The organism is Paracoccus litorisediminis, from assembly GCF_009711205.1.
Lineage (GTDB): Bacteria > Pseudomonadota > Alphaproteobacteria > Rhodobacterales > Rhodobacteraceae > Paracoccus > Paracoccus litorisediminis.
On sequence record NZ_WMIG01000021.1, the window covers coordinates 1 to 57671 of the forward strand.

Below are 57671 nucleotides of genomic sequence, written 5' to 3' on the forward strand. Positions count from 1 at the left end.
CTGCTTCTCCCATGGATTCAAGAGCAAAGCCGCAGTTTCTGCGTACGGATCCGGCTTGCCTGCGGCCCTGTGCCTCGAAAACGAAGAGCAGAAGATCATGAACCCCACGACCCAAAAGATGCACCCGGTCTTGCCCGGCGGACTGACGTTCAGCCATGTCATTGAACTTGTCGAACGCCTGGCGCGGCAGCTCGGCCTTGGCGCGGCCCGGCGCGCGGTACTCTTGCGCCTGATGCGTCACACCGCCCCGGCGGATTGGCACGATCCGGGCCGGGATCCGGTTTGTTTCCGAGCCCAGCAGGACCTGGCACGCGAGCTTGACATCAGCGACCGCACATTACGGCTGCATGAGAAAGGGCTCGAAGCACTCGGGCTGATCCAAATCGATACCGCTGCCAATGGCCGCCGTTCCGGCCGCCAGCTTTCCGGCGGCCGTCGGCTCGGGATCAATTTCCGACCGATTCTGGAAAACCTCGGCCGGCTTCTGGCCATGGATGCCGCGCATAAAGAGGAGATGCATCAGCTCTCAGTGCTGAGACTTGAATGCTCGGCTGCGAAACGCGATGTAAAACGGGCCATCGAACGGTTGTCGGATGAGAATGCACAACATCCGGCATTGCCAGATCTGTTGCGCCGCTTTGCCTCCTGGCCGCGCCGCTATGCCGGTTTCCGCTGCGCAGATGATCTCGCCCGTCATCTCACCGAGGTCAACATCCTGCTGGCTGAAGCGCGGGCCTGCCTTGCATGTCGCCGCAATACTTCCGGCATGGCGGAAGCCGGGCTACCGGCAATAGCAAATACAACTCCAAAGATTCTTGAAAGAATCAATGCAAAAGAAACGGTGTCGCGACCGGTCCCCGCGGATCCGCGTAAACCGCGCCCGGACCATGGAAACGGTCAGGGGCGAGATGATCTGCGCTGGCTCACCCCGGAGATGGTCAGAGAAATCGCCGGGCCGGATTTCCGCTTCTGCCTCGAGGCACTTTTCCCAACGGGCGAGATCAGCGAGCGCGACCTGCGCAGCGCGGCGATTATGTTGCTGCGCGATCTCGGCATCACCGACTCGGCCTGGGAGGCGGCGCTGGAGCAACTGGGATCGCTTCGGGCCTCTCTCTCCGTGCTGTTGATTGATGCTAACCGCGCCCATCCCGGTGCTCCAACCCGCAGCCCCGGTGCCCTGCTGCGAGGCTTCACCGCGCGTGATCGGCGGGGCGAGTTCAACCTCGCTGGTGCCCTGAAAGGTTTGTTGCGGCGAAAGCGGGTCTCGGCATGATCTGGATGATGACGCTGGTTTGGGCGCTGACATTGACGCTCTGGTTAGATCCAGCACTCGGGCAGGGGGCATATGATTCCGGCAACTGCTTGCCGCCCGAAGAGCCCTTCCTGCCCGAGGGCGACGCGGCGCTGGCACGCTATGCGGTTCTCATCGCGGAGGATTTCGAGCGCTATTTTGCGGCGATTTCAGAATACTTTGCCTGCATGGACGCCACCCGCCAGACCGAGTTCCTGCGCGCGCAGCAGGTCTCGGAACGACACCGCCAGTTTCTGGCCCGGCTTAATCGGTTGGGACTCAGAGGGAAGGCTGCAGTGAGGGAGGAGCCTTGAGCGGCGGGCGGCACCCAACCGGATTCTTCGTCAAGCCCGCCTATCGGACGAAAACTGGCAAAGCGCAACTTGCGGTGTATTTTCAGGCGGCACCTCGGCGTGGCGAGAATGGCGAAGTGCTTACGGTCCGTGCCATGCCGCTGCTCCTGGCCAGCAATGCCCTGGACGATCCGGAACGTTTTCTCGGTATCGTGGCGGAGATTTTGAATGCGGTGATTTCGGAAGAGGGCGGGTGCTGACCGACTCTTATGCCAGTTTGGTCATGTCGGGGAGGTTCAGCCAATAGCGTGTATGCCGACGTTCGCCGGTGCGAAGCAATGCACCGTGCTCGACCAGATCATGGAGGTCGCGGGTGGCGGTGGCACGAGAGGTACCGGTGATCGAAAGGTATTTTTCGGCGCTGAGTCCCCCTTGAAACCCGGAGGGACCTTCGCGGAACATGCGCTCGACCGCCTTGGTTTGGCGATCATTCAGCTGGTCCCGATGCAAGTCGTAGAAACGGGCCTTCGCAATAAAGAAGCCGATACGATCGAGGGTAACCTGTTGGGCCTCGAGAACCGTCTGCCCGAACCAGACCAGCCAGTCGGTGACCTGCAGCGTTTTTTGATGGGTCTCCAATTGCCCGTAATAGTTCTTCCTATCTCGCTCTATCGTATAGGCGAGTGCGATCAGGCTTGGCTGGCCAATGCTTTGCGCCAGCGATTTTTCCGCCAAAGCCCGGCCAATACGCCCATTGCCATCCTCAAAGGGATGGATGCTTTCGAAATAGAGGTGCGCAAGACCAGCGCGTGTCAGTGCGGGCAGCGGTCTCTTCCCTACTGGGCCTGACCGATTGAACCATTCGATGAGGGTCGCCATTTCGCTGGCCACCTGACGCGAAGGCGGGGCCTCGAAGTGAATGATCGGGCGCTCGGCGCGGCCAGAGACGATCTGCATCGCCTCATCGTGCCAGCGATAGGCACCGATCGCGTCCAGACCACGATCATGCGACAATAGCATGCCGTGCCAGCGCCAGAGGGTTTCGTGATCAAGGGGAGCTGCAAATTCGGAATAGACATCCACCATCATTTCGCTGATGCCTTGCTCACGAGGCCTTGGCTGATAATTATCGGGTGCGAGTCCGAAGTGGCGACGTAGCGACGACTGAACGCTCGAACGATCCAAGACCTCACCTTCGATCGCGCTCGTCCGCATCGCTTCTTCGCTCAGAAGCTCGATCCGTAGCCGGTTGCGGTCATCACCCCCGACATGCTTGACCGCGCCGAGGATCTCGCCGGAGGTCAGCAGGAACTGCCTTTCGAGAGCTTCCATTGCGGGCGCATCATAGGCAAAATGAGGCCATCCGGCCTGCGTCCAGTTCCAAGGCATGAGCGATAGATCTCCATTCTATAGCTCAAAATAACCGAAATTATGATTTATGGAAGCTCTTCCTATCGCTCATTGAAGCGCGGCCCACCAGTTGCTTCAGCCAGTCTCGACAGTGGGCGGCACATTTCCCGGATCGGAGGTCAGCGTAAAGTCGGCCCATTCCCACCTTTCGGCGGTGACGAATGCCGCACTGTCGCATGCGTCGAAGCCGCCTTCGGCCAAACCATCAGAAATAATGGTTGGCCAGACAAGGTGGTCATCGATAAGAGCGGCGCGAACATTGCCGGACACGACAACCTGAACATCGCACTGATCCTAGCCGGTTGGTACTGGTTGATCGAAGTGCTGCAGGTGAAATATCTCAACAACGTCATCGAACAGGACCATCGCTTCATCAAAAAGCTGATCCGGCCGATGCTGGGTTTCAAATCATTTGCATCTGCTCAGGTCACACTTGCCGGCATCGAAACGGCCCAAACGATCCGCAAGCGCCAGGTTACGGCAACTGGCAAGACTGCCTTTCAGCCTTTCAGCCTTTCGCAACGCTCGCGGGATAAGTATGTCCAAACAAAGAGGTGTCCTCAGCCTACGCTGAAATTTGCGACGGAGCCTTCAAAGCAGGAAGTCCGCAGCCGTATATTGCGTGGACGGAGTACTGCCATCAACAATCCGGATCTCCATTTCTGCGTCAACGTCAGAATCAAGGTTTATTCTGACAAAAGTGTCGGTCCCGGATTGGCTCAACCAGAGGCCACCAACTCCTTGTGAGCCAAATATGAAAGACTGATCTCCGTCGATATTCGGGTCTGCATCCAATGCAGAGAGGTCTATCAAATCGCCAGCGGCTGCACCTGCCCCATCGAAGCCCGTAACGACATCTGTTGTTTCGAAGGACTCTGATGCGGAAAGGAACCTGAAGACATCAGCGCCGGTGTCGCCAAGCAGGGTATCTGATCCCAGTCCGCCGATCAGGGTGTCATTCCCGCTGCCACCGTCTAGGTAATCCTCCAATGTGCCGCCATTCAGCACATCGTTTCCGGCGCGGCCGTAGAGGGTATCTGCGCCATCGTCTCCGGCGAGGCTGTCATTATGATCGCCGCCGTCGAGATGGTCGTTATCGGCACCGCCCGACAGGGTGTCGCGGCCATTGCCGCCAGAGAGAGAATCGTTGCCCGCCTCGCCGAAGAGCCGGTTCTGGGACGTGGTCTCGCTGACATATGCTCCCAGCACGGCGTCGTAAGAGGCATAGAGCGCGTCAGCATCATTGCCGCCATAAAGGCTGTCATTGCCGGCGCCGCCGTAAAGGTTGTCTTCATTGTCGCCGCCGCGCAGGGTGTCGTTACCGGCATTGCCGTCCAGCTGATCCTGGCCCAGATCGCCCAGCAGGCTGTCATTGCCCGCCCCGCCATAGATCTGATCCCCCCCGTCCAGACCCGACAAGGTGTCATTGCCGCCAAGGCCGTATGCAATATTGGCCTGTCCGTTCAGAGCATGGTTGTCAATGCCTTGTGTCCCTCGCCAGGCAGGGAAGTTGTCGACAAAGTCAAGCAACGACAATGTGTTGATGCCGTTGAGATAGATCAGCAGATCACCTTCGCTGAACTGACCATCGTCATTGCCGTCAACCCAAAGCTCGACCCGTCCCACCGTGGCATTGTACTGCCAAAGCACATCGATAAAACCGTCTCCAACCCAGTCCGCGTTCATCTGAACGCCGTCCAGTCCGATGCCGGTGAAGGTAAAGCTATATATACCGGCGCCCTGGTTGGGGTTAAATGCCAGTGGCAGGCTGTTGAAGTAGCTGGGGAGCTCGATCAGATCGCCGCCTGCGACGCCCGCGCCCTCAAAACCGTTGATCACATCGACGAGGTTGCTAGCCGCAGGTGAGCTGTCGCTGAGTGGAAAAGCCAGACTGAAGCTGAAAGTATCATTGCCTGCACCGCCGCTCAGAACGTCGCCGCCCAAACCACCAATAATATGGTCGTCGCCGCCGCCGCCGTTGATGATGTCGGCGCCGTCGCCGCCCACGAGGTTATCCGCACGTCCGCCACCTGTAAGAACGTCGTTCCCAGCACCGCCCAAGACGCTCAGCCTGCCGCCGCCGACAGAAGTCCCATCCAGAGTCAAAGCATGTGATGAAGCAAGCGCGGATGCATCAATGGTCAGCAGGCCGCCAGTTGTTGTGGTGACGGCATAATTCGACAATCGCAGCGACGCGGATGAGCCGGCCAACAGCTCAATGACTTCGACCGAAACCAAGGTATAGGTATTGAAGGCGACGATACCGGAATAGGTCCCGTCAAGGATAAGCCGGTCGTCACCTGCGCCGCCGTCCAGGCGATCACTTGCGGTGAGACTGTTCCCCCCATAAATGACGTCATCGCCTGTTCCCGCATTGACTGTATCTGCCCCGCCGCCACCGTGCGCGATGTCGGCATAATCGCCTTGAGCCGTCCCTGTGAAGGAATTGTTAGCAGCAGTTCCAAAATAGGCTGCACTGCCGTTCCCGAAGACAAAATTCGCAGCGCTCAGTGACTGGTAAGCGCCACCCACAAGCCTCACGCTTTGCCCTGGGAACGAGATGACGACATCGCCTCCATCTGCGCTGACCCTCATCGATGCCGCATCGATCCCATCTAAAAATAGTAGCGCGTCGTTGGCTGGGTCGAATTGCAGGGACTGGCCGACATAATCGGAGAACTGAAAATTTGCCATGGCGCACCTTGTCGACGGATGAGAATGAGGCAGGGAGAAGCGGCTTTGAAGGAGGTGGCGTGATGTTCGCGTTCAACCATGCGGCTCTGGGCTGCGGTCGAGTTTGAGTTCAGGCTGTCGTGCTCGCCCCAATCCAAGCGCAAAGTTGAGGGGATCCGGAATTCAGTCAGGCAGTCGCAGCTTAGCCACTCATCTTTGGGCTGTTCCTCAGAGAGGGCACGATTCTCTTTGCCGGAATTTCAGCCTGTAACCTAACCTAGGCGCATGACGCGTTTGCGCTAGGACGGTGGATTAATTTGGCCGTGTCCCAGTTGATGGTGTAGGAGGCCGCGCGCGGAGCCCCGGCGTAGCGCAGCGCGCGGCCGGGCGTGACGCTGGCGGCCATCGTCGATCTTCGAAGTAGGTTTGGGTTGCGAGACCTGTAACCTGAACGGAGATGACGATGACCGATGAAAGAATGGCGCTGCTTGATCTCATTGAAAAGCAGGCTGATGGCGATCTGGTGCGCGAGATGCTGGCCTTCGCCGCCGAACGGATCATGGAACTTGAGGTCGAGCTACGCACCGGCGCGGCCAAGGGCTCGCGTTCACCCCTACGGGAAGTTCAGCGCAATGGATACCGCGAGCGAGACTGGGACACTCGTGCCGGTCGGATCGCGCTGGAGATCCCGAAGCTGCGCAAGGGCAGTTATCTGCCCAGCTTTCTCGAGCCGCGCCGGACGGCCGAGAAGGCGCTGGTCGCGGTGATCCAAGAGGCCTACGTGCAGGGCATTTCCACGCGCTCGGTCGACGATCTGGTCAAGGCCATGGGCGCGGGCGGCATGTCGAAGAGCCAGGTCAGCCGTCTCTGCGCCGAGATCGACGAACGAGTGAACGCCTTTCTGAACCGCCCACTGGAGGGGGCTTGGCCCTATCTCTGGCTCGACGCCACCTATCTGAAGGTGCGCGAGGGAGGGCGCATCATCAGCCGTGCGGTCATAGTGGCCGTGGCAGTGAACGAGGACGGCAAGCGCGAGGTTCTGGGCGTGACCACCGGACCCTCGGAGGCCGAGACGTTCTGGACCGAGTTCCTGCGCTCCTTGGCCGATCGGGGGTTGCGCGGGGTGAAGCTGGTGATCGCCGACGATCACAAGGGCCTGCGGGCGGCCGCCCGCCGGGTGTTCAATGCCAGCCATCAGCGCTGCCGCGTGCACTGGATGCGGAATGCGCTTGCCCATGCCCCGACCAAGCAGCGCTGTGCGGTGGCGGCGATGCTGAAGACGATCTTCGCCCAAGAGAACAAGGCCGATGCCGAGGCCCAGTGGGACTCCGTCGCCGACGCGTTACGCGAGAAGATTGAAAAGCTCGGCACCTTCATGGACACCTGCCGCGACGATGTCCTCGCCTACATGTCCTTTCCGCGCGAACATTGGACCCAGATCGCGTCGACGAACCCGCTCGGACGGGTGAACCGGGAGATCAAGCGGCGCGCCGATGTCATCGGGATCTTTCCCAATGACGAGGCCATCATTCGTCTCGTCGGAGCGCTGATGCTGGAGACCAATGACGAATGGGCCGTCGCGCGGCGCTACATGTCGCTTGAAACCCTCGCCCGCGTCACCGACAATCCAAACGTCAGGCTGCCCGCTGTGGCCACCTGAGTTGGCTCAGACCTCGCTGGAGGTCGGCGCTCCTACACCAAGCCCTGGGACACGATCATTAATTTTAAGGTACCCGCGCACAGGCATATTGTGGCCAAACGGATTCACCGGCTACGGCCTGTCACGTTACCCACTGCGCATCGACTCCTTGGGCGAAAAGCGGCCGCCCCCGGATATCGGATCGTGCCGCCTGGGGTGGGATCATTTTTGTCCTTCGCAGTGGCATTCCCTGGCGCATGCTGCCAGCGGAATTGGGCTGTGGCTCGGGGGTGACTTGCTGGCGGCGGCTGAGGGATTGGCAGGTTGCCGGGGTCTGGGAACGACTGCACCAGGCCTTGCTCTGCCACTTGCACCGCGCCGGCCATCTCGACTGGAGCCGGGCCTGCATGGACAGCGCGTCCATCGCGGCGAAAAGGGGGCGAGGTCACCGGACCCAACCCCTCCGATCGCGGGCGACCGGGGACCAAACGTCACATCGTCACGGATAGGCGCGGTATTCCCTTACGGTGCGCCTGAGCGGTGCGAACGTCCATGACAGCCGGATGCTCGAGCCGCAGCTCGATGCCATTCCACCCGTGCAGGGAAAGCGTGGCAGGCCGCGTCATCGGCCCAACAAGCTGAATGCCGACAAGGGCTACGACTATGCCCGCTGTCGCCGAGCCTGCATGAAGCGCCGGATCAAGAATCGGATCGCGCGCAAGGGCATCGAAAGCAGCAGTCACCTCGGGAAGCATCGCTGGGTAGTCGAGCGCACGTTCGCTTGGCTTGCACGCTTCCGTCGACGCGCCGTCAGATACGAGCGACGAGCCGACATACACCTCGCGCTGACCTACCTGGCATGCGCCATCATCTGCTTTCGGGCCCTGACCAAATGGTTATGAAACGCGCTCTTAGGACGCTGCGTGCTGGCATGCGCCATCGCAATCACTGGTCGTCCAAACAATCGGCCTCCACTAAATTCGGCGAGACTTTCGAGACCTCCGGTGGTGGCGGGGCAGTCGGAGTGGTCATGGCGTGTGAAGCCGTTGTGAGCGTGGATCATAGAGCGGCTGCAAACTTGCTGTGGCGGCCACCTTTTGACCGGCAACCTCGATTTCGTAGCTGGAGGCCAGTATCTCGTCGATTCCCTCATCCCTCCGGCATGGGATATAGCCGAGACCGATGGCGGCCCCAAGCGTATGACCATAGGCCCCCGAGGTGACCTGACCGACAATGCGCCCATCCCGCAGGATCGGTTCGTTATGGAATAAAAGCGGCGCCGGATCGTCCAGTCGGAATTGCAGCAGTCGCCGGCTAAGGCCCTCCTCGCGCTTGCGCAGCACAGCCTCGCGACCGATGAAATCGCCCTTGGCGGTCTTCACTGCAAAGCCCAGACCTGCTTCAAGCACATGATCCTCGTCGGTGATGTCATGGCCGAAATGGCGGTAGGCCTTTTCTATCCGGCAGCTGTCCATCGCATGAAGACCGCAGAGCTTCAGCCCAAGATCGGTCCCTGCCTCAACCAGCGTCTCAAAGACATGCGCGGCCTGCTCGCTGCTGACGTAGATCTCCCATCCCAACTCGCCCACGTAGGACACGCGGTGCGCCCGGGCGAGACCGAGGCCGATCTCGATTTCCCGTGCCGTGCCAAAGGGATGTCCCTCGTTCGACAGATCGGCCGGCGCCACGCGCGAAAGAAGCGCGCGCGAAAGCGGTCCCATGACCGGGATAACCGCCTCGGCCGACGAGACGTCGATGATTGTTGCGACGAAAGCACCCAGATGTCGCCGCAGCCATGAAAGGTCGCGCTGCAGCGTCGCACCGGGGACGACAAGCAGGAAAGCCGTTTCCGACAGCCGGGTCACGGTCAGATCACTTTCGATCCCGCCGCGGGCGTTCAGCATCTGGGTATAGACGATCCGTCCCTCAGGAACCGACAGGTCGTTTCCGCACAGGCCTTGTAGGAATTGCAGCGCATCGCGTCCCTCGACCCGGATCTTGCCAAAGCTCGACATGTCGAGCAGGCCGACGCCCTGTCGCAGGGCGTGGTGTTCTGCGGCGGCATTGTCGAACCAGTTCGAGCGGCCCCAGGAATAGCGATATTCCGCAACCTGACCCTCGTTTGCAAACCAGTTGGCGCGCTCCCAGCCCGCCACTTCGCCAAAAACCGCGCCACGCGACCTCAGATGTTCATGCAGCGGTGAGCGGCGGACTCCGCGGGCAGTCGCCATCTGGCGATAGGGGTAATGGTCGGCATAGAGCAGACCCAGCGTTTCGGTCACGCGCTCACGCAGATAGTGACGGTTGCGTTGGAAGGGCTGGGCGCGCCGGATGTCGACCTCCCACAGATCGAAGGGCGGCTCGCCGCGGTCCATCCACGCCGCCAAGGCCATACCTGCCCCCCCGGACGACGCAATGCCAACCGAATTGTAACCCGCCGCCACCCAGTAGCCGCAGATCTCGGGCGCGGCACCCAGATAGTAACGGTCGTCCGGGGTGAAGCTCTCGGGGCCATTGAAGAAGGTATGGATCCCGGTCTCGGCCAGAAGCGGCATCCGGACGATGGCCTTTTCAAGGATCGGCTCGAAATGATCGACATCCTCGGGCAGCTGGTCAAAGCAGAAATCTTCGCGGATGCCATTCATGCCCCAGGGCTTCGCCACCGGCTCAAAGGCGCCCAGCAGGATCTTTCCCGCATCCTCCTTGTAATAGGCGCATTCGTCGGGGACGCGCAGCACCGGAAGCTGCGCAAGGCCGGGAATGGCTTCGGTGACGATGTAGAAATGCTCGCAGGCATGCAGCGGCAAGGTGACGCCGTTGACGGCGGCCAGATCGCGCCCCCACATGCCACCGCAGTTGACGACATGGGGTGCGGCGATATGGCCGGTCTCGCCCGTCTCATCCTGCCAGTCGACCCCGCTCACACGTCCCCGGTCGGTGGTGACGCGGGTTACCTTCACCCCCTCCTGTATCTGCGCACCTCGCATTCTCGCGCCTTTCGCCAGCGCCAGCGCGATATTGGCAGGATCTGCTTGGCCATCACCGGGCAGATGCACGCCCGACACCACGTCCCGCGTCTCAAGATGGGGGTAGAGCGCCTTGATCTCACCTGAGGAAAGCTCGTTCACCTCGACCCCGAAGGCCCGCGCCATCGAGGCCTGGCGCAGCAGCTCCTCTCGTCGTGCCGGGGTCAGCGCGACCGTCATCGATCCGCGCTGGCTGAAGCCGGTGGCAAGTCCGGTCTCGGCCTCGAGCCTGCGGTAGAGATCGGCAGAGTATTTCGCGAGGCGCGTCATGTTCTGGCTGGCGCGAAGCTGGCCGACCAGCCCCGCCGCATGCCATGTGGTGCCCGAGGTCAGCCGCTTGCGCTCCAGAAGCAGGATATCGGTCCAGCCGCGTTCGGCGAGGTGATAGGCCACCGAACAGCCGGAGATACCGCCGCCGATGATGACGACGCGGGCCGAGTTTGGAAGGTCGGGCATGAGTCGCTCCTTGCCAGTTCCATCCATGGATCGCATGAGAAAGTGAAAAAGCAACCATAAAATTTCATCAATGCAGATGTTGTGCGAAGTTTCATCACGAGAGTGACTGGCGCAGGCATCCGAAATCCCCTAGTTCATGCATCATGGACAGGATCGGTCAGGACATCAGGGCGCTGCGAAAAGCGCGGCATATGACCATTGTGGATTGCGCGGGTGCGCTTGGCCGGTCGGTGGGCTGGCTGAGCCAGGTCGAGCGCGGCGTAACCACGCCCTCGGTCCGCGACCTTGGCCAGATCGCGCAGCTCTTCGATTTGAATATCAGCTTTTTCTTCCGTTCGGCCTCGCGCAATCCCGGGGAGCAGGGCCTGATCGTGCGCGCGGCGGATCGCAGCGCCATCGGATCGCCCGATACCGGCCTGCGTGAAGAATTGCTGTCGCCCGGTCTTGGTGGTGGGTTCGAGATGATCCGGTCGGTCTTCGCGCCGCGCTCCGCCTCCGACGGGATGAATCCACCGCGCGAGAAAGAGGATGGCGGAGTGCTGATTTTAGGTCGCCTGACCCTGAGAATTGGTGCCAGGCAGTTTGCGCTGGAGCCGGGGGACAGCTTCCAGTTCCATAAGGAAGCGTATGGCTGGGAGAACCCCCATGACGATCCGGCCGAGGTGATTTGGATCGTCTCACCCCCTATTTATTGATCGCGGTCGCTCACATGCAAGTCGCATGACTATCGGTTAAGGGGAATGCTGCCCGGCAGCAAGGCCAGTGCGTGACCGGCCGCACTGGGACCGCACGTTCTCCTCCGGAAGATCAGAAGGTTGCCTACCCGTTTATGCACCACATCACACTGTTCCGAGCCTCTAATGGAAGGGCACGCACTCGCCGCATGGGGACGAGTGCCGCAGTTCAGGTGGAGCTGATATGATCGTTCCAATAAACGTAGAGGCGTTCGACGTCGCCACTTGTCAGCAATGGCATAGCGCGCACCAACGCATCTTCGGGCCAGTCCCACCATCGCATTTCTAGGAGCAGACCGATGATCCTGTCTTCGAACCTGCTGCGGATAATCTTGGCCGGATTTCCAGCAAAAATTGCGTAAGGCGCAACATCACGCGTCACCACCGCGCGGGTGCCGATGACGGCACCATCGCCAATGCTGACGCCCGGCATGATGATCGCTTCCGCGCCGATCCAGACATCATTACCGATCACTGTATCCCCGGCAGGCAGGAAGCCGTTCGCGGCCCCGGCAAACGCCGGCACCTCTGGCATCCAGTAGAAGGGAAAGGTGCTGATCCAGTCGTTCCGATGCCCCTGATTGCCCCCCATGATAAATGCAGCCCCTGATCCGATAGAGCAGAAACTGCCGATCACGAGGCGATCAACACCTTCGTCCTGCAAAAGGTATCGGGCGCAGTCGTCGAAGCTGTGGCCATGATAGTAGCCCGAATAGTAGCTGAAGCGCCCGACGACGATGTTCGGATTGGTGACCTGCTTGTCCAGCGTTATGCCCCGAAAGGGACTCTCGAAGTGGTTTTGCATTTGTAGCCTCTGTATGATCTGGGTGTTCGCGGATAGACGAACATTGCGCAGTCGCCGGTGGCGATACGCGATTGCCCTTGCTCAAGGCGCAGGGCGTCATTCAGATGGTTCGGTCCGCTGACTTCATAAGGGGCCTGACAAAGGATGCAGTAAGAAGTCTGGCATCATCGGTAACCGACAGCCATACCCATGTTGACCGGCGGCAGGTTCTCAACCTTGATGACTGGAATTTCGCAGCGACACCACCAAATGAGCATCGGCTTTGCGGAGCGCCGCCTTGCCGCATTCGAGGGGGCCGAACGGTCAGTTAGGACCGCGAGGGGTCGCTCCACGGTGTGCGTCGCCTGATTGACTGCTTTCGTAATTCTTCTGCAGGTGCAATGCCGCAGGCTGCTGACAGCTTACCGCCCGATGGGCCAGTGACGGTCCAAATTTCGCTGCGGTGCGCATGAACAGCTGCTAACTCTGTTTGCTGCAGATGCGGTGCCGCACCGCCGAAAGTCAGCTCACCGTAATCAGCCTCCGGCAAACCCGGCGCGGTTCACGTCGACCTGTCGGAGATTCGTGAGGAGCTCCTCGGGCTTATACTTCTTTAGCGGCATTCCTTCATTCAGCTTCACTATCCGCTCATGGTGGAAAGCAAACTCATCATCCCGGAAGGCATTCCCCAATGCAGACTAAATGCGTCCGTTTGGGCCCCGACTTTTCGCTGTGCCATTGCTAGCCACGGCGCATAAACGGATCAATTCCCCAACTTCAAATAGGAACAACATCGGCAAACTGGTTTTCCAGCCTGTCAACATGCTCCGATGGCGCGTGCAAATATGGACCGTTTTCCGCCCTGTATTCCGGGATTTCACTCCCATCGCGCCAGCGCGTTAGGACCGCTGCACCTTGGCTGTGGCGATTTCGCGGATGATCGCGCCCCGGTCGCGTGCATCCATCTTGTGCAAGATGGCACGGATCTGGTTGCGGACGGTGTGGAGGCTGACCTGCCGCGTCCGCGCGATCTCGGCGGTCGAGCAGCCCTGACCGATCAGCGCGGCAATGCTGGCCTCGGCCGCAGACAGCTGAAACCGCCGGATGAGGTGGCCTTGGACCGAACAGATCTGATCCCGCCGCGAGATGACGAATGCCAGCTGCCGATCGGGCCAGCCAGCTGTCTGAAAAACGCCGGGAAACAGCGGCGAACCCAGCGCAGGAGCGGCGCTGCTGATGGCCCGGATCGTCCAGCCGCCCAGATCATGGCTGTGCATGGTCCCAAAGGGCGCGCGGCCATTGCCTAACGCCGCCCCAAGGTTGGCCGCCCACAGCTGGGCCTGCGGATCGGCAAAGCCCAGCCGTCCGATCCGGTCGATCCGCAGCGGTCCACCCAGCATCGAGGTGACACCGTGATCGGCCCAGATGATCAGCAGATTATGGTCGCAGATCACTGTCCCGCCCTGCTGGTCCGGCACCTGCCCTGTGATGTCCAGCATCTGGCGGCTGCGCAATTCGGCGATCGTCTCGCTGACGCGAAAGGCGTGGGTCACATGCGGCTGCATCCTGTCCAGTAACTCTGGGTCCGCTGATCGGTCGTGGCGCGATAATGCCTCCGGATATTGACCGCAACGATCAGCGCGCGGTCCTGATGCGTCTGGGTCTTCAGTGCCACCCCGCCCGCCAGATTGTCCTGAGGCCGCATCCAGTCATTATAGAATTCGGTCCGCAACAGCATGTCATCGGGCACATCCATGACCGAGCAGCGGGTCGTTCCGGGTCGGACCTGCACCAGATAGGCGGTGAACGGATTGATGGTATTGTAATAATCGGCAAAGGCCTGCAGACCCTCGGGGCCGATCCCGCCGCCTGTGGTGACATAGGTGACGCGGCGGCGGTTGCCATCGACCCCGAACAGCGTCGCGGCGACGCCGGGTAAAGCGCCTTCAAGCAGCAGGATGAATTCCTGCCATCCCAAAGGATCCAGCGCGGCGCGATGCAAGGACGCGATCAGCACCTGTTCTTCAGCAGGCAGACCATCAGACACCCAGCCCCCCAACATGAAGGATGCACTGAAATCAGCCTAGCGCCGACGCGAAAAAATTCAACGCGCCAGTCCGGCGCAGCCCGCTTATCGCGACGCGATCATTTGCTGCGCCGCCACCGGCAATTCCGGTGGGGCCACGAACATTTCCATATTGCTTCTGCAACTATGCCCTGATTGCGATGCCGCAACGCGGTGGGCAGTTTGCGCCCGCGCCTTCCGTTGCGCCGGAGAAACTAGGGCTATGCTGCCGTTTTTCTGAATGTCGGCGAAGAGCCCATTGCGAACATTCACGTTCGGGGCTGCAGTTCATCCACTTCTCGCATAGACCGGCCCGAAAGAAGATGGAAAAACGCAGGGCACTACCCCAGAACAAGGGACTTGATCGGTTGTCAAAGAACACGCCATTAGATCTGAATCTGCTTGAGTTGACCCACGCAATCACACAGCGACAGTGCACCGCTCGCGAGCTTGCGGAAGCATCGCTTTCTCGGATCGAGGAGCTTGACCACGGCCTGCATGCCTTCTGCACATTGGACGATACGGCCTTGGAGCAGGCGGATGAAACCGACCGACGCCTTTCCGCTGGTTTGCCCGTGGGACCACTGGCTGGCGTTCCGGTTGCCGTGAAAGACCTGATTTGCACCCGAGGGATGCGAACAACTTTTGGATCACGCCTCTATGCGGATTTTGTCCCTGAGCAAGATGACATAGTTGTCGAACGCCTGAGAAAAGCAGGTGCGACAATCATCGGTAAGACAAACACGTCTGAATTCGGCTATGGCGGCGTTGGCCACAATCACGTTTTCCCCACAACCCGCAATCCCTGGAATGTGGCTCTGACGCCGGGTGGGTCGAGCGCCGGTTCGGCGGTAGCGGTTTCCACCGGCATGGTTCCATTGGCCCTGGGCAGCGATGGCGGCGGTTCGATACGCATCCCAGCGTCACTTTGCGGCGTCTTTGGCATGAAACCGTCGTGGGGACGAGTGCCTCTATACCCAAGCTGTCGCGATCCACGCTACCCCGGGCAGTCCGGTTGGGAGAGCCTTGAGCACATCGGCCCCTTGACGCGAAATGCTACCGATGCAGCACTCGCGCTTTCGGTAATTTCCGGCCCCTCAGCCTACGACCGTCATTCTGTTCCGTCTGAGAGCGGTGACTGGGTTCTGAGCAGTTTGGATGCAATGGCAAGCATCCGGATCGCATTTACGGGCGACCTCGGGTTTGCGATCGTGGATCCGGAAGTTCGCTCGGTTTTTGAACAGGCTGTCGCGCGTCTGAGGACGGTAATCAGCCATGTCGAGGCTGCTTACCCGGCGGTTGGCAACACCGAAGGATTACTCGACACGCTTGTTGCGCTTGAGACGGACCGAGTTGGCCTGAAAGCCATGACTGCGGAACAGGGTATCGAGTTGGATGGCTGGATCGGAAGCATCCTTGAGCGAACCTGGACCGGCGATCAGTTCACAGCCGCCATCATGGAACGCAAGCGCATCGCAAATCTCACTGCGGACTTCATGCGTGATTTCGATTTTCTGCTGACCCCCGCAACCGCAAGCGCCGCCTTTCCGATCGATACCTACGGTCCTGACAAGATTGCAGAGCAGATACTGCCGCCGTCGTCATGGGTTCCGTTCTCCGCGCTCGCCAATTTCACCGGGTTGCCTGCCGCCTCGGTGCCCATTGGTTATACCCAAGATGGCCGACCGATCGGACTGCAGATCATGGGACGCCACTTGGACGACAAGGGTGTCCTTAGCCTTTGCGCCATTGTGGAGAAGCTCTTTGCGCAAGACCGTAGGTCAACGCCATCTGTCTGACACGAAATGGCTACCGCGATTGATCAGGCCACAAAACCTATATCTGTCGCGAACTCTCCAGAAATCTGAACGGCAGCTTTGTCCGCATCGCGACCATCTCATCGAGGATTTCGCTGCGCGGTGCCTGAGTGGCGGCTTCGGCGAAAGCCGCGGTGCAGAATTCATGACGGTCGACCGGCCGTAATGGGCCGGACCGTGTCTATCGCCACTTGGCAGCCGCATGAGGCCCGGCTATGACGCCTGCAATCCCCTGGACCCGGTGAAAGCCCGGGTGGCTATTCCGGCCGCCGATCCGCCGGACCACGCATATTCTCCGCGTTCTCCACATCATGACACAAGCACTGCACTATCTGCGCCAGTGGCAGGACAACCCTGTCCGCGAAATCCTTGCAGGCGCGGTGGCGACCTTCGCCCTGATCCCCGAGGTCATCGCCTTCTCTTTCACCGCCGGGATCGACCCGGCCGTCGGGCTTTACGCCTCCTTCGTCATCAGCATCGTGATCGCCGTCTTCGGCGGGCGGCCCGCGATGATCTCGGCCGCGGCCGGGTCCGTCGCGCTGGTGGTGGCCCCGTTGGTCCGCGACCATGGGGTCGAGTATCTCTTTGCGGCGGGCCTGCTGGCCGGGCTGTTCCAGATCCTTTTCGGCTTCGCCCGGCTGGCGAGCCTGATGCGCTATGTGTCGAACTCGGTCCGCACTGGCTTCGTGAACGCGCTGGCGGCGCTGATCTTCGCGGCGCAGCTGCCGCATATTATGAACGCCGGGGCTGCGGGCCTGGCCGTGATGGCGGCGGGGCTGGCGGTGATCTGCCTTGCCCCGCGCGTGACGACGAAGGTTCCGGCTCCATTGATCTGCGTGGTGCTGCTGACGCTGGCCTGCTCGATCTTCGGGATAAGTGTGCCCAAGGTTTCGGACCTTGGCACTCTGCCCGACGGTCTGCCGCTGTTTCACCTGCCGCAGGTGCCGCTGGATCTGAAGCTTCTGAACATTATTTTCGCCCCCGCCCTGGCCATTGCCACAGTGGGTCTGTTGGAAAGCCTGATGACGGCTGGGGTAGTGGATGACCAGACCGGCACGCCCTCGGACAAGAATGCCGAGGCGCGGGGGCTCGGGCTGGCCAATGTCGCGGCAAGCCTCTTCGGCGGCATCGCGGGCTGCGGGATGATCGGCCAGACCGTGTCCAATATAAAATACGGTGGACGTGGACGGCTTTCCACGCTGGCTGCCGGAGGTCTGCTCTTGGGGCTAATGGTCGCGGCGGGCGACCTGGTCGGTCAGGTGCCGGTGGCTGCGCTGGTGGCGATCATGGTCATGGTCTCGGTTGACACGCTGGATTGGTGTTCACTGAGGCGGCTGCGCGGCACACCGAAACTCTCCAATCTGGTGATGCTGGCGACGGTGGCGGTCACGATCGTCAGCCACAACCTCTCGCTGGGCGTGCTGGTCGGCGTGCTGATGAGTGGGGTGTTCTTCGCCACCAAGGTGGCAGCCCTGCAGCAGGTGCGACGAGAGGGTGACACCTACATCGTTGAGGGCCAGATCTTCTTCGCCTCGGCCGAGGCCTTCATCGATGCCTTCGATCCGATCGACCATGACGGGCCGGTGACCATCGACCTGACCCGGGCGAAGCTTTGGGACATCACGGCCCTGGCGGCGGTGGAGAAGGTGCGAGACCGCTTCCGGCGCCACGACTTGGTGGTCACAATCAACGGGTGGGAAAGGCCGGCATGACTGCATCGCTACCTTCACGGCCGAAACTTTACTGCGGTGCCGGTCGAACGGCAGCTTCCGGGAATGCGGCCATGCTGAATCCTGACTGTTTGACCGTCCGCTTTGGGCCGACCGGCAAGTCTCCTGTCGGCCGGTGTGATGCTCACAGATCTATCCCTTCTGACAAGGTGAGCGCGTTATCAAGATCAACGCCAAGATATCGAACGGTGCTGTCCATCTTGGAGTGGCCCAGCAGAAGCTGCACTGCCCGTAGGTTGCCCGTATTCATGTAAATCTGGGCCACCTTCGTTCGGCGCATCGAATGGGTGCCATAGGCACTTGGTTCCAAGCCGATCGACATCACCCAATCACGCAGGATCCGCGCGTACTGCCGTGTCGACAGATGCGGGCTGTGGTGCAGGCGACTGGGCCATAAATACTCAAGGCCAAGCATCTCCGGGTCGGCGATCCAGCGCTCAAGGGATTGTCGCGTCGTCTCGGCGATTTCTAAGCGAACCGGCTTGCCAGTCTTGCTTTGGGTGACCGAGGCGCGCTCCTTGACCCGTCCCGCGGCGAAAACATCGCCGACTTTCAGACAGACAAGGTCACAGCCTCGCAACTTGCTGTCGATGGCCAGGTTGAACAGCGCCAGATCGCGCTTGTTGCCCGCCATTTCCAGACGGACGCGGATTGACTAGACGTGCTTTGGCAGCAGAGGGCGCTTCTGGCCGATGATGCGGCCCCGGTTCCAGGCGGGCCGTTCGGGTCGTAGCGCAGGAAGAAGGTCGTTGGACATGGTGTTGCCTCCTGTCCACCTGTCCCACCCAGACTTCGGCAGATCCGACGCCGCTAAAGTTATCACACACCGATCGAGTCGTTCCGCGTCCTCATCGCGGACCTGTCAGTATAACTTACGGACCGTGCCCTTTGACTTTCAAGGGACCGACAACAGACGGTTGGTTAATTCGAGCCCATCAGCGACATTCGATTAAGGAGCAGCGTGCCTGGATGCTTCGCAGGTGCAGCGAAACTGACGGCCCATTGCTGACGCTCGATCCCCGCTTTCGCCTCTTCGCCGCACTCCCATTAACGGCCGTTCAGCCAATGTGCGGCAGAATCCCAATGGGACGGCAGCGGTGCGGACGAACCGGCCATAAAGTGATTTTCGGGCGAATGCCCGCCGGAGGTCATGGTTTGCATTGGCGCGCTGTTCGGAGGACCGCTGCGGTCACGTGTCAGGCCTTTTTTCGGTTCTGATACATGACTACCGGGCGTTCGCATCGTCACATTTTTTGATCTTATCTTAGCGAGCGGCGCTTTTATCGAGCTCCGAAAGGGACCACATCAATGGCAGCCCATATCAGATGCGGAGGCGTCGGAGGTTTAGGAAGCTTTCTCTCGTCGTCTTGGTGTTCTCTGCTGCGGTGGGAACGGCATTAGCGGATAGCAAACCGTTGACCCCCGGCCATATCCAAGAGGCCGCGATTATGGGTCTTAACCCGCATGTCTTCAGTCGCATGGACATCGCTCAGATCGAAGCTGAGCCAACCTGGCGCGACCGCCGTGAACGTATCCGCTTTATCCTCGAGAAGAAGGCCAAGGCCGGAGAGGATATCTCGAATCCCTATACCTCCAGCGGATGGTTCGGGGTTTATGGCGGCATGGGACAAGGTCGTGTAGGTATCGGAATAGGCTTCTGAAATCCGGTTTCGGCACATTTCGCGGGAAGGCAGGTTCGGGTCCTGCGACACCCTCCATGCGACCGAGCGAACCGTAGATGAAAAGCATCGCGTTTTGGATTTCTGTCGCCCGCGTATGAAAAAACCCCGAGGCATCGCCGCGGGGTCTGTTCATCGATCAGAATTGCTTCAGACGCTGCGGGCAACACGCTCGATATCGCCACGGGTCAGGCCGAGATCGCTCAACTCGCGATCCGTCAGCTGGCTCAATTCTCGGCGGGTGATGCGGGCGTCGTTCCAAGCGGAAACCATCGCGGTCACGCGGGCAAAGACGAGACCCAAACCACCGGCAGCACGGTTATGGCTCATTTCGACAGCAGACATCTCGGCACCTTTTTCATCTTGCCCATCCATCGGGCATGTTGCGGACAAAAGGGATATAGGCCGGGCTTCATATGGGAAGTAGCCGTGATCCCGGCAGAGCAGCCATGCATTCTGCGCGGGTAGCATGGGCGGTTGCCAGGCTTCCCGCACAGACTAGCATGCAGCGTGAAACCTGCACCGAAGGCGTGCGCGACATCGACGCGGCCGCGTGATCCCTCGCCTCGTCGCGACACCTTCAGGAAAGAAAACAATCATCATGCGGACGAAGCGGACGGTCAAGGTAGCCCCCCTAGACCCTTTGGAGTTGTCTCCATAGCCTGATCCGCCGAGGCCGAGACATTTCGGGATTAACTATTTTACCAGCCTGCCTCCCACGCCTACGTGACCATGCTGCCGGCGCTGAAGGAGGAAGCCGAGACGGCCGCCATCACCGCTGAGGTCGAGGCCCGGACTGCAAAGGATCACGTGGGCAAAGCGCCGCCACCGCGCGCGAGCGGCGTACCGAGCAGATCTCGATCCGCACCCCGGTCCAGCACGCGCGTGAAGGTGGAAAGCCTCGCCAAGACTAAGAGCATTTCTTTGGCTGAACTGGTCGAACGGGCAAAGAGGGCCATCGCCCCTTTTTTAACGGTGAAGGCGACCCGTCACGCTTCGGAACCGCAACACGCTCGCGAACCGAAGTCATGGTATCCCCTCAAATATTTGTGTCTCATTTAACCGCCGGAGATCAGGATCGGCACATTGTTCAACATTGCGGCAAGACCCGGCGTTTGCCCACGCGAGAAACCGCCTGACCGATTCATCCCCGCGCCGATCAGCTTTACGACCTCGGGCGAGCCGGCGAACTTCGAATGGCTGCCCGAAGATGAATCGTGGATCTGCGACAGGTCGATGACCGTCACACCCAGTCCGTCAAGTTTGGCCGCATCGGTCGCACCTACACGTGGCACGCCACCGGCGATCCGACGCGAGGCCAGAAGTGCACGATCGTCCTTGGAGACTAACAGAAAGATCTTTTCGCGGATCTGGGGCGAAAGCTGTTCGATCTGAGTACGAAAAAGGTCGATATCGATGTCGGGAGAGGCCAAGACGATGTTGTTGATGGTCCGCCGCTTGCCTAGGGTCCCAGCCTTCTGCGCATCGACAAGTCCCTCCATCGTCAGTAGTGTTCCCATGGAATGGGAAAAAATATCAACGCTTTCAGCGTTTGTATTTACCATGATGTCTGAGATTTCCTTCAACTTGCCGCGCGCGATGAGGGCGCTGTTCATGTCATAGACATAGCGCGTGGCGCTGGCCGCCGAGGCCCAGGTCATCAGGACGGGGACGCCTTGGTAGTTGGTGTCCTCGACGAATTGGGTCAGGCGAAGGATCGCATCGCTAGCCGTGTTGTTATAGCCGTGAACGAATAGCAACAACCGCCGCTGTCCGGGTGGGCGTTGGGCCAGTTCGCGATTTATCTCCGCAATGAAGGAGGTGTCGCTGCGATAGACCATCGGTTCGACAATCGTGAATTCCTTGCGGGGATCGGGCGGCAGTTCCTGGGGCCGCTCAACCTCGCCCACCTTGTGGTTCGGCGGAACCGTCGTCACGACCGAAGCTAGGCCAAGTGCGGGTGCGCGCGCCGCCGAGAAAAAGGCTCCCGTGACCTCCGTGGCCTGCCGTGTCGTGGTGATGAATACTTTGTGACGACGAACCTCGGCTAGATGCGCGGTCGGAATCTCGGGATTTTCTACACCGATCAGTTCCGGAGGACGGTTGCATCCCGCAAGCAAGGTCGCAACAAGCATCAGTGCAAAAGGTAGCCGATTTGAAACCGCCAGATATTCTCTTCGCATATAGCCCTCGGGGGGTTGTCGCCGTCGCCCGGAGAGTGCCGGAGCCCGTGTGCCCGTGCAAGTGAGTACAGCTCGCGGAAAGGTACGCCCCCACTTGGCCACCAGCCTCGCTGCGCTGCGGTAGTACCTGCCAGGCGATCGGTTTGAGATCGCTACTCCCACGGGCTTGCAGAAGGTCGAAGACCTGCAGGTGGGTGATCTGGTTGAGACATTGGATCGTGGGCCGCAGCCGATACGATGGATCGGATCGCGCAAAATCGAAGGGGCAGCTCTCGCCCAACGCCCTGAACTTCGGCCAATCAAAATTCCCGCAGGAGCCTTGGGCAAGGGGCATCCGGAACTGGATCTGCTCGTCTCACCCCAGCACCGCATCGCGCTGTCCTCACCGATTACTCGGCGAATGTTCGGCCAGGAGGAAGTGTTGGTACCGGCAAAGCACCTGATCGGATATGCTGGCATCACCGTCGAGGCAGCTCCTGAAATCGAATATTTCCACTTCGTCCTGGATCAGCACGAACTCGTTTGGGCAAACGGGGCACTGACAGAAACCATGCTGGCAGGACCGATGGCACTAAAGGCGCTCGGAGCTGCCCAGTGCCGTGAGCTTGCGCTGATCTTTCCGGAGATCGAGATGCCGAGTTTCACGCCTACGCCAGCTCGCCGGATACTCAAGCGGCACGAGAACAGACAGGCACTGCGACGGCACGAGAAGAATCACAAGAGCCTCTACGATAAGGTGAGCGCGAGCTAAGCCAAGTTTTGCACACATCAGGCGACGGCCGAAACTTGAGAAGGAGTCCGTCGCCACGAGTCGTCCAGTAACTTACATCGTCTTAGCATGGCGAGCGTTGCCAGCAGCTTACCTACCGCCGGAGCAGCTTGCCAAAACCATGATGATAATCTTGCTGCGGTAGGAAGCGGCGCAGTCTGCGCATCCGTATGAAACCCCCAAGTGCAATCGTGGGGTATACGGGTAAGGAATGTGAATTTAGTCAGACCTCGAGGATAGTTGACGCAGGGCAGTGGCATTGTCTCCACAGATGGAGAGAAGTTTGCCACGGTCAGTGATACGTATTTTTCCGTAACCCGGCTCGATGCAGTCGAGGTCGTGTAGCCTGCGCATGACCCGCTGCAATGTCGGCTGCGATAGTGCAACGAGCTCGCCGAGCTTAATTTGTGACAGATACACCCAACCCTCGGGATCTGGCGCGTGCTCCAAATGCATTAAGAGTCGCAACGCGACCCGAGACTCCGAAGAGGCAATCGAGATGTTGGCCAACAGGAAGAAGGTGGTGGCGAAGTTCTGGTAGGAAAGCGCATAGAAATCGTGGAGAAGCATCGGTTTCCTCTCGACAAGTTCTTTCAGTTCTCCTGCCCCCAAATGAATGACTGCAACCTTCGTCGCCGCATGGACCGAGACCAAGCGTTTGGCGGATGACATGAGCGCCAGATCGCCCACCCAAAAGCCGGGATCTGCAGCGTGAAAGGTGAAGTCATTACCATCAGTGCGAGGAATAGAGATGTCCAACGCTCCTGCGACGAGACCGAAAACGCCATTCGCCATGTCCCCAACCGAATATAGGGCAGCACCGGTCTCAAACACACGCAGACGCGCGATCGAGGCGAGCTCAGCGCGGACTACATCTGATCGCTCCGCAAACCACCCTTCTTTCGAGAGGAGATCTAGTGCCTCTGGCAGTGTGACCGCATCGACCGGCTTCTCACGTTGATTCATTGAAACCCATCATTTGAGTTTTTTGCTCTGATATTGTGCAGCTAGGGTAGATCTACCACGATTCGGAACGATGCATAGTCGATCCGTCGCGGCGGTGGACAGCCATGCGCGGAAGACAGTGTCATGGATGTTTCTCCTGAGACTTGCGTTCGATGAAAATAGCAGGTGAGAAAAACATGCCTATTCCCAGACGCTTACTTAACTCAGTCGCCGGCATTCTTTGTGCATTTCTGGCACTTCCGGCATTCGCGCAGGACGATCCTCGTAACGATGCGAGCGAAACGACCAAGCAGACGAACGCCAAACTCCTCGATTATTTGCCCTTCGACGATAAGACTGATTTCGAGGATGCCAATCGGGGTAAACTGGCTGATCTACCGCCAGAAATGATCAACACCGCCGACGGTGCACTGATCTGGGACCCGGGCAAATATGGTTTCATCAAGGAAGGCTCAGAAGCCCCGGACTCAGTCAATCCTAGTCTGTGGCGGCAGTCCCAGTTGATCAACATCAGCGGCCTGTTCGAGGTGGTGAAGGACGGGATCTATCAGGTCCGGAACCTCGACCTGTCAAACATGACCATCATCGAAGGCAAGGAAGGCATCACCATCGTCGATCCGCTGGTTTCTGCTGAGACCGCCAAGATCGGGCTGGACCTCTATTACAAGACCCGTGGCGAAAAGCCGGTCAAGGCCGTGATCTATACCCATAGCCATGTCGACCATTATGGTGGCGTCCGCGGCGTCACCAGCGATGAGGACGTGGCCAGCGGCAAGACCAAGATCTATGCGCCGGAAGGCTTCCTTGAGGCTGCTGTTGCCGAGAACGTCTTTGCGGGTACCGCGATGAGCCGCCGCGCCAGCTACATGTATGGCAACCTGCTGCCGCCGGATGAAAAGGGTCAGGTCGGCGCAGGACTTGGCACCACGACCTCGGCCGGGACCGTGACGTTGATCCCGCCCACCGACATCATCACCAAGACCGGCCAGAAGGAAACCATCGACGGCCTGACTTACGAGTTCCTGATGGCGCCTGGCTCGGAAGCACCCTCGGAAATGCTGTGGTATGTCGAGGATTACAAGGCCATCGAAGCGTCGGAGGATGCGACGCACACGCTGCACAACACCTATTCACTGCGTGGCGCCAAGATCCGGGAACCGCTGCCCTGGTCGAAATACCTCAACGAGGCGCTGGTGATGTGGGGCGACGATGCCGAGGTGCTTTTCGCCCAGCACCACTGGCCGACCTGGGGCAATGATAATGTCGTGGAACTGCTTGAAAAGCAGCGCGACCTCTATCGTTACATCAACGACACCACGCTCAACATGGTTAACAAGGGCATGACCATGCGCGAGATCGCCGAAGACTTCAAACTGCCGCCCGCTCTCGACACGTTCTGGGCCAGCCGCGGCTACTACGGCTCGATCTATCATGATGTCGCGGCGACCTATGTGCTGTATCTGGGCTGGTTCGACGGTAACCCTTCGACGCTACATGAGCTGCCCCCAGTCGATGGCGCCAAGAAGTTTGTCGAATACATGGGCGGCGCGGATGCCGTGATGGAAAAGGCCAAGGCCGATTTCGATGCCGGTAATTATCGCTGGGTCGCCGAGGTCATGAATAAAGTGGTCTTCGCCGATCCGGAAAATCAACCGGCCAAAAACCTGACCGCTGACGCGCTCGAGCAGCTGGGTTATCAGGCCGAATCCGGTCCGTGGCGCAACTTCTACCTGTCCGGTGCGCAGGAGTTGCGTAAGGGCGTGGCACAGCTTCCGACCCCGAACACCGCCAGCCCCGACACGATCGAGGCCATGTCGCTAGAGATGATCTTTGACTATGCCGGTGTGCGCCTCGACAGCGCTAAGGCGGGCGACGCGAACATCAAGCTGAACTTCGACTTCGGCAGTGATGGCAAATACTTGGTTGAACTGGTGAACGGCGTTCTGAACCATACCAAGGACGTTCAGGCCGACGATGCCGGTGCCACCGTGACCTTGCCGCGTAGCGCGATAAACAAGATCATGCTGGGTGAGGAGACGCTGGATCAAGCGACGTCGTCGGGTGAGGTGAAGGTGACGGGCGATCCTGCCAAGCTGACCGAGCTTGTCTCCTATCTCGACAAGTTCGAATTCTGGTTCAACATCGTCACTCCTTGAATGGCCATTAGAGCCTCAATTGGTGGCAACTGATCTTCGATATACGGACAGGCCCTTTGTGGGCCTGTCTTTTGATCACAATATAGCTCCTGTCGACAGCACCATGGCCAGCCACGTTCTACAAGCTGCAGAATGCTTTTGAGAGGCCCCGGGCCTCGGGAAATACTGGCACCCCTCCGAAGGTCCAAAAACCAGCACAGCGACGCAACGGGAAGGGTTTAAGATGTGCGCATGGTTCCGATCGTCAACATCCTTGGGAGTGATCTCGGTCATCGCAGTGACTTCTCTGGCTCCGGCTAGCCAGGCCTTTGACTGGTCGATCTTTGTTGATCCTGACGATCACATGTTCGATGCCTCGGCCTTGCTTGCCCGCGGTGGCTTCATTCCGATCCCGGTCATCATCACCGAACCCGCGGTCGAGGGCGGGTTCGGCGTTGTCGGTCAGTTTATCAACGGTGCGCTTGGCCCCGGAGGCCAAGGTGCCCGCACCATGGTCGGCCTGGCCTATACCGGCAATGATTCCAAGGCTGGAGGCATCATGCGGACGGGCCAGTTTCGCGAAGGCAAAGCCCGCTATCAGCTTGCCTTTGGCGGTGCGGATATCACGCTCCCGATCTTTCCCTTCGGATTGGACCGCTCTGTCGACTATTTTAATGAAGTGTTCGGAGGGATCGCAGCAGCACGCTTTCAGATCGGGGAATCTCAGTTTTGGGCCGGACCGCGTCTAACTTATCGACATTCCGTGGTTTCGCTAGGCGCGGGCGAGGATGAAACCGAAATCGGCAGCCGCGTGCGCGCGCTGATCAACGATGTCATTGATTCAAAGCAATATATATCGTTGGGGGCGTCGGTGCATTACGACAGCCGCAACAACCCAGTCTCGCCCACCAACGGTATCAATGCCGTGCTTAAATTCGATCGCTATGACAGCGCGTGGGGCAGTGATGCGAATTTCAACAATGTCTCGGCGACCGTCGCCAGCTTCACCGAATTCGGCGATGCTTGGTCGTTGGGAATGCTGGCGGAATACGACACGACAGGCGGTGACGTACCCTTTACCTTAGCCCCCAGCGTCGGGTTGCGCGGTGTGCAACATGGTCGTTATTCCGGCGACAGTGCACTGACGGCCGAGATCGAGTTGCGACGCCAGTTCACTCCTCGCTGGGCGGGTGTGGTGTTTGGCGGATACGGCGAGACCCATGTCAAAGATTCTCGCCTATATCAGGCCGAGGACGATATCTGGACCTGGGGAGCAGGCTTTCGCTATCGCATCGCGCGCAAGATGGGCATTGACGCCGGGTTGGATATTGCCAAGGGCCCGGAGGACACGATCTTCTACATCCAGTTCGGCCACGCTTGGATGCGGGCGATGGACTGAGGCAGTAAGATCGGCCCAATTGGGCGCTGTGAAAAGAGGCGGCGACATAATTGAAAATGTTGCACGGTAGCAACGAGAAGCCCAACCGCTGATCAGTCGTATCGGCCCGCCTGCAATGGTCGTTCCCATGAAGAGGCGGGGCAGCTAACAGGTCTTGTATACTTTTCCATTAGATTCAGGATCCGACAGATGACGACCGGCGTAGTGAAGTGGTTCAACAACGACAAAGGCTATGGGTTTATTCAGCCTGATGCAGGAGGGGCCGATGTCTTTGTCCACATCTCGGCTGTAGAGCGTGCTGGTCTGCGTGGGCTTCCTGAGGGACAAAAGGTCTCCTCTGAGGTTGAGTCCGGTCGCAACGGTAAAGACAGCGCGGTCGAGCTGACGCTCATTTGAGCTGCGAGTGGATCCGCAGGCCTAAACGCTAGTTTGTGGAAGGCCAGAGCAATCACCATATCCGGATAGTCGTTGTTGGACATGCAGAATAACCGGCGTGCAATACATTCCTTGGCGATTTTTGTCCGGGCGACGATTATTGGTGGCCTCGTCTTTTTGCTACCATTCGGGATCGTGCTGCTTGTGATCGGCAGACTCTATGCCGCGGCGAGACCCATCGGACAAAAGCTGCATGAGTTGGTCTTTCCCAATTCGATCTCGAACCTATGGCCGCTGGTGTTCTCGGTGGTGGTGCTGATCGCAATTGCTTTCCTTGCCGGGATTTTCGCGAAAAGCGGTTTAGGACGACGGACATTCGAGTGGCTCGAGTCGGCACTGCTCAGTCGAATGCCTCCGTACACGATCTTAAGGCAGATGATCGAAGACTATGTCGACGGCGATCGCAATCTTGCTACGAGCAAGGCTGTCGCTGTCGTCATGGTCCATTTTGATGACTATTCTTGCCCCGCCTTTCTGGTCGAGCGCCGCGAGGACAAAGCAGTGCTGTTCATTCCCGGAGCACCTTCTGCAACGTCGGGGAGCGTCGCATTTGTCAATTGGGAGCGTGTTGAGGAATCCAACCTGACGCCGTTCGAGGTCATGCAAAGCATGCGGCGTCTGGGTCGAGGACTTGGGATCGGGAAAGGATAAACTTCAAGTCTCTGGATAGCCGGGGATGACGCGTTGGCGCAGTGTACATCACCGGTCTGGGCAACCCAATGTGCCAGCACAAGGTCCTATGCGGCTGGCAACTGCGACCTTTGAAAGTTAGAACCGGACATTCATCCCAATCACCGGGCCACTGAGCGCGATATCGGAATCGAGCCCGCCAATTTCCTGTTCAAGCTCCATGTGGCGATAGCCAGCTTGCACCGCCCAACGTTCATTGATCCGGTAGCCGACTGTGGCGACAGCCTGCCAGGTGGTCTCGTCCCCAGAGGTCTGGCCATAATCGAAATAGCCGACTGCAAACCACTGCTCGTTAAACGGAGCGGTAAATCGGCCGGCGACCAGAGGGACCGCCCAAGTCTTATCGCCGCCGAAATTTTGGTCGTTGGCCACACGACCCGCCTTGAGGCCGACATCCAGATCGACATCGAAGGCGCGCAGCCCAACTCCGATATCGGCCGTCAGCTGCGCGCTGTCATAGCTACGATAAAGTGCATAGGCCGAGACGGCAGAAAGCTCGGTTTTTATGTCACCTTCTGAATAAGCCAGCCCGAAGGGCGTTTCCTTGCCGGTTGAGAGCTTTGCGTAGACGCCATCGATCAGGACGCTCCATTCATCCCGCCGTGCCTCAAACGAACCCATGAACGCCATGTCGAGATTATCGAGTACATTGCTGCTACCTGACCCGCTGCTCAACTCTCCCAGAGGGGTATCGACTGTGGCATCAAGGCCGGGCACCCACGCATAGATAGTCGCGGAATACGACCAGTCCGCCTCTTGTGCATGCGCCATCATGGGGAGGATGCAGAAAGGCAATACAAACGTTTGTAGACGCATTTTATCTCTCCCATGTTCGTTACTGTGACGGTGACATCTTTGACACTCTTTGGGAATGTTACTCGGATTTTCCGGACCGAGATGCGCTTCCGCGGTCACAGCGTGTGGTCATCGAATGCGTAACGCTCGACCTCGAGGCAACGAGGCCGCTACTCCCCGAATGTCCGACGTCAGACTGCGGGACAATTCCCATTTAAAAGTGTCCAAGTGCTGGGAGTGAACTTCCAGTCTTGCACTTTTGCCGCAGCTGAGTTGCCGCGTTGCCGTCAGGCAGTAAACGCCTGCTCGGTGTCGTAGGGCGCCGCGTCACCTGAATGACCGCTTGATCAAATATGCTGCAGTTACCGTTCCGCAGCGCGGCGGACGTCTCTCCGCCCAATTGGCCTGTGACGGTCCAAATTTCGCCGCGGAGCGCACGAACTTCTGCTATCTCATATTGCTGCGGATGCAGCGCCGCATGGCTGAAAGTCGGCTCACCGCCCGTCATGGGCCGCAGGACAGGGCGATCGCTGCGCGGCGCAGGAGTGTCAGCTTTCCCAAGTTCGCCAGTGGGGCAGTGCTGCACTGCCGACAGACGGCTTTCCGCCCTAGCATCGTGCAGGTGGCAGACACGAGGATTGGGTTCCTGTGTGGCAAACAACCGGCTGGTTGGTCCACTTTGTTAATGAAGCGGTAGTCGTAAGCGTGAGCTTAATTAACATAAATCGGATTATACCTGTAACGGTATAATGTTACCGCTTTATAAAGTTGGCACCCTATCTCTTCGGGGAGGTTGGCGATGCAGTAGCCAAAATGTAGCGCATCGACGTCATTGTAGGATATGTTGAAGTTGAGTTGTCCATCTATGAGGGCGCGGAGTTCAGCCCGTCGAATGAGCCCCAAGAGCATGCGATCGGTCGTTGAAATTACCCAGCCCCCGCAATAATGCGGGGGCTTCCGTTTCTCGGCAGAAACGCTCAGGTTCGTTCGCGGACGAAGTCATCCATGCGTTGCTCGGCCTCCTCCTTGGTCCAACCGTATTTTTCCTGAAGCTTGCCAGCCAGCTTGTCCTTCTTGCCGGCAATCTCGGTCAATTCGTCATCGGTCAGGTCACCCCATTGCTCTTTGACCGAACCTTTGACCTGGTTCCATTTGCCTTCGATGATATCCCAGTTCATGAGGATGTCCTCAAATAAGTTTGGCTTGTTGATGTGTGCGGGATTTCAGTGGCAGTGGCCTAAGCTCGCCGCCACAAAAATTGCACTGTCGCTATTGCACGATGTGCACGACTTTGCGGCTGGTCGGATCGACGATGACCGGCTGCTCATTGACGTAGACATAGCGATAGTCCGAGTTCGGAATCTGTTGGACCTCGACGGTTTGCGGCAATTGCGTGCCGACGACGACCTGTCCCTGCACTGGAACCGACTGAACACGGTTTTCCAGCACATAGGTGCGGGTTTCTGCGGTCATCGCGTCTTCGGCGACATCCCCGGCGACTGCGCCGACGACACCACCGACAGCCGCCCCCACTGGACCACCGACGACTGCGCCAGCAATGGCCCCGGTTGCGGCACCACTCGCGGCCCCGCCCCCGGTGGTGTCTTGACCGGGCTCAACCTTCTGTTGGGTTACGACGACAGGTTCAGTGGTCGTCGTGACCGTGGTTTGCGCAAGGGCGAAGCCAGCGCTTGAGGCAAGCGTGAACGCACCCAAAGAAAGGGCAAGAAACCTGTTCATGATCTTGTTTCCTCTGCATTTTTCCTTCGGCGACATAACCAGCTTGGACGGTCGATGTTCCAGAAAATTACGCTCTGCATCATCCAGACCGGCTGCCTCTTCGCCCCCGGCTTCGCCAAAACTTTGACCTAGCGAGGAAAAATCCCTCGGCCAGAATGTGATGACGAATTCGTGTGCTGGTAAGTAACTTCACTCGAGCTCCGGCCGTTCGGCATTCGAGAATTCGACTGTGTTGTGCATTCTCCCGAGCGTTGCGAAGTCCGGAACTCCTCGTGCCCCGCAAGCGTCACTCTCCGATAGGTCGCGGTGGAGAGGATCATGACAACTGCAAAAGACCAATCGAATGCACCCGCCAAAGCCATTCCCACTAAGGAACTCGAGGAGCACATGCCCTCGAAGGCCGCGACCGTGCACGAGATCCTGCGCCGCGAGGGTGAACGCGAGCTTTCCCGCGAGGTCTTTGCGCTGTTCTGGTCGGCCTTGGCAGGCGGCATCACCATGAGCATGTCGCTGGTCGCGCGCGGCATCTTTCAGGCCAACTTGCCCGAAATCGAGTTGGGATTCCTGATCGAGGCCGTGGGCTACACTTTCGGCTTCATCTTCGTCATCGCGGCGGGCCAGCAGCTTTTCACCGAAAACACCGTGACCCCTGTCATCCCCGTGCTGCGCCGCCCCAGCCTTGGAAATATCGCCGCCTCTTGCGGCTTTGGGGAGCGGTGCTCGCGGGCAATACCATCGGCGGCGTGATCGCGGCGGCGGTCTTCGTCTGGATGCCGCTCTTCAGCCCCGAGACCGATGAGGCCTTTCTCAAGATCAGCCAGCACCTGATGGAGAAGACGCCGACGCAGATGTTCACCGGCGGCATCGTCTCGGGCTGGATGATCGCGACCATGGTCTGGGCGATCCATGGGCTTGAGGCATCGAAACTGTCGCTGATCTTCCTCGCCACCTATCTGGTCGCGATCGGTGATTTTCCGCATGTCGTCGTCGGCAGCATCGAGGTCGCCTATCTTCTGTTCATGAACGCGACCACAATTCCCGAGGCGCTGTTCACCTTCCTGATCCCGGTGACCTTGGGCAATATTGTCGGCGGCACCGCGATCTTTGCGCTGGTCAGCCACCTTGAGGTCCGTGCCGATGAGGAAGTGACCTGACTGCCGCGTTCGTGGACAGCCCTGCGGCGTTCCGCCGACCCGCCCGCCGCGTCGGAACCGAGACCCGCCCGAGAGGTTGGGCCGACTTGACGCGGCAATCGAAAGGATCCCGATGCCAAGCTGGATGCAGACTTCGCTGGTCTTCCTCATCGCGCTGGCTGCAGCGTGGAGCGCGGGCTACCTGCTCTACCGCCTGAGCTTGAGGGCCCTGCAAAACCGCGACGAATTCTGGCGGCGCATGGCTGGACGGGCACGCGGCCCGCTTCAGCTTGGCCTGATGATCATGGCTTTGTCCTTTGCCGCCAATATCGCGCCCTTGCCTGCCCTGCAGGGCCAGGTCCTGCGCCATGCCCTTCTGATCGCCTTCATCGCCTGCGCGACATGGGCGCTGACCATCATGCTGGATGTGTGGATGACCCTGCATCTGCGCCGCTTCCGACTGGATGTCGAGGACAACCTGCTGGCCCGCAAGCATGTCACCCAGATCCGCATCCTGCAGCGGGTCAGCGTCGTCCTTGTCATCGCCATCGGCATCAGTGCGGCGCTGATGACCTTTGACCGGGTCTGGCAATATGGCGTCAGTCTGCTGGCCTCGGCCGGGGCGGCGGGGATCGTTCTGGGTTTGGCGCTACAGCCGGTGCTGCGCAATCTGTTGGCCGGCATACAGCTTGCCGTCACCCAGCCGATCCGCATCGATGACGCAGTCATCGTCGAGGGCGAATGGGGCAATGTCGAGGAAATCACCGCGACCTATGTCGTCATCCGCGTCTGGGACAAGCGCCGTTTGATCGTGCCCCTGAACTATTTCATGGAGCAACCCTTCCAGAACTGGACGCGCAAGGACGCCACCCTGATCGCCACGGTGCTGATTTATCTGGATTACGGCGTCAGCATCCCAGAATTGCGCGCCGAGGCCGAGCGCATCACCCGCGCCTCGTCTCTGTGGAATGGCGAGGTCTTTGCCCTGCAGGTCACTGATTTCCGTGACCGCGAGGTCGAGATCCGCATCCTCGCCAGCGCCCGCCATGCCGGAAAGGCCTTCGACCTGCGCTGCGAGATCCGCGAGAAACTGCTCGCTTATCTGCAGCGCGAGCAGCCCTCGGCCCTGCCCCAGACCCGCGCGAGCTTCGCCGATGCGGTAAGGCCCGCGTTGAATTAGACGCGGTCGCCGCGCAATTCCCGCGCCAGCAACCGCATTAGATCGGCGGCAGGCATTGCCCGCGCCAAAGGCGCGCCCTGCCCGGCCCATTGCGCGGCAAACCCATGCTCGCCCTGCTTCACCGCCCCGGCACTCAACTGCTTGGCCGCGTCATAGGCATAGGGATAGCCCGCGGGGCGCTGTTTTGATGCCTCGCAATATTCGATGAAGCGATTGACCATGCCCCGCGCCGGTCGCCCAGAAAGCGCGGCGGTCAGGCGGGTGTGAAACGCCCGCGCGCCGCTTAGGCTTTCGTGATAGGCGGCATTGGCGGCGGATTCCGGGCAGAGGATGAAGGCCGTGCCCAGTTGCGCCGCAGCGGCCCCCAAATCCAACGCGGCCCGCACCCCCTGTCCGTCCATTATCCCGCCCGCCGCGATCACCGGCAGCGATTGGTTTTGCACCAGCAGCCGGACAAGGACCGAGGTACCGAGCCGCTCATCCGGCGCGGCAGGGTCGAACATACCGCGATGGCCGCCCGCCTCGATTCCCTGCGCCACGATCGCATCGACCCCGGCCTCCTTGATCGCGCGGGCCTCGACGAGATTGGTGGCGGTGGCCATGGTCTTGGTCCCGAGCGCCCTCAGCGCGGCAATCTTTTCCGGCGCAGGCAGGCCAAAATGGAAGCTGACGACCTCGGGGCGGGTCTCGGTCAGCAAAGTGAAGGCATCCTCGTCATCGACGAAAGATTTATAGATTTCCTCAAGTCGCACCGGGGGCGTGATGCCGAATTCCGCAAAAAGTGCAAGGAAGGCCAGCCATTCCGAATCGCGGGCGGGATCGGGTTCCTCGCGCTGATGGCAAATGACGTTCACATTGATCGGGCGCGAGGTCAGTCGGCGCGTCTCCTCGATCATCGCCCGCGCCTGCGCGACGCTGCTGGAACCGATGCCAAGCGCACCCAGCCCTCCGGCATTGGAAACGGCCGCTGCCAAGGCAGGCGTCGAGGTTCCGGCCATCGGGGCCTAAATGATCGGAAGGTCCAGTCCACGATCAAGCAGCATGTCTTCAGCCTCCATCGCGTCACCTGCCTTGGCAGGGTTACACCCCGCGCATCGCGCAGGCCAGCGCACCTTCGACTTTTCCCTTGCGGAACCGGGCACTTGGCGACATGCATGGCTCGTAATAATGGGGGAAGTCGATGAAACCCGACAGCCTGCGCCGCAATCTTTATCTGGGCACGCGCGACCTGCATGACGCGCTCGACCAGAGCATTGGAGCATTCGCGGATCGCGACGACTATGCGCGCTACCTGCTGGGCACGCTCCAGTTCCGCGCAGCGCTTGAGCCCGCCCTTGAAGGCGGTGATTTCGCGGCGCTGGAACTGGTGGGCGAGCTTCGCCGCGACCTTGCGGATTTGGGGCTTGCACCCTCCCCCGAAATGCCACCGCTGGCGCTTGACACGCATGAGGCAAAAGTCGCGGCGCTTTATGTCTCGGAAGGGTCCGCAGTTGGCGCAAGGTTGATTTCCCGCAAGGCTGCGGAACTCGGGCTCGACGACGGGTTCGGAGCCCGCCATCTGGCGCAACAGACCGCCGATCGCGCGCGCTGGCCGGCGTTTCTGGAATGGCTCGAGGCCCAAGATGTCGCGCAGGAGGCCGTGGTCCACGAAGCGCGGAAAATCTTCACGCTTGCCAAGCAGGCATATCGTGTCGATGCATAGGCCATGACATCCGAGCCCGCCTTCGACGCCACGCTGGTGGGAATACCCATCGATCTCAACAATTGTGATCGGGAACCCATCCATATTCCGGGCAGCATCCAGCCGCATGGCTGCCTTCTGGCCTGTGATAATGCGGGTCGGCAAGTCTTGCAGCATTCCGCCAATGCGGCAGAGATGCTCGGCCTGTCGAATGCTCCGTCGGGGCAGGATCTGGTCGAAGTCATCGGGCATGAAAGCGCCCATCGCCTCCTGAACACGCTGGCCATTGCTGGATCACGCCCCCAGCCCGGCCTGATCTTCGGGATGAGGGTGAATGGCCGCGATTTCGATGTCAGCGCCCATCGCTTCAACGGCAATGCCATCATCGAATTCGAGCCCGCCGCCGAGATAGGCACGATTTTCAGCCTGTCGCGCAGCATTCTCTCGCGCCTGCGCGGATTGCAGGACCCCGAAGAACTCATCGAGATGGCCGCCGCGCTGATGCAAGCCCAGATCGGCTATGACCGCGTGATGATCTATGAGCTTGGTCCTGACGGTGCGGGCAAAGTCGTCAGCGAAGCCAAGCGCGAGCATCTCGAAAGCTTCCTTGGCCAATATTTCCCGGCCACCGATATTCCGCAGCAGGCCCGCGCGCTTTATCTGCGCAATCCGATCCGGGTCATCGGCGATGCCTCTTGCCGGACGGTGCCGATGATCGCAAGCGGTGCCGAGCAACCGCTTGACCTTTCCTATGCCCATCTGCGCAGCGTCTCGCCGATCCATTGCGAATATCTACGCAATATGGGCGTCGCGGCTTCGATGTCGGTCTCGATCATCATCAATGGCGCGCTATGGGGCTGATTGCCTGCCATCATTATACGCCAAAGGTCATGTCCATGGCCGAGCGCGCCGCCGCCGAGATGATCGGCGAGTTTTTCGCCATGCATCTCGATACGCTGACGCGACGACAGGCGCGGCATCTGGAACGCGCCGCACATCAGACCATCGCGCAATTGCTGATTGATGCCAGCCGCGGCACCGATGTGGCGGCTGCGCTGCGCAATCGGTTGCCGGATCTCTCTGAGATGATCGAGGCCGATGGGCTGGCGCTTTATTTCGACGGCGCGTGGACCTCGCTCGGCTGCGCCCCGAACCTTGCGGAAGTGATGCCGCTTTTGCGACATCTCGAAGACATCGACAGGGGGCAGGTCTTCAGCAACTCGCGCCTTATGGCCGTTTTGCCCGAGGCGCAGGATCTGACCGCGCGTTTTGCCGGGACGCTGGTGGTGCCGCTGTCGCAGCGCTCGCAAAACGCGTTGATCTTTTTCCGCCGCGAGGCCCTGCAGACGCTGAAATGGGCGGGCGATCCGGCCAAAACCTATGAAAGCGGGCCGCATGGCGACCGGCTGACGCCAAGGAAAAGCTTCGCCATCTGGCAAGAAACCGTGCGCGGAACATCTGCCCCTTGGTCTGAGAACGATCTGCGCTTTGCCGAGGCTTTGCGCAATTCGGTGGTCGAGGTCATGCTGATGAACAGCGAGATCCTTTCCGAAGAACGCGCCCGCGCCGCCACGCATCAGAATGTGCTCAATCAGGAACTCAATCACCGGGTGAAGAATATCCTCGCGCTGATCAAATCCCTGATCAATCGCCATCCCGGTGACGATGCCTCGCTGCCCGGCTTTATCGACAGCCTGAACGGGCGCATTCAGGCGCTGTCGGCCGCGCATGATCAGGTGGTGCGCGATGGCAGCGGCGGGCGTTTGGGCGAGTTGATCGGGGCCGAATTGGGACCCTATCTGTCGCAGGACGGGCAGATTGAAATCTCCGGCCCCGCCGTCGAACTGGAAAGCCGCGCCTATTCCATCATGGCGCTGGTCCTGCATGAAATGGCCACCAATGCCGCTAAATACGGGGCCTTGGCGCATGGCGGGCATCTACGCGTCGTCTGGACCATCTCGCCCGCCGGTGATTGCCGCATTGCGTGGACCGAGACCGGCGTCACGGACCTTGTGAAGCCGACCCGTAGTGGTTTCGGCTCGGAGCTTTTGGGGCGCGCGCTGCCCTTCGATCTGGGCGGAACGAGCCAGCTTGAGTTTCGGAGCGAAGGCATTGCCGCCGAATTCACCCTACCTGCGCGCTTCATCCGGCTGCTCGACCGACAAGAGGACATGAGCCGTCCGACTATCACCGCCGCGCAGCAGGCGCCTATGGCTTCGCTTTCGGGCATGCGCGTCTTGATCGTCGAGGATCAGGCCCTGATCGCGATGTCGCTGGAGGCGGATCTGATCGACAATGGGATGCAGGTCAGCGGCATCGCCGGAAATGTCGCAGCGGCTTTGCGATTGATCGACAAGGACGCGCCTGACCTCGCGGTTCTGGATGTGAACCTCGACCATGAAAGCTCGCTGCCCATTGCCGAGCGCCTGCTTGCACTTGGCATCCCCTTTGTCTTTGCTACGGGCTATGGCAGCCGGGTCAATTTGCCCGAGCATATGCGCGCTATGCCCGTGGTCGAAAAGCCTTATCAGATTGCGGAAATCATGGCGAAGCTCATTGCGGCCCACGAGGGCAAGTGACCTTTGCCTCCGGGCGCGGTGGGTATTTATTCGGTCGGGTCGCCACTGGCCGCACCGCTGCCAGTTGGCCGGTTCCAACGCGGCTGGCGCGTGCTGGTCGGCATGTCATCCTCGTCACGTTCACGCGCGACCCGGTCTTGCCGCTTACGCTTGTCTGAATCCCGTGAAAGCGATCCTGCGGGCCGCTTCGGATCTTCAGGGTTTTGCTTCTTGCCCCGTTTAGGCACTGATCTCTCCTCAATGCGGCGCTGCGATCAACTTGCGTCCCGCATTTGCAATTTGTCGTAGCGCTGCAGCAGATCCGAAAATTCGCGGGGATAGGGACAGGTCGTGAGCGTCCCCAGAAAAGTTGCAGACCATTGAGCCACATCGGTCCGCTGCACGACCTCCAGACAGGCGGCGTGCCGCCTGCGGCGCTCGTCATGCGACATGCCCAAAGCGCAGGATATCGCCTTGGCAATGTCTTCAATGTCATAAGGATTGACCAGCAGGGCTTCGGTCATGTCTTCGGCCGCTCCGGCGAAGCGTGACAGGATAAGAATGCCGGGATCGTCCGGATTTTGAGCCGCGACGAATTCCTTGGCGACGAGGTTCATCCCATCGGCCAAGGAGGTGACAAGACAGGCCTTGGCGCGGCGGTAGAGCCGCGCCAATTTCGCGCGGGCAATCGGGCGATGGATATAGCGCAACGGCGTCCAATCCAATTCGGCAAAGCGGCCATTCACATGACCGGCAATTTCCTCCAATTCGCGGGTGATCTCTTGATATGCAGGAACCTGCTCACGACTGGGTGGCGCGATCTGCAGCAGGCAGGCTCTGGCATTATCAGTTCGAGTTTCCAGATAGCGGGCGAAGCCTTTGAAGCGATTGGGCAAACCTTTCGAGTAATCCAGTCGGTCAACCCCGAGGATGAAGCGTCCCGGCTCTTCTGCGCCAAAGGGATTTGGCCCGGCTTTTTCCGCCTCTGCCGCAAAGCCCGCGGTGTCGATCCCGATCGGGAAAGAACGGACCGAGGTGATGCGATGCCCGAATTTGACACTGCCATCGGGCATAAACTCGGCACGCGGATCGGCGCGAAACATCTCGAGGCAGCGGGCAACATCGCTGCGGGTTTGCAGGCCAACCAGATTGAACTGCGCCAATTCATCGGCAAAGCGTTCGGGATGGGTCAGAACCGACAAATCCCCCAGAGCCGGAAACGGGACATGTAGAAAGAAACCTATGCGGTTTTGCACCCCTGCCGCGCGCAGCTCTGCCGCCAAGGATAGAAAGTGATAATCATGCACCCAGATCAGATCATCGGGTCCGGCGATTTGACGAATGATCCGCGCAAGCCTTGCATTCACTCTGCGATAAGCCGCTTCATATTCCGGGCGCAATTCGACCAGATCGCCACGCCGGTGAAAGAGCGGCCAAAGTACGGAATTGGCGTAACCGAGATAATAGTCGTGCATCTCGATTTCGCTCAATCTGAACGCGAGACGTTGATAGGGCGCGGTGCTGACTTCCTCGAGCCCGTCATCCGCTTGCCCGGCTTCGGGATGCGCGCCGATCCATATGCCACCCGAGGCAGCCAAGGCATCATGCAAAGCGACCATCAACCCGCCCGAGACGGCATCTCCCATCGGAATTCGGTTCGAGATGACGATCAGACGTCCTGACATGGAAGACCTCTTGCAGGTTGGGTAGGCAGGACCAACCTTGGCGGTGGCGCGGTGTTCCGAAAATTCTGCGATTTCCCAAAGGCGCTTCGGGAGGAAGGCCCCCCGAAGCTCATGCAGCAGCCTCAGGCCAGCGCGCTTTCCTCCTCGGTGTCATATTCCGAGGCGGCATCGTTGATCGAGCCTTCGGCCAATTCGTTCAGCTTGCCGTCGGCCGCCTTCTCTTGCGCCAGGATCGCGTCGATATGGTCGCGGATCTCTTCGAGGCCCAGTTCCTCGGCAAAGGCGCGCAGCGAGCCATAGCGGGTGATCTCGTAATGCTCGACCGCCTGGCAGCTGAAAATGATAGCCGCGTCCGAGGCTACGCTGTCACCGAAATCCTCGAGCAGGCTCTCGCCTTCCTCCAGAATGCCGTCGATCGCCTCGCATTTCTCGCCGCGGGCCCGTTTGCCCAGGAGCTCGAAAACGGTCTCGAGGCTCTGGATCTGGCCCTCGGTCTCGGCGCGGTGCTCTTCGAGGGCCCGTTTCAATTCGGGATGATCGGCCTTGCGGATCATCTTGGGCAGCGCGCGGTAGATCTTCTTCTCGGCATAATACATGTCCTTGAGGCCATGCTCGAGCAGATCCGAGAGCGATTTTTGCGTGGCTTTCGGGCGCTGCGCCGCGGTCGAGGCGGATTTTCGGGCGACATTCTGTGCCCGCTTTCCGCGCTGCTCGGGGCTTGCCTTGGCGCTGGCGCGGCCTTCGCTGCGCGCGCTCTTGCGGGCATTAGACTTGGGTTGGGTGGCCATCATCATCCTCCATGGGCTGAAATCCAACTTGCGGGACTGAAAATCGCCAAGGGAGCCAGTTTGTTCCCGAAATGCCCGATAGATTTTTTCATCTTCCCGACCGGGAACATCGGGCGCCGGCCGAGGTTTCAGCCACTTGGTTCGCAAGCAGGCAAACCTGGGAACACGCTGCGATTCAGGCTTTTGTGATGGCAGGGAACCGAAAGCGGCGCTTCGGGTTTGGCACACAAAACAAGAACAAGGATGCGCGTCATGAACTTCCAACTCCGCCTTGGACATTCGGAACAAGTCAACCACAATCACCGGAACGTTCTGGATGCCGAGGTCGAGCAGGCCCGCGCCGTGACCCGCCAACTCACACGCAGGCATTATTCCAGCGTGCTGGAGCTTGGCTGTTCGCCCGTCACCGCGGCGGCCGATCTGGCGCGTCGGGCGGATCGCTTCCTCGCGCTTGACGACGACCCGCGAAATGTCGAGGCTGCTCGGGCAAGGTTGATCTGCCGTCCTCAAGCGCGGGTGCGCCACGCCTCGGTGCCGCGGAACTGGCCGCGGCGCGCGTTCGATCTCATCGTGATCTCGGAGATGATCGCGCGTCTCAATCGTTTCGAGCTGCGCGCATTGGCGCGAAGATGCGCCGAAACGCTGAGCGATTGCGGCGAGTTGATCCTGTTCTGCGATCTTGAAGATAGTCGCAGCACGGTTCAGCGCATCGCAGCGGCAGAGGAGTTCCGACGCGAATTCGGCCGCTTGCGTCAGCTCGAGATCACCCGACACGCACATGCCAGATCGGCTCTGCATCTGACGATTTTGGCCCGCGGCCAAATCGTGCCCCGCGCGCAATTCGAGACCCGCGAGGGCGCATGACGATCAGGGCGCGCGGGGCCGAGACAGATATTGAACTGCCCGACTCGCCCGCGGATCTCTCTGCCCGTGGTTGGAAAGAGGTCGGCACGCAGCTCTGGCGCGAGATTTCCGAAGATCACGTCTCGGTCGTGGCGGCTGGCATCGCCTTCTATGCGCTCATCGCCTTGTTTCCGGCCATTGCCGCCTTGGTCGGGATATCCGGGGTGATCCTTGATCCTGCGGATCTGGGCGGGGAATTGACCCGCATCGTGGCGTATCTTCCCCCCAGCGCGGCGGAGATCGTCAGCGATCAGGTCGTCTCGGTCACCGGCAGCAGCGGCGCGGGCAGCGGTCTGGTCGCAATTTCGGGCCTGGTCATCGCAATCTATGGCGCGATGAAAGGAACACTGACGCTGATCGAGGGGTTGAACATCGCCTATGACGAGACCGAGAGACGCGGAATTCTTCGGCTTTATCTGACCGCTCTCGGCCTGACCCTCGCGATCCTGTTCGGATGTCTGCTGACGCTTGGCCTCGCTGTGATCCTGCCTTCGATCCTTGGTCTTCTCCCCTTCGGCAATCTCGCCGAGACGGTCATTCCTTGGGTCAGTTGGCTTATTCTCGCCACATTCACCATGCTGGGACTGGCCGTCATCTACCGTTTCGGCCCCTCGCGCGAACCTCCTCGCTGGCGTTGGATCAGTCCGGGCGCGGCGCTGGCGACGCTGATCTGGATCGGCGGGACGGCGGCATTCTCGCTCTATGTCCAGCGCCTCGGCTCCTATGCCGAGACTTATGGTGCACTCGGCGGGGTCATTGTGCTGCTGACCTGGCTTTGGCTTTCCGCCTTCTCGGTCCTGGCCGGAGCGGAGCTGAATGCCGAACTCGAACGGCAGGCGGGGCGAAGCGCCGATCATCTTCAGACGGGTGCTGCTTTGGGACCATCCTTGGCACCACAACCCGCAGAGGCAGCATTATCCCCTGAACCGGCGCATATGCGCCTCGCATTATCCGCAGCACCCAGCGACAAGACGCGAAAATTGTCGCCGCTCCTTTTGCTTGCCGGATTGGTCATCTGGCAGGCGCTGCGCCGGGAAGACCCAAGAATCCCGCCCAAAACCTGAGCCCCTCCCCCAGCCATTCAGGAGCGCAAATTCAGAGCAATGATCCAAGGATTTGGCGCAATTCGCTTCTGATTTGGCAGCGCAGCGCCCAGATCGCATGGCAGGCGCAATTGGTCATGGCGTTGCGGCTCGCCGGAGTGGCAGGCGTCTTGCCACAGGACGCCACTGAGACAGGCCTGATGGTCTGGGAGAAGGTAGAAGCCGCCTCCCATTCCTGGTTTGCCGCATGGGGTGCCGCGACCCGCGGCCAAAGCGCCGATCGGGTGGCCCTGGCGGCATTGCGACCCTATCAGCGCCGTGTCCGCGACAATGTGAAACGCTTGTCGCGACCCACGCGGGACGCCTAGTCGCCGCGAATTCCCGTCAGCATCTTTGATTGGGGCCCCGCCATGTTCGAGCAACTCGCCGCTGAATTCGCCCGCCCGATGAGCCTGCCCACCGAGGTCGCGGTCTTGCGCCTGAGCATGGCGCTGCTGCTTGGCGGCGTGATCGGCTGGGAACGCGAGATCAAGGCCCGCGCCGCTGGTCTGCGCACGCATATGCTGATCGCGCTTGCGGCGGCCTGTTTCACCCTGGTCGCGATGGAGTTGATGAACCTGTCTCCGCAAAACGCCGATCTGCAGCGCCTCGATCCTCTGCGTCTGATCGAGGCGGTCACGGCGGGTGTCGCCTTTCTCGCCGCAGGGTCGATTGTAATCAGCGGCGCGACCGTTCGAGGTGTGACGACAGGTGCCTCGATGTGGCTTTGCGGCGCAATCGGGCTGTGCTGCGGCACCGGCGATCTGCGGCTTGCGATGATTGCGACGGTGATGGCGATGATCGTTCTGTACCTGATCCGTGTCCTCATCACCCCCGCAATGCACCCCGAGGATGACGAATAAGCCGACGCGCTTTTCCGAACCGGAGCGGAAACAAACCGTGAGGTCGTGGGTTACCAGCGCTCGAAAACGGGCAGCAAGCCTGCTGCGGAAAGGAAAATGCCATGAATGACACGGTTGGAACGCTGGTTTCCTCGGCCAATGTGAACGGCACGGCGGTCTATGGCCGCGACGGCAGCCATATCGGCACCATTGACCATCTGATGATCGACAAGCCCTCGGGCAATGTCGCCTATGCGGTGATGGGCTTCGGCGGCTTTCTGGGCCTTGGCGAGGAACATCTGCCGGTGCCGTGGCACGCGCTGCGCTATGACACCGCATTGGGTGGCTTCGTCACCGACCTGACCGAGGAACAGGTCACCGGCGCGCCTGCCCGCAGCGAAGGCTGGGATCGCGACCGCGACTGGGAAACCCGGACCTACGAATATTACGGCTGCCCGCCCTATTGGATCTGAGCCCATACGTTCCCGCCCATCCGCCTCACCTCACCTCACCTCACCTTCGGCGAAACAGCTATGGGCGGGAAGTCGAACAACATAACCATCAGGAGGACGACAAATGGACCACAAACTTCATCAGCGGCTGGACGCCAGCGAATTGACCGATGCCGTGCTGTCCGGTGCGACGATCTACGGGCCGGGGGATGAAACCGTCGGCACGGTCTCGCATCTGCATGGCTCGGGAGCCGAGGCTCAGGCCATTGTCGATGTCGGTGGCTTCCTTGGCCTTGGTGCCAAGCCCGTCGCGCTTGGAGTTTCCCAGATCGATTTCATGCGCGACGAGGGTGGCACCGTGCATGGCGTGACCCACCATAACAAAGAGGCACTGAAGGCGCTGCCCGAACATCACCACTGACCGGGACGTGGCGGCACTGCAAGTGCAGCGCCGCCCTTCCGCAAGGAGATCCGCCTATGCCCGCCAAATCCAAGGCCCAGCAAAAAGCTGCAGGTGCCGCCCTGTCAGCCAAGCGCGGCGAGACGAAGAAAAGCGATCTCAAGGGCGCATCCAAAGAAATGTACGAGTCCATGTCCGAGGATCAGCTTGAGGATTTCGCCAGCACCAAGCACAAGGGCAAGCCCGAGCATGTGAAGAAATAGCGGTTCACAGCCCCTCGCGGAATTCCTCGATCAGGCGCTGGACGACGGCCCGATGTGCCTCATCGCGGCTGGCCCCTGCCGAGGCCGCAGCCGCAAAGACCGCGCGTTGACGGCTGGCGGAATTGCCTTGCGCCACGATCTCGCGGACCCGCGCAATGTTGGGCTGGCTGCCCAGTCGGTCGGCATCTTCGGCGATCAGCGCCAGCCATTCCTCGGCCAGTTCCTCATGCGGCTTGATCCGGCCCGCGCCGAAATCGATCAGCCCTTTGTCGAGCCCATGGCGCAGGGCGCGCCAGCGGTTCTCGCCGATCAGGAAATTGTCATATTGCCGCCAGCGCATATTGCGCTCGGAGAGCCGCCACAGCATGCGCAGGCTTGCCTGGATCAGCGCGGCCATGGTGATCGTGTCCGCCAGCCTTGGGCAGGCATCGCAGATCCGTGTCTCCAGCGTCGGGAACCTTGCCGAGGGGCGCAGGTCCCACCAGATCTCGCTGTTATCTTCGATGATGCCCTGTGCCACCAGCACTTCGGTCGCCCGCTCGTAGGCGCTCCACTCCGAGAATTCCGGCGGCAGACCGGTGCGGGGATAGCCCGCAAAAACCGTCGTGCGATAGGAGGCAAGGCCCGTATCGTCCCCCTGCCAAAACGGCGATGAGGCAGAAAGCGCCAGAAGATGCGGCAGGAAATAGCGAAACTGGTTCGTCAGATCGATGCGCAGCGCGGGCGCGTCGATGCCGACATGGACATGCATCCCGCAGATCAGCATGCGTCGCGCCATGCCGCGCATTTCCTGAGACAGGCGCTCATAACGGTCCTTGTCGGTGCGGTCTTGATCGCGCCAATCCGCCGAGGGGTGGCAGGCGACCGAGATCGGGGCAAGGCCGAATTCCGCCGCCTGACGCGAGATGGTTGCGCGCAGCCGCGCCAGATGCGCGCGCGCCTCGGTGATGTTGGCCGAGACCGGGGTGCCGACCTCGATCTGGCAGCGCAGGAATTCGGGGCTAACCTGATCACCGAGTTCGGCCTTGCACGCCGTCATCAATGCCTCGGGCGCATCGCCAAGCGCGCCAGTCTCGGGATCGACCAGCAGATATTCTTCCTCGATGCCAAGTGAAAAGGCGGGTTCCGGATTCATGCTATCCTCGCTAGCGAAAGGCGAACAGGTCCGCGTCGGCGTCAGGCTTGCCCGCAAGACGCGCGGCGATGATCTGGGCCGCGATCATAGAAAATGTGATGCCATTGCCGCCAAAGCCCATCACCGCATGGGCGCGTTTGAACTCCGGGACATGGTCGATAATCGGCAGCCCGTCCGTGGTATTGCCGAAGGGCGCGGCCCAAAGATAGGCGGGCGTGCCGATTTCGATACCGCAAAGCGCCTGCAACTTGGCCGCGATGCGGCGGGCGGCGGAATGCAGCCGGGCAGGGTCTTTGTAAGCCTCGGGGTCGTCCGAATCTTCGCCGCCCGCGATGATGCGACCGTCCCGCGCAGAACGGAAGTAAAGATAGGGATCGGCAGCCTCCCAGACCAGCATCTGGTCCAGCCAAGCAGGGCGCGGGATGCGGGGATGGCTCGCCAATGCCCAAGTCGAGGTGATGCGATGCGACCTGCTTTCCATCATCGGCAGGAATTCATAGCCGGTGCAGAACACCCCCTGCCCCGCCGTCAGGAGCGATCCGTCCGAGGTCGCCAGCGCCACGCTGTCGCCGGTCTCGGCGAGATCGGTGATCTCGCGGGGCGAGACGATCTCGGCCCCGCGATGAACGGCCAGCCGCAGCAGCCCGGCCGTCAATTGCGCCGGACTGGGCGAAGCCGAGGCCTGTGACAGGATCGCTGCCGTCCGGTCGATGCCGAAGCGCCTCCCCAGTGCCGTGTGATCCAGATACTCGCAGGCGATATCAGCCGCTTGCCGCGCTTTGAGCTCGCTGCGCATGTCGCGATGGCCTATCTCTTCGCCGGTCAGGTATAGCGCGGATTTCGGCTGCATGTCGCAAGCGATCCCGGTTTGCCCCACCAGATCCTGCTGATCCCGCACCGCCCGGACCGAGCGCCGCCACGCCCGCTCTGCCTTGTCGCGCCCGATCCGTTCAGTCAGCTTGTGCAGTGGCACGTCGATTTCGTGCTGGATCATCGCGGTGGAGGCAAGGCTCGATCCCCGCACCGGAGGGCGGCGGTCAAGGATCAGGATGCGGCGCTTTTGCCGGGACAGAGCTTCGGCCATCAGCGCGCCGCTGATCCCGGTCCCGACGATGATCACATCCCAAATCTTCGAGGATGGCGTTGTGATCGCGGGCGCGCTGATCGCCCTTGTCGCCGCCCAGAAGGGCTTGTCCAGATGCAGGCGGCGCTGCTTTGTCCGGGCCTCTCGCGGGGCCACGATCAGGCAAGATCCCTGAGCGAAGCCTCGCGGTCCCAATAGCGCAGGGTCGCGGCCTTGGGCAGTTTTGCAAGGTCGACGACGCCCGCGTCCGGCTTGACCCCAGCCCGATCCAGCAGCGCCATCGCACCCTCGTCATGGCCGATCGCCTTGAGATGGGCATAGGCATCCGCGACGAACCCCACCGCAGCGCTGTCCTGCGCCAAACGCCGGGCGGCATCTTCCGCCAACACCAGCGCGACCCCATCGAAAAGCCACGATGGCGAGCCGGCAAGCTGTCCGTCGGCCTTCATCTCGCCACCCTGCAGCGTCAACCCACCGACTTTCGGAGCGATGGTGAAGGGGGTGCCTCCGGCGTCTTTGACGGATTTGATCAAAGTCTCCAGCGCCGATTTGTGGGACCCCTCATCGAAAAGGATCCCGACCTTGCGCCCCTGCAGCGTGGCGTTCCACCGCTTCTGGATCGACAAGGCAGCGCTTGGCTCAAGGTCGATGGGCTCTTTCGCGGGTGGCGCGGCTTTCGGCAGATCCAGCGCCAACCCTTTGGCCACGCGCTCGGCCAGAGCCTCATCGACATTGCGCAGCTGCGACAGGACCCGCAGGCGGATGTGATCAAGGGCCACCTTGGACAGTTCGAAGGTGATGGCAGAGGCGATATGGGCCTGCTCATTCTCGGTCTGCGATTTCCAGAACATGCGCGGCTGGCTGTAATGGTCGGCAAAGGTTTCCGAGCGGATGCGCAGCTTTTCGCCCTCGACCGGCTGCGGGGCCGAGCGGAACCCATCGGCGCTGGGGCGCGGGCCAGGGTCTTCGCCCGCCTCGTCCAGACTGTTCGGCTCGTAATTGGCGCGACCCTTGGGGATCTGCGTCTGCATCATCCCGTCGCGCATCATGTTTGCATAAGGGCATTTCGGCGCATTCACCGGGATCTGGTGGAAATTCGTCGTGCCCAGCCGAGATTTCTGCGTGTCGAGATAGGAAAAGAGCCGCCCCTGCAAGAGCGGATCATCCGAGAAATCGATTCCCGGCACCACATTCGAGGGCAGAAACGCCAATTGCTCATTCTCGGCGAAATGGTTGTCGGGATTGCGGTCCAGAACCATGCGGCCGATCACGCGCAGGGGCACGTCCTTCTCAGGGATAATCTTGGTCGCGTCGAGCACGTCATAGGGCAGGCTGTCGGCCAGCGCGGCATCGAAGCTTTGAATCGCGAGGTCATATTCGGGATAGTCGCCTGCGGCAATCGCCTCCCAAAGATCGCGGCGGTGATAGTCGTTATCCGCCCCTTGCAGCTTTGCGCTTTCGTCCCAGACCAGGGATTGCGTGCCCAGACGGGGCCGCCAATGGAACTTGACGAAGCTTTCCACCCCCTCGGCATTGACCAGCTTGAAGGTATGGATGCCAAAACCCTCCATCATCCGGTAGCTGCGCGGGATGCCACGGTCGGACATCGCCCAAAGCACGGTATGCAGCGTCTCGGGCATCAGCGAAACGAAATCCCAGAAGGTGTCATGCGCCGAAGCGGCCTGCGGAAAGCCGCGATCCGCCTCCATCTTCACTGAATGGACCAGATCCGGAAATTTGAGCGCATCCTGGATGAAAAAGACCGGGATGTTGTTGCCGACAAGGTCCCAGTTCCCCTCATCGGTATAGAATTTGGTGGCAAAGCCGCGCACGTCGCGGGGCGTATCGACCGAGCCCGCACCGCCCGCGACGGTAGAAAAGCGCACGATCACCTCGGTTCGCTTGCCCTTTTTCGCAAACAGGCTGGCGCGACTGAGTTCGGGGATCGGGTCGGAGCATTCGAAATACCCATGCGCCACCGAGCCACGGGCGTGGACGATGCGCTCGGGGATCCGCTCATGGTCGAAATGGAAGATCTTCTCGCGCAGGATGAAGTCTTCCAGAAGCGTCGGGCCGCGCGTCCCCGCCCGCAGGCTGTTCTGGTTGTCCGAGATCGGTGCGCCGTGATTGGTGGTCAGTTTCGGCGTGTCGCCGCGCCCGATCTGCTGGGTCTCGCCGCCTTCGCCGGTCGTTGGGTCATAGGGTTTAGCCATTTTCCTTGCCTTCCGATCGTGGTGGGTAAGGGGCGAACATGGGCTCGCCCGGCTCTGAGCAAAAACGCCTGCCTTCTGGGGCGGTTCCGGAATTCTATGGGCGGATAACCGGGGTCGCAGAGGTTGGGCGGATAGCTGCCGCATGCATCAATTCGGTCAGGACCGGCAGCAGCGCCTCGGCGCGAAACGGCTTTTCGACGACCGGCACATGCTGGAAGCCCTGTGGCAGATGTTCCCGACCATAGCCCGAAACGAAGCAGAACGGAATCCGGTGGCGCGCCAGCGCCAAGGCAACATCATCGACCGGCTGGCCGGACAGATTGCCATCCAGCATCGCCACATCGATCTCCAGCGTCCCGATGACCTGCAGCGCCTGATCGATATTGCGGGCAATATTTACGGATGCGCCTGCGGCCTTCAATTCATGGCTCATATCCAGCGCAACCAGCGGCTCGTCCTCGACCACCAGAACGCAGCACTGACCGAGGCTGCCGATCTTGCCCGCATCGGGGGCCGGCGCGGCCTGATTGTCGGCGCTTTGCTTGGGCGAGGCAGCGCCAAGCGGCAGGGAAATTGTCCAGATGACGCCACTTTCATGCCATTCGGCCTTGACCATATTGTCATCGCCGCCGGCGCTGGCATGGATCAGAGTCATGCCGAAGCCCTTGTGTTCAGGCGGGCTGACAGCGGGTCCGCCACGCTCCTCCCATCGCAGAACGAGGCAGGCTTCGCCTTGATGCCAGCTCAGATCAATGATGCCGTTTGGGGTCGAAAGCGCCCCGTATTTTGCCGCATTGGTGCCCAACTCATGCAGGCTCAGGGCAAGGCGAAGGGTGTTTTCTGGCGAGAGTTGGACCTTGGGACCATGACGCGTGAGTCGCAATGGATCAAGCGTGCCCGCGCGTATCTGCTCGTCGATCAGCTGATCAAGCGGGGCACTCGTCCAAGTCACGTCCGAAAGGATGGAATGTGCCCGTGACAAGGCCTGCAACCGACCGATGAATCCCTGTTCAAACCCGTCGAGGCTCTTGGCCTGTCGTAGGGTTTGCCGCGCAATGGCCTGGACATTGGCGAGCGTATTCTTGATGCGATGGTTGAGTTCACCGATGAGCAGGCTGCGCATCTCTTCCGCGCGTTGGCGCTCTGTCACGTCGAGCACTTGCAGCGAAAGCGAGAGATTTCCGTCGGAAGGATCGCGCAGGATCGAGCCAAAAACCTCGCAATGGATCATGTCTCCATCCGGTCGGCTGACCCGGGCTTCGGTTTTATGCCGCCCCTCGCTCGTGCCGTTTTGGACCCAGGATCGCAACACCGCCGTTGCCTCTGGCGCAAGCCAGCCCTGTTCGCCGATCACACGACCGAGCATCTGATCGGCGCCCACACCAAACATCCGCTCGGCCCCCTGCGACCAGCTTCGGATCGTCAAGCGGCAGTCGCATTCCACGAGGGCCAAAGGTGAATTATCGGCATGGGCCTTGAGGCGTGAGATCGCGGCATCGCGGTGATGGGCCAAAACGCGCAACTCGTCGCGCTGACGCTCCAATTCGCGCGCTTGCCGGCCTATCATGAAAAAGACATCGGCCTTGGATTGCAATATGACCGGATCGATTGGCTTAAAAATGTAATCGAGCGCGCCGACCTCAAAGCCCTTGAAGCGACGGCGTTCATCACGATCCGCTGCCGTCACGAAGATGATCGGAATCTGGCGGGTACGCTCGGAGCCGCGCATCAGTTCGGCCAGTTCAAAACCGTCGGTCTCGGGCATCTGCACGTCGAGAAAGGCCAGCGCGTAATCATGCACCAACATCAATTCCAGCGCCTCGGCGGCAGAACCCGCGAAATCCACCCGCAGACCGTCACGGCGCAACAGCGCCTCCAGCGCGATCATGTTCTCCCGGATGTCGTCGACAATAAGGAAACGGATCGGATTATCGGGCATGGGAGAACTCCTGTGAGGCGGTGCGGCGCCAGATGCGCTCTTTTTCGTTGAAATCGGCAAACAAGGCTGCCTGATCCGAGAAACGCAATGTCTCATGCGCCCCCAGACCCAGGAAGCCGCCACGTACCAGAGAATCCGCAAACAGGCGGAAGACCCGGTTTTGCAATGTCTCGTCGAAATAGATCAGGACGTTGCGGCAGGAGATCAGATGCATCTCCGAAAACACCTCATCGGTGGCCAGATCATGCTCGCTGAACACGACACGGCTGCGCAGATTGCGGTCAAAGGCCGCGCGTCCATAAGCGGCGGTGTAATGATCGGCCAGCGAGCCGCGCCCCCCGGCTTGCTGATAATTCCGCGAGAACCCCGCCAGACGGCCGATCTCATAGACCCCTGATGATGCTTTGGCCAAGGCGCGGCGGTTGATCTCGGTCGCATAGAAAACCGTTCGGTCCAGCAGGCCCTCTTCATGGAAGAGGATCGCGAGGGAATATAGCTCCTCTCCATTCGCGCAACCCGCAACCCAGACCTTGAGCGAGGAATAGGTCCGAAGATGCGGCAGAACTTCGCGGCGCAAAGCCGCGTAATAAGGCGGGTCGCGGAACAACTCGCTGACCTGAACCGTCATGGCATCGATCACGTCGGGCAGGACCGAGGGTTCATGCAGCAAGCGACGCTGTGCATCGGACAGGGTCTTGCAGCCCAGCCGCTCGCGCACAAAATCCGCGCGCCGGGCCAGAGACGCCCTGGAATACGCGCGGAAGTCATAATGGTAGCGCAGATGCAGGGCCTCAAGGAACAGATCGAGTTCGATCTGTTCCACCGGGTTGGTCCGGACAGCGCGCGGGCTCATCGCGGCATCCAGACCCGGGCCAGTGACAATAGCTTGCCGACCTCGATGGGCTTGGCGAGATAGTCATTGGCCCCTGCGGCGAGGCATTGCGCCTGATCATCGGCCCTGGCTTTCGCGGTCAGCATGATGATCGGCAGCGAGCGCCAGCGATCAAGCTTGCGTATCTCGCGCGTGGCGGTCAACCCGTCCATTTCCGGCATCATTACATCCATTAGCACGAGATCGATCGAGGGCAGACCGCCATCCGCAACCTGTCCCAGAAGCTCGAGCGCCTCGCGGCCATTGCGGGCGATCTGCACCTCGACGCCATGCGGCTCGAAGATGCCTGTCAGGGCGTAGACATTGCGGATATCGTCCTCGACAACCAGAATGCGACGACCTTCGAGCAGATTGTCCCGGCTCAGCGAGACCGTCAGCATTTCGCGCTGGCGCGGCGGCAGGTCAGAGACGACCTGATGCAGGAATAACGAGACCTCGTCGATCAGCCTCTCGGGAGATTTGGCCCCTTTGATGATGATCGATTTGGAATAGCGCCGAAGTTGCAGTTCTTCATTCTGGCTAAGCGCGCGGGCAGTGTAGATGATCACCGGTGGGAAAGACGCCGCCTCATTGCGGTGAAGTTCCTGCAGCAACTCGAAACCCGAAGCGTCGGGAAGGGTCATGTCCAAAACGATGCAGTCGAAGGTTTGCTCGCAACATGCGATCAGCGCCTCCTCTGCGGTCGTGGCTCCCACGGTCTCGACGAGGTCATTGCTCAACAATGCCTTGAGGCCATCAAGCTGCGCCGGATCATCCTCGACGATCAGGACACGGCGCAGGGACTGCTGCGTGGAATTGCCCAGCTTGCCGATGACGGTGCTCAAGGCGGCGCGATCGACCGGCTTGATGAGATAGCTCATCGCGCCTTGCGACATCGCCTCGCGCGAATAGTCGTTGGCCGAAACGACATGGACGGGAATATGCCGGGTTGCGATATCGCGCTTGAGACGGTCCAGCACCGACAGTCCGGTATGATCTGGCAGGCCCATATCGAGGACGATGCCCTGCGGCAGGAAACGCTGCGCGGCACGCACGGCATCATCCGCCGTGCCGACCACTACCGCCCGAAAACCCAGTTCCCGCGTCAGGTCAAGCAGCAGCCGCGCAAAGGCGATATCGTCCTCGACCAGCAAGATGACCCGATCACCCGTCTCGATGGCATCGCGGTCATCGACAATATCCCCCAGCGTGGCCGTTTCGAGCTCGATGGCGTCGGCCTGAAGCCGCGGGGGAGTGTCGATTTTTACCGGCAGCGGTTCGGCACTGCGCGGTGCGGCCTCTCCGACCGGCGCGATGTCGCGTGGCAAGGTCAGGGTGAAGGTGCTGCCCTGACCGGGGCTGCTTTCCACGGTGATCCGCCCGCGCAGCAATTCGGCCAGCTCGCGCGAGATCGAGAGCCCCAATCCGGTCCCGCCATATCTGCGCGAGATGGTTCCATCGGCCTGACGGAAGGCCTCGAATATGCTCTCTTGTTCGGAGGCGGCGATTCCGATCCCGCTGTCTTCCACGGCGAAGCAGGTCTCGCCACCCCGTTCGTCCACACGGATGGTGATGTGTCCGCGTTCCGTGAATTTGAGTGCGTTCGACAGGAAATTGCGCAAGATCTGATCCAGTCGCGCCGGATCGGTGCGGAACTCGGCCAGATCGGAATGGATATCGACGCGCAGTTCCAGCCCCTTGCTGCGCGCCTGATCCTCGAATTTTCGTACCAAGCCCCGGGCCACGCCCGCCGGGGACAAGGTCTCGACGTTGATATCGAGCTTGCCAGCTTCGATCTTGGCCAGATCCAGAATGTCATTGATCAACGCCAGCAGATCCCGGCCAGAACTCTCGATCGTATCGGCCCAGCGAACCTGTTCGTCGGATAGATTATGTTCGCGATTATCCGCCAGCAGGCGGGCCATGATCAGCAAGGCGTTGAGCGGCGTGCGCAACTCATGCGACATATTGGCGACGAATTCGGATTTGTAGCGGCTTTCCTTGGCCAGTGTTTCCGCCTGTCCGACCAGTTGCCGACGCGAGCGCGCCAAGGCATCGCGCTGCTCTTCCAGTTGCTGGGTCTGGCTTTCGAGCTGCGCGTTTTGCTGCTCAAGCTCGGCTTGCTGGGCTGAAAGCCTGCGCTCGCTGTCCTGCAGCGCGCGGGTCTGTTCTTCGAGTTCCTCGTTCGTGGCAGCCAGCTCTTCAGTATGGCTGCGAAGCTCTTCCGCCTGCCGTCGGGTTTCTTCCAAAAGCTCGCGCAGATTGGCGCGGTAATGCGCCGATGTCAGGGCAATGCCGACGCGTTCGCCGATCCGCTCCAGCAAATCGCTGACCGCCTTGCCGGGCGCGACATCAAATCCCAACTCGATCACGCCATTGACCTGTCCGGCATCATGAAGCGGCACGATCACCGAATGAGCGGCGCGTCCGCGCAGCAGTCCCGAGCCCCAGCCCAAGGCATTCCCGCTTTCCGCGACCAGCGAAAGTACCCGGTTTTCGCCTATCGCGCGCCATAAATGGCCTTGGCCGCGCGCGATCTTGTCGCAGGCCCCGCTGTCCAGAAGTCCCCAATCCGCAATCGGTTCAAGAACATCACCCTCGCGGGCATAGGCGATGGCTGCGCGGGGACCCAGGGCATTGGCAAGCGTACGGAGGGAATTCTCTCCCAAGGATTCGACCGATTGTTCACCCTGCAACGCCTCGCCCATTGCCACCTCATTGCGTTGCAGCCATTCAGAGCGGCTGAGCGCGAGGCGACTGCGGATCAAGACATGGCCCAAGCCCCCCAGAAGCAGGGTGACGAGGCCGGCAAGAACGCGGTTGGGCAGTGCGACTGCAGAATCGACGCCGACATCCGCAAGCTTGAAGCCGATCGCAATCAGAACCGTCAGGCCCGCGGCCACGGCAGGCGGAAGAAACGGGCGGCTGGACAGATAGGTCAAGGCCAGCGGCAGAAGGTAGATCAGCCAGATTGCCGTGCCGAGGGGAAAAATATTGTCGAGAACGAAAACGACGGCGGTCGCGACAAGGATCAGGGTCAGGATTAGGGATTCAGGCAGGGATTTCACGCAGCTTGGGCCTTCTCAGTTCAAAATCTTGGCCACCTGCTGACAGAATTGCTCCGGGTTTGCCATTTTTGCATGCAATGGGCGACGTACCGTCACAATTGCGCCCAACCTCGCCCAGCCGAGTCTTTCGCTGACATCCGATCCGGCCTTGCGTCGTCGCAGACCGGATCCTCATGGCTGTCATGTCTTGTCTTCTCTCAGGATCGCTCGAATTGCCAAAGAGAACGCCACCTGTCCGCGAGGGTTCCCCGACGGCCTTAATCGATCAGCATTTGCCCGCAGCGGGTTTCAAAAGGTGAGATGGAAATGATCGCCGATATCTGGATCCGCGCCGGTCAAGTTGGCTTTCGCGACCTGCATGAGAAAGCCCAAGCCCCCATTGGTCGATCAGATCTCGGCCTCGGAAAGATCAAGCCTGAGAAGCCGCAGATCCGGATCGTCCTTGCCTTCGTCGAACCAAGCGGCGGCGACGCGGTTCCAGATTTCATCAAGCTTGCCGCGGTCGGGTGACAGTTCGAGATGTCCCTCCATGCGCGTCCAGAGCTTGCCCGCGGCATCGCCGACGATATGCAGCGCCGGTTGTGCCCCGCCTTCGACCTCCGCCACCAGATCCGTGCCTTGCGCCGTGATGAACCATAATGCGCCCGCATCGCGATCGGCATAATGCGACATCGGCACCAGTTTCAGCTGCGCGCGGGTGCCGAGCATGCCGGCATTGATGCTCTCAAGGCGCTTCCAGAACAGATCCTTTTCAATCGGCATGGGCTTTTCCTTTTCTTATGGAACCGGTGCAATTCACGCCAGGGTCGAGCACACGATCTTGCCGGCGGCCCAGCTTGGCGGCCCAGCGTTTTCGGTAGGCGTCCTCCCATTTCCGGATTTCATCGGTGGTAAATGCCGTGACCCGCAGAGGATTTCTCTTGCTCGTGGCGGAAATAGGTCAGTCGGTCGATGAAGGGGCTCATTCCGCTACTCCTCGAACGAAGGTTGGCCTTCACGCTGCGAAGCCACGGCACCGATAGCTCTCGCAGACAGTCCGGAAGGCTGTTGAACCGGGAGGGGGCGAAAATGTTTCAGCGGTTGCGAAAAAAACGCTCTCGCAAAGCCGCTGGAACAAAGCACGGCTCGCACTGTTTCTTCCCTCGCCCGTTTCGCCGCGCATTTTTCCGCGAGGAGGCCCGATCTTGAGCAAGGATTTGTGCCTGCCACCCATCCGCGCCGATGGTTTGCAGCTTGAGGAACACCGCGCCTTCCAAGAGCGCTATTGGCGCGTTCAGCGTGTCGCGTGGCTAGGTTATGGCACCGCGATGCTGCTTGCCCTGCTAGGTCTGACCGGCAGCGGCGGCGCATTCCATCTGCAAGAGATCCGCATGTCCGGCGCGGTGGCGCAAATGCCGCGGGTGGCGCGTTGGGAGGAATGGGATGAAATCCGCGTCCGCTTCTTAGAGCCGCGTGACACCCATGACCTGACCATCGGCACGGGCTTTTTCAATTTGTTCGAGGTCGGGCGCATCCAGCCCGATCCCGAGACGAGCCGCCTGACGACACAGGCCCATGAGATGCGTTTTTCCGCCGCGGGCCCTGCCCCGCATGAGATCCGGATCTCGACCCGACCCATGCATTTTGGCTGGGCCCGCTTTGATCTCGGCCTCGACGGCGAAAGCCGCAGCGTCAACATCCTCGTCCTGCCATAGCTGCGCCATGGATTCCGTCATTCGCGGCGTCACCATCTATGCGATCCTGCTGCTGATCACCCGGCTATCGGGGCGAAGGACGTTGGCCCAATCGACGCCTTTCGATTTCGTGCTGTTGCTCATCATCGCCGAGACGACGCAGCAGGCGTTGTTGGGCGATGATTTCTCGTTGGTCAATGCGCTGATCCTGATCCTGACGCTTTTCTCGGTCGATATCCTGCTTTCCTATGTGAAGCGCAATTCGCGCCATGTCGCACTTTGGCTCGATGGCGCGCCAACGGTGCTGCTCTCGGGCGGCAAGATCGACGAGCATGCCATGCGCCGCGCCAGAATGGGCATCGGCGACATTCTGGAAGCGGCGCGACAGCAGCAGGGACTGCGCAGCCTCGACGAGATCGAGGCGGCCGTGCTCGAGATCAGCGGCGGGATCAGCATCATCCCCAAGGCCAAGGACAAGGGCTGAGGCGGGAACATTGCGGCATTGCTCAGGTTCCTTCCGAAATGCCGAAGCCATGAGGATCGAAGAGATGAAGGATTACCCCAAGCCCCCCTTCCCCGAGCAAAGCCAAGAGCTTCCCGGCAGCTTTCAGGTCATGCAAGCGCGCCCGGATCATGGCGAGACCTCTTGGCGCGGCGCAGGCAGGTTGGATGGCAAGATCGCGCTGATCACGGGCGGCGATAGCGGCATTGGCCGTGCCGTCGCCATCGCCTATGCGCGCGAAGGGGCGGACCTCGCCATTGCCTATCTCGACGAGCGTGACGATGAGCAAGACACTGCCGGATTAGTCAAAGAGGCGGGCTGCGACTGGTTTGTTGCTGGCCGGAGATCTGGGCGATCCGGCCCATTGCCGCGATGTCGTGGCGCAAACTGTCGCGAAATATGGCCGCATCGACATCCTCGTGAACAATGCCGCGCATCAGATGAAATTCGATGAGATCGGCGAGATCTCGGACGAGGAATGGCGGCGCACCTTTGCCGTCAATATCGACGCGATGTTCTATCTGGCAAAGGCGGCGATCCCGCATATGGCGCCGGGAGCCGCGATCATCAACACCGCCTCGATCAATGCCGACAAACCGAACCCGACGCTGCTGGCCTATGCCACGACCAAGGGGGCGATCCAGAATTTCACCGCCGGCCTCGCCCAGCTTCTGGCCGAAAAGGGCGTCCGGGTGAATGCGGTCGCCCCCGGTCCGGTCTGGACGCCGCTGATCCCGGCAAGTTTCCCGCCCGAGGAGGTCGCGAGGTTCGGCGAGAAATACCCGCTGAAACGGCCCGCGCAGCCGGTCGAACTGGCCTCGACCTATGTGATGCTGGCTGAGCCGATGTCGAGCTATGTCTCGGGCGCGACCATCGCCGTCACCGGCTGCATGCCGATGATCTGAGAAAGGAGAGGATGATGCGAAACCAGATCTTGCGCCTTGGCCTTGGCATCGCTGCGGGCTTCCTGCTGAAATCCGTACTCGACGCGCGGAGTTCTCGACCTGTCCCGCAACTGGAAAATATCCGCGACGCCGGACCCGAGGCGATGGACGAGCCGCCAGAGGAATGGGACATGGTGGATGAACTGAATGACGAATCCTTCCCGGCCAGCGATCCTCCGGCAAATTACTGAGAGATGCCGGAAAGACTGGTCTTCGTTTCGGATAGCGATCCCGGCATCTCACGGCGGCGGGCGGGCAAAGGCTTCTCCTATCGCGGACCTCAGGGCGAGGGGCTAAGCCGCGAAGAAATCGCCCGGATCAAGGCCTTGGCCGTGCCTCCGGCCTATCGCGATGTTTGGATCTGCGCATTGCCCAACGGCCATCTGCAAGCGACCGGGCGGGACGAGCGGGGCCGAAAGCAATATCGCTATCACCCGCTTTGGAGCGAGGCGCAATCCCGCAACAAATACGACCAGCTTGCGGCTTTCGGTCAGGCCCTTCCGGCATTGCGTCGCAGGCTCCGGCGCGATCTGCAAGGCGAGGTCGGCGACCGCGCCTTCAGCCTT

General features: G+C 60.5%; 53 protein-coding genes, 3 pseudogenes and 1 other annotated feature (1 of these 57 running past the window's edge). Of the genes and pseudogenes, 32 read left to right on the plus strand and 24 right to left on the minus strand.

The window, feature by feature from the left end; genetic code table 11:
• From repC to GL300_RS21715, 3 genes are all read left to right on the plus strand, one after another.
• The coding region (gene repC, locus GL300_RS21705) for a replication initiation protein RepC (RefSeq protein ID WP_211595322.1) at positions 1-1273 on the plus strand (1273 nt) is incomplete at its 5' end.
• Complete coding sequence (locus tag GL300_RS21710; RefSeq protein WP_155041781.1) at positions 1270-1605, plus strand: hypothetical protein; 336 nt, start codon at positions 1270-1272, stop codon at positions 1603-1605. The genes repC and GL300_RS21710, both read left to right, overlap by 4 nt.
• A complete protein-coding gene (locus GL300_RS21715; protein WP_155041782.1) occupies positions 1602-1844 on the plus strand; it encodes a hypothetical protein in 243 nt (80 codons plus the stop codon). Before GL300_RS21710 ends, GL300_RS21715 begins: the two co-directional genes overlap by 4 nt.
• Before the next feature lie 7 nt (positions 1845-1851).
• Here GL300_RS21715 and GL300_RS21720 read toward each other — a convergent pair whose 3' ends face one another.
• Complete coding sequence (locus GL300_RS21720) at positions 1852-2973, minus strand: Fic family protein (RefSeq protein ID WP_155041783.1); 1122 nt, start codon at positions 2971-2973, stop codon at positions 1852-1854.
• A gap of 213 nt (positions 2974-3186) precedes the next feature.
• On the opposite strand from GL300_RS21720, the pseudogene GL300_RS27185 reads away from it, so the two are divergent.
• Positions 3187-3530 (plus strand): annotated as a pseudogene (locus tag GL300_RS27185) (DDE-type integrase/transposase/recombinase); the annotation flags it as partial.
• Positions 3531-3585: 55 nt separating this feature from the next.
• Here GL300_RS27185 and GL300_RS21730 read toward each other — a convergent pair.
• Positions 3586-5688 carry a calcium-binding protein gene (locus GL300_RS21730; RefSeq protein WP_155041784.1) on the minus strand — a complete coding sequence of 701 codons (2103 nt, stop codon included), beginning with the start codon at positions 5686-5688 and terminating at the stop codon, positions 3586-3588.
• Positions 5689-6130: 442 nt separating this feature from the next.
• On the opposite strand from GL300_RS21730, the gene GL300_RS21735 reads away from it, so the two are divergent.
• Together GL300_RS21735 and GL300_RS26870 are read left to right on the plus strand one after the other, a co-directional pair.
• Entirely contained in the window at positions 6131-7327 is a 1197-nt protein-coding gene (locus GL300_RS21735; protein WP_155041829.1) for an IS256 family transposase, read from the plus strand.
• A gap of 155 nt (positions 7328-7482) precedes the next feature.
• A pseudogene (locus tag GL300_RS26870) lies at positions 7483-8208 on the plus strand (IS5 family transposase); the annotation flags it as partial.
• Positions 8209-8334: 126 nt separating this feature from the next.
• Here GL300_RS26870 and GL300_RS21745 read toward each other — a convergent pair.
• Positions 8335-10788 (minus strand): GcvT family protein, encoded by a 2454-nt coding sequence (locus tag GL300_RS21745; protein ID WP_155041785.1) that lies wholly within the window; start codon positions 10786-10788, stop codon positions 8335-8337.
• 143 nt (positions 10789-10931) lie between these two features.
• Between GL300_RS21745 and GL300_RS21750 the strand changes: the two genes are divergently transcribed.
• A complete protein-coding gene (locus GL300_RS21750) occupies positions 10932-11483 on the plus strand; it encodes a helix-turn-helix domain-containing protein (protein WP_155041786.1) in 552 nt (183 codons plus the stop codon).
• A gap of 208 nt (positions 11484-11691) precedes the next feature.
• Here GL300_RS21750 and catB read toward each other — a convergent pair whose 3' ends face one another.
• The 3 genes from catB to GL300_RS21765 form a co-directional block, all read right to left on the minus strand.
• Positions 11692-12327 (minus strand): type B chloramphenicol O-acetyltransferase, encoded by a 636-nt coding sequence (catB, locus tag GL300_RS21755; RefSeq protein WP_155041787.1) that lies wholly within the window; start codon positions 12325-12327, stop codon positions 11692-11694.
• Positions 12328-13205: 878 nt separating this feature from the next.
• Complete coding sequence (locus tag GL300_RS27335; RefSeq protein ID WP_170297771.1) at positions 13206-13859, minus strand: LuxR C-terminal-related transcriptional regulator; 654 nt, start codon at positions 13857-13859, stop codon at positions 13206-13208.
• Positions 13856-14353 carry a hypothetical protein gene (locus GL300_RS21765; protein ID WP_155041789.1) on the minus strand — a complete coding sequence of 166 codons (498 nt, stop codon included), beginning with the start codon at positions 14351-14353 and terminating at the stop codon, positions 13856-13858. The genes GL300_RS27335 and GL300_RS21765 overlap by 4 nt, the downstream gene beginning before the upstream one ends.
• Before the next feature lie 341 nt (positions 14354-14694).
• Between GL300_RS21765 and GL300_RS21770 the strand changes: the two genes are divergently transcribed.
• Together GL300_RS21770 and GL300_RS21775 are read left to right on the plus strand one after the other, a co-directional pair.
• Entirely contained in the window at positions 14695-16170 is a 1476-nt protein-coding gene (locus GL300_RS21770; RefSeq protein ID WP_155041790.1) for an amidase, read from the plus strand.
• 249 nt (positions 16171-16419) lie between these two features.
• Positions 16420-16475: a sequence feature (sul1 is cis-regulatory element that is thought to sense ions involved in sulfur or methionine metabolism; They are found in Alphaproteobacteria), on the plus strand.
• A 24-nt stretch (positions 16476-16499) separates the two neighbouring features.
• The gene (locus tag GL300_RS21775; protein WP_155041791.1) at positions 16500-17900 is read left to right on the plus strand and encodes a SulP family inorganic anion transporter; all 1401 of its coding nucleotides are present in this window, start codon (positions 16500-16502) and stop codon (positions 17898-17900) included.
• Positions 17901-18042: 142 nt separating this feature from the next.
• On the opposite strand, the gene GL300_RS21780 is transcribed toward GL300_RS21775, so the two are convergent.
• A complete protein-coding gene (locus GL300_RS21780; protein WP_246195320.1) occupies positions 18043-18552 on the minus strand; it encodes a tyrosine-type recombinase/integrase in 510 nt (169 codons plus the stop codon).
• Between the two features lie 781 nt (positions 18553-19333).
• On the opposite strand from GL300_RS21780, the gene GL300_RS21785 reads away from it, so the two are divergent.
• Positions 19334-19579: a hypothetical protein gene (locus tag GL300_RS21785; protein ID WP_155041792.1), complete on the plus strand. Its 246-nt coding sequence runs from the start codon at positions 19334-19336 to the stop codon at positions 19577-19579.
• A gap of 168 nt (positions 19580-19747) precedes the next feature.
• Here GL300_RS21785 and GL300_RS21790 read toward each other — a convergent pair whose 3' ends face one another.
• Both GL300_RS21790 and GL300_RS21795 read right to left on the minus strand, forming a co-directional pair.
• Complete coding sequence (locus GL300_RS21790) at positions 19748-19942, minus strand: DUF1127 domain-containing protein (protein WP_155041793.1); 195 nt, start codon at positions 19940-19942, stop codon at positions 19748-19750.
• 713 nt (positions 19943-20655) lie between these two features.
• A complete protein-coding gene (locus tag GL300_RS21795) occupies positions 20656-21780 on the minus strand; it encodes an alpha/beta hydrolase (RefSeq protein ID WP_246195322.1) in 1125 nt (374 codons plus the stop codon).
• A 148-nt stretch (positions 21781-21928) separates the two neighbouring features.
• Between GL300_RS21795 and GL300_RS21800 the strand changes: the two genes are divergently transcribed.
• Positions 21929-22531 (plus strand): Hint domain-containing protein, encoded by a 603-nt coding sequence (locus GL300_RS21800; RefSeq protein ID WP_343043168.1) that lies wholly within the window; start codon positions 21929-21931, stop codon positions 22529-22531.
• Positions 22532-22768: 237 nt separating this feature from the next.
• Here GL300_RS21800 and GL300_RS21805 read toward each other — a convergent pair whose 3' ends face one another.
• Positions 22769-23515, minus strand: a complete 747-nt coding sequence (locus GL300_RS21805) for a Crp/Fnr family transcriptional regulator (RefSeq protein WP_155041795.1) — start codon at positions 23513-23515, stop codon at positions 22769-22771.
• Positions 23516-23667: 152 nt separating this feature from the next.
• Here GL300_RS21805 and GL300_RS21810 point away from each other — a divergent pair, with 152 nt between their 5' ends.
• From GL300_RS21810 to GL300_RS21825, 4 genes are all read left to right on the plus strand, one after another.
• Positions 23668-25671, plus strand: a complete 2004-nt coding sequence (locus GL300_RS21810; protein ID WP_246195331.1) for an alkyl/aryl-sulfatase — start codon at positions 23668-23670, stop codon at positions 25669-25671.
• A gap of 259 nt (positions 25672-25930) precedes the next feature.
• Positions 25931-27049, plus strand: a complete 1119-nt coding sequence (locus GL300_RS21815) for a BamA/TamA family outer membrane protein (protein WP_170297773.1) — start codon at positions 25931-25933, stop codon at positions 27047-27049.
• A 189-nt stretch (positions 27050-27238) separates the two neighbouring features.
• Entirely contained in the window at positions 27239-27445 is a 207-nt protein-coding gene (locus GL300_RS21820) for a cold-shock protein (protein ID WP_155041797.1), read from the plus strand.
• An 81-nt stretch (positions 27446-27526) separates the two neighbouring features.
• Positions 27527-28135 carry a DUF502 domain-containing protein gene (locus GL300_RS21825; protein ID WP_246195333.1) on the plus strand — a complete coding sequence of 203 codons (609 nt, stop codon included), beginning with the start codon at positions 27527-27529 and terminating at the stop codon, positions 28133-28135.
• A 117-nt stretch (positions 28136-28252) separates the two neighbouring features.
• Here GL300_RS21825 and GL300_RS21830 read toward each other — a convergent pair whose 3' ends face one another.
• The 3 genes from GL300_RS21830 to GL300_RS21840 all read right to left on the minus strand — a co-directional run bounded on the left by GL300_RS21830 (position 28253) and on the right by GL300_RS21840 (position 30709).
• Complete coding sequence (locus tag GL300_RS21830) at positions 28253-28990, minus strand: porin family protein (protein WP_155041799.1); 738 nt, start codon at positions 28988-28990, stop codon at positions 28253-28255.
• 956 nt (positions 28991-29946) lie between these two features.
• On the minus strand, positions 29947-30147 hold the full coding sequence (locus GL300_RS21835) for a CsbD family protein (RefSeq protein ID WP_155041800.1): 201 nt from the start codon (positions 30145-30147) through the stop codon (positions 29947-29949).
• Positions 30148-30238: 91 nt separating this feature from the next.
• Positions 30239-30709 (minus strand): DUF1236 domain-containing protein, encoded by a 471-nt coding sequence (locus GL300_RS21840; protein ID WP_155041801.1) that lies wholly within the window; start codon positions 30707-30709, stop codon positions 30239-30241.
• Positions 30710-31027: 318 nt separating this feature from the next.
• On the opposite strand from GL300_RS21840, the gene GL300_RS27190 reads away from it, so the two are divergent.
• The 3 genes from GL300_RS27190 to GL300_RS21850 all read left to right on the plus strand — a co-directional run bounded on the left by GL300_RS27190 (position 31028) and on the right by GL300_RS21850 (position 33022).
• The gene (locus tag GL300_RS27190; protein WP_211595325.1) at positions 31028-31456 is read left to right on the plus strand and encodes a formate/nitrite transporter family protein; all 429 of its coding nucleotides are present in this window, start codon (positions 31028-31030) and stop codon (positions 31454-31456) included.
• Positions 31426-31863 (plus strand): formate/nitrite transporter family protein, encoded by a 438-nt coding sequence (locus tag GL300_RS27195; protein WP_211595327.1) that lies wholly within the window; start codon positions 31426-31428, stop codon positions 31861-31863. The genes GL300_RS27190 and GL300_RS27195 overlap by 31 nt, the downstream gene beginning before the upstream one ends.
• A 112-nt stretch (positions 31864-31975) precedes the next feature.
• The gene (locus GL300_RS21850; protein WP_155041802.1) at positions 31976-33022 is read left to right on the plus strand and encodes a mechanosensitive ion channel family protein; all 1047 of its coding nucleotides are present in this window, start codon (positions 31976-31978) and stop codon (positions 33020-33022) included.
• Here the strand turns inward: GL300_RS21850 and GL300_RS21855 are convergent.
• Positions 33019-34020, minus strand: coding sequence for an NAD(P)H-dependent flavin oxidoreductase (locus GL300_RS21855; protein WP_246195324.1), 1002 nt, complete (start codon positions 34018-34020; stop codon positions 33019-33021). The genes GL300_RS21850 and GL300_RS21855 overlap by 4 nt on opposite strands.
• A 182-nt stretch (positions 34021-34202) precedes the next feature.
• Between GL300_RS21855 and GL300_RS21860 the strand changes: the two genes are divergently transcribed.
• From GL300_RS21860 to GL300_RS21865, 3 genes are read left to right on the plus strand one after another with little or no spacing between them, the layout of a single operon-like run.
• Entirely contained in the window at positions 34203-34724 is a 522-nt protein-coding gene (locus tag GL300_RS21860) for a biliverdin-producing heme oxygenase (RefSeq protein WP_155041803.1), read from the plus strand.
• Positions 34725-34727: 3 nt separating this feature from the next.
• The gene (locus GL300_RS26470) at positions 34728-35564 is read left to right on the plus strand and encodes a GAF domain-containing protein (RefSeq protein ID WP_211595329.1); all 837 of its coding nucleotides are present in this window, start codon (positions 34728-34730) and stop codon (positions 35562-35564) included.
• A 35-nt stretch (positions 35565-35599) separates the two neighbouring features.
• Positions 35600-37282, plus strand: coding sequence for an HWE histidine kinase domain-containing protein (locus tag GL300_RS21865; RefSeq protein ID WP_211595330.1), 1683 nt, complete (start codon positions 35600-35602; stop codon positions 37280-37282).
• A 254-nt stretch (positions 37283-37536) separates the two neighbouring features.
• Here the strand turns inward: GL300_RS21865 and GL300_RS21870 are convergent, their stop codons facing one another.
• Positions 37537-38946 carry an alpha,alpha-trehalose-phosphate synthase (UDP-forming) gene (locus GL300_RS21870; protein WP_155041804.1) on the minus strand — a complete coding sequence of 470 codons (1410 nt, stop codon included), beginning with the start codon at positions 38944-38946 and terminating at the stop codon, positions 37537-37539.
• 122 nt (positions 38947-39068) lie between these two features.
• Complete coding sequence (locus GL300_RS21875) at positions 39069-39734, minus strand: YciE/YciF ferroxidase family protein (RefSeq protein WP_155041805.1); 666 nt, start codon at positions 39732-39734, stop codon at positions 39069-39071.
• A gap of 252 nt (positions 39735-39986) precedes the next feature.
• Between GL300_RS21875 and GL300_RS21880 the strand changes: the two genes are divergently transcribed.
• From GL300_RS21880 to GL300_RS21905, 6 genes are all read left to right on the plus strand, one after another.
• Positions 39987-40598 carry a class I SAM-dependent methyltransferase gene (locus GL300_RS21880; RefSeq protein WP_170297774.1) on the plus strand — a complete coding sequence of 204 codons (612 nt, stop codon included), beginning with the start codon at positions 39987-39989 and terminating at the stop codon, positions 40596-40598.
• Positions 40595-41701 carry a YihY/virulence factor BrkB family protein gene (locus GL300_RS21885; RefSeq protein WP_155041807.1) on the plus strand — a complete coding sequence of 369 codons (1107 nt, stop codon included), beginning with the start codon at positions 40595-40597 and terminating at the stop codon, positions 41699-41701. Before GL300_RS21880 ends, GL300_RS21885 begins: the two co-directional genes overlap by 4 nt.
• 389 nt (positions 41702-42090) lie before the next feature.
• Entirely contained in the window at positions 42091-42582 is a 492-nt protein-coding gene (locus tag GL300_RS21890; protein ID WP_155041808.1) for an MgtC/SapB family protein, read from the plus strand.
• Positions 42583-42683: 101 nt separating this feature from the next.
• Positions 42684-43034, plus strand: coding sequence for a PRC-barrel domain-containing protein (locus tag GL300_RS21895; protein ID WP_155041809.1), 351 nt, complete (start codon positions 42684-42686; stop codon positions 43032-43034).
• A gap of 103 nt (positions 43035-43137) precedes the next feature.
• A complete protein-coding gene (locus tag GL300_RS21900) occupies positions 43138-43434 on the plus strand; it encodes a PRC-barrel domain containing protein (RefSeq protein ID WP_155041810.1) in 297 nt (98 codons plus the stop codon).
• A 56-nt stretch (positions 43435-43490) separates the two neighbouring features.
• Entirely contained in the window at positions 43491-43676 is a 186-nt protein-coding gene (locus GL300_RS21905) for a DUF3008 family protein (protein ID WP_155041811.1), read from the plus strand.
• 4 nt (positions 43677-43680) lie between these two features.
• Here the strand turns inward: GL300_RS21905 and GL300_RS21910 are convergent, their stop codons facing one another.
• From GL300_RS21910 to GL300_RS27530, 8 genes are all read right to left on the minus strand, one after another.
• On the minus strand, positions 43681-44811 hold the full coding sequence (locus GL300_RS21910) for a carboxylate-amine ligase (RefSeq protein ID WP_155041812.1): 1131 nt from the start codon (positions 44809-44811) through the stop codon (positions 43681-43683).
• A 10-nt stretch (positions 44812-44821) separates the two neighbouring features.
• Positions 44822-46051, minus strand: coding sequence for an NAD(P)/FAD-dependent oxidoreductase (locus tag GL300_RS21915; protein ID WP_343043166.1), 1230 nt, complete (start codon positions 46049-46051; stop codon positions 44822-44824).
• A 2-nt stretch (positions 46052-46053) separates the two neighbouring features.
• Positions 46054-48108, minus strand: coding sequence for a catalase (locus GL300_RS21920; RefSeq protein WP_155041813.1), 2055 nt, complete (start codon positions 48106-48108; stop codon positions 46054-46056).
• Positions 48109-48202: 94 nt separating this feature from the next.
• Positions 48203-50107: a response regulator gene (locus GL300_RS21925; protein WP_211595332.1), complete on the minus strand. Its 1905-nt coding sequence runs from the start codon at positions 50105-50107 to the stop codon at positions 48203-48205.
• Positions 50037-50900: a CheR family methyltransferase gene (locus tag GL300_RS21930; RefSeq protein ID WP_155041814.1), complete on the minus strand. Its 864-nt coding sequence runs from the start codon at positions 50898-50900 to the stop codon at positions 50037-50039. Before GL300_RS21930 ends, GL300_RS21925 begins: the two co-directional genes overlap by 71 nt.
• Positions 50897-53986 (minus strand): response regulator, encoded by a 3090-nt coding sequence (locus GL300_RS21935; protein WP_211595335.1) that lies wholly within the window; start codon positions 53984-53986, stop codon positions 50897-50899. Before GL300_RS21935 ends, GL300_RS21930 begins: the two co-directional genes overlap by 4 nt.
• A gap of 387 nt (positions 53987-54373) precedes the next feature.
• Positions 54374-54748, minus strand: coding sequence for a pyridoxamine 5'-phosphate oxidase family protein (locus tag GL300_RS21940; protein WP_246195325.1), 375 nt, complete (start codon positions 54746-54748; stop codon positions 54374-54376).
• Positions 54738-54923, minus strand: a complete 186-nt coding sequence (locus GL300_RS27530; protein WP_425495933.1) for a hypothetical protein — start codon at positions 54921-54923, stop codon at positions 54738-54740. Before GL300_RS27530 ends, GL300_RS21940 begins: the two co-directional genes overlap by 11 nt.
• Before the next feature lie 247 nt (positions 54924-55170).
• On the opposite strand from GL300_RS27530, the gene GL300_RS21950 reads away from it, so the two are divergent.
• From GL300_RS21950 to GL300_RS21970, 5 genes and pseudogenes are all read left to right on the plus strand, one after another.
• Positions 55171-55680: a hypothetical protein gene (locus GL300_RS21950; RefSeq protein WP_155041815.1), complete on the plus strand. Its 510-nt coding sequence runs from the start codon at positions 55171-55173 to the stop codon at positions 55678-55680.
• 7 nt (positions 55681-55687) lie between these two features.
• The gene (locus tag GL300_RS21955; protein WP_155041816.1) at positions 55688-56143 is read left to right on the plus strand and encodes a DUF421 domain-containing protein; all 456 of its coding nucleotides are present in this window, start codon (positions 55688-55690) and stop codon (positions 56141-56143) included.
• A gap of 64 nt (positions 56144-56207) precedes the next feature.
• Positions 56208-57066 (plus strand): annotated as a pseudogene (locus GL300_RS21960) (SDR family oxidoreductase).
• A 14-nt stretch (positions 57067-57080) separates the two neighbouring features.
• On the plus strand, positions 57081-57296 hold the full coding sequence (locus GL300_RS21965) for a hypothetical protein (RefSeq protein ID WP_155041817.1): 216 nt from the start codon (positions 57081-57083) through the stop codon (positions 57294-57296).
• A 3-nt stretch (positions 57297-57299) separates the two neighbouring features.
• Positions 57300-57671, plus strand: the beginning of a protein-coding gene (locus GL300_RS21970) for a DNA topoisomerase IB (RefSeq protein WP_155041818.1). 621 nt of this gene lie beyond the right edge of the window; the window shows 372 of its 993 coding nt (coding positions 1-372); it begins with the start codon at positions 57300-57302; its stop codon lies off the right edge, out of view.

Excerpts from the sequence above, each read along its gene's own strand:
- GL300_RS21835 (WP_155041800.1), bottom strand. The coding sequence starts at position 30,147 with ATGAACTGGGATATCATCGAAGGCAAATGGAACCAGGTCAAAGGTTCG.
- GL300_RS21805 (WP_155041795.1), bottom strand. The coding sequence starts at position 23,515 with ATGAATCAACGTGAGAAGCCGGTCGATGCGGTCACACTGCCAGAGGCA.
- GL300_RS26470 (WP_211595329.1), top strand. The coding sequence starts at position 34,728 with ATGACATCCGAGCCCGCCTTCGACGCCACGCTGGTGGGAATACCCATC.
- GL300_RS21770 (WP_155041790.1), top strand. The coding sequence starts at position 14,695 with ATGGAAAAACGCAGGGCACTACCCCAGAACAAGGGACTTGATCGGTTG.
- GL300_RS21930 (WP_155041814.1), bottom strand. The coding sequence starts at position 50,900 with ATGAGCCCGCGCGCTGTCCGGACCAACCCGGTGGAACAGATCGAACTC.
- GL300_RS21820 (WP_155041797.1), top strand. The coding sequence starts at position 27,239 with ATGACGACCGGCGTAGTGAAGTGGTTCAACAACGACAAAGGCTATGGG.
- GL300_RS21710 (WP_155041781.1), top strand. The coding sequence starts at position 1,270 with ATGATCTGGATGATGACGCTGGTTTGGGCGCTGACATTGACGCTCTGG.
- GL300_RS21900 (WP_155041810.1), top strand. The coding sequence starts at position 43,138 with ATGGACCACAAACTTCATCAGCGGCTGGACGCCAGCGAATTGACCGAT.
- GL300_RS21890 (WP_155041808.1), top strand. The coding sequence starts at position 42,091 with ATGTTCGAGCAACTCGCCGCTGAATTCGCCCGCCCGATGAGCCTGCCC.
- GL300_RS21720 (WP_155041783.1), bottom strand. The coding sequence starts at position 2,973 with ATGCCTTGGAACTGGACGCAGGCCGGATGGCCTCATTTTGCCTATGAT.
- GL300_RS21795 (WP_246195322.1), bottom strand. The coding sequence starts at position 21,780 with ATGCGAAGAGAATATCTGGCGGTTTCAAATCGGCTACCTTTTGCACTG.
- GL300_RS21735 (WP_155041829.1), top strand. The coding sequence starts at position 6,131 with ATGACCGATGAAAGAATGGCGCTGCTTGATCTCATTGAAAAGCAGGCT.
- GL300_RS21920 (WP_155041813.1), bottom strand. The coding sequence starts at position 48,108 with ATGGCTAAACCCTATGACCCAACGACCGGCGAAGGCGGCGAGACCCAG.
- GL300_RS21830 (WP_155041799.1), bottom strand. The coding sequence starts at position 28,990 with ATGCGTCTACAAACGTTTGTATTGCCTTTCTGCATCCTCCCCATGATG.
- GL300_RS21825 (WP_246195333.1), top strand. The coding sequence starts at position 27,527 with ATGCAGAATAACCGGCGTGCAATACATTCCTTGGCGATTTTTGTCCGG.
- GL300_RS21850 (WP_155041802.1), top strand. The coding sequence starts at position 31,976 with ATGCCAAGCTGGATGCAGACTTCGCTGGTCTTCCTCATCGCGCTGGCT.
- catB (WP_155041787.1), bottom strand. The coding sequence starts at position 12,327 with ATGCAAAACCACTTCGAGAGTCCCTTTCGGGGCATAACGCTGGACAAG.
- GL300_RS21745 (WP_155041785.1), bottom strand. The coding sequence starts at position 10,788 with ATGCCCGACCTTCCAAACTCGGCCCGCGTCGTCATCATCGGCGGCGGT.
- GL300_RS21885 (WP_155041807.1), top strand. The coding sequence starts at position 40,595 with ATGACGATCAGGGCGCGCGGGGCCGAGACAGATATTGAACTGCCCGAC.
- GL300_RS21780 (WP_246195320.1), bottom strand. The coding sequence starts at position 18,552 with ATGGCGGGCAACAAGCGCGATCTGGCGCTGTTCAACCTGGCCATCGAC.
- GL300_RS21870 (WP_155041804.1), bottom strand. The coding sequence starts at position 38,946 with ATGTCAGGACGTCTGATCGTCATCTCGAACCGAATTCCGATGGGAGAT.
- GL300_RS21875 (WP_155041805.1), bottom strand. The coding sequence starts at position 39,734 with ATGGCCACCCAACCCAAGTCTAATGCCCGCAAGAGCGCGCGCAGCGAA.
- GL300_RS27190 (WP_211595325.1), top strand. The coding sequence starts at position 31,028 with ATGACAACTGCAAAAGACCAATCGAATGCACCCGCCAAAGCCATTCCC.
- GL300_RS21860 (WP_155041803.1), top strand. The coding sequence starts at position 34,203 with ATGAAACCCGACAGCCTGCGCCGCAATCTTTATCTGGGCACGCGCGAC.
- GL300_RS21790 (WP_155041793.1), bottom strand. The coding sequence starts at position 19,942 with ATGTCTGCTGTCGAAATGAGCCATAACCGTGCTGCCGGTGGTTTGGGT.
- GL300_RS21895 (WP_155041809.1), top strand. The coding sequence starts at position 42,684 with ATGAATGACACGGTTGGAACGCTGGTTTCCTCGGCCAATGTGAACGGC.
- GL300_RS21750 (WP_155041786.1), top strand. The coding sequence starts at position 10,932 with ATGGACAGGATCGGTCAGGACATCAGGGCGCTGCGAAAAGCGCGGCAT.
- GL300_RS21865 (WP_211595330.1), top strand. The coding sequence starts at position 35,600 with ATGGCCGAGCGCGCCGCCGCCGAGATGATCGGCGAGTTTTTCGCCATG.
- GL300_RS21880 (WP_170297774.1), top strand. The coding sequence starts at position 39,987 with ATGAACTTCCAACTCCGCCTTGGACATTCGGAACAAGTCAACCACAAT.
- GL300_RS21910 (WP_155041812.1), bottom strand. The coding sequence starts at position 44,811 with ATGAATCCGGAACCCGCCTTTTCACTTGGCATCGAGGAAGAATATCTG.
- GL300_RS21730 (WP_155041784.1), bottom strand. The coding sequence starts at position 5,688 with ATGGCAAATTTTCAGTTCTCCGATTATGTCGGCCAGTCCCTGCAATTC.
- GL300_RS21955 (WP_155041816.1), top strand. The coding sequence starts at position 55,688 with ATGGATTCCGTCATTCGCGGCGTCACCATCTATGCGATCCTGCTGCTG.
- GL300_RS21905 (WP_155041811.1), top strand. The coding sequence starts at position 43,491 with ATGCCCGCCAAATCCAAGGCCCAGCAAAAAGCTGCAGGTGCCGCCCTG.
- GL300_RS21940 (WP_246195325.1), bottom strand. The coding sequence starts at position 54,748 with ATGCCGATTGAAAAGGATCTGTTCTGGAAGCGCCTTGAGAGCATCAAT.
- GL300_RS21810 (WP_246195331.1), top strand. The coding sequence starts at position 23,668 with ATGAAAATAGCAGGTGAGAAAAACATGCCTATTCCCAGACGCTTACTT.
- GL300_RS21775 (WP_155041791.1), top strand. The coding sequence starts at position 16,500 with ATGACACAAGCACTGCACTATCTGCGCCAGTGGCAGGACAACCCTGTC.
- GL300_RS21840 (WP_155041801.1), bottom strand. The coding sequence starts at position 30,709 with ATGAACAGGTTTCTTGCCCTTTCTTTGGGTGCGTTCACGCTTGCCTCA.
- GL300_RS21965 (WP_155041817.1), top strand. The coding sequence starts at position 57,081 with ATGCGAAACCAGATCTTGCGCCTTGGCCTTGGCATCGCTGCGGGCTTC.
- GL300_RS21855 (WP_246195324.1), bottom strand. The coding sequence starts at position 34,020 with ATGGCCGGAACCTCGACGCCTGCCTTGGCAGCGGCCGTTTCCAATGCC.